Genomic DNA, 57671 nt, shown 5'->3' on the forward strand with positions numbered 1-57671 from the left:
CAACCCCGAAACCCGAAGGTCCCGCTCGCCGCCGCCGATGAACAGGCTTCTAGAGACGGCTACCCACACCGTCAACCGATAAAACGCGCCACCACCGCGCTTTGCCGGAAAGTGCCCGAAACAGGCCCCCTCCCCGGCTCGTGACACGGTATCCTGTTCCCGATTGGCACAGCGCCTCAATCTCGACATGCTGCCCTTCGACATCGTCGCGCGATCCGCTTCGTGCGGATTTCCGCTATCGCTATGGACCGATCGCGCCCCAGCCACCCTTCAAGCGGTCGTGCGCGCTCGAATTCGAGGACTTTTCGTGAAGCGCGGCCGTCTCAAGATCGGCACTCCCGGCGGCTCGCAGGATCAGCGTGCGGCGCCACGATTCCACAACGGCATCGAGCCGGCCCTCGATCTGCTCGGGCCCGACGCGACGCGGATCGATCGGCGTGAGGTCAATCTGCGCTGGCTGTGTGCCAGTGCGCTCACCGGGCTCACCGGGGCCGGCCTGATCGGGGCGGCCCTCCATGTCTCCCTCCAGAGTGACGTCTCGTTCGCGGCGATCCCCGAACGGGCCTCGGTGGTGGTACGGCCGGCGTTGAGCGACGGCGTGGCGAACCTCGCCCGCAAGGGCGACCGCCTCGTCCGCAACCTGATGATCGCCTCGGCCAAGCAGAGTTTTCGGTCCCCCGTCACCGTGCGCCTGGCCGATCGCGAGATCATCAAGGTTCGTCCCTTCGTGCGAATCTCCACCGCCTTGTCCATGACCACGGGCGTGTTCGCCCCCGAAATGCCGCGCTTCGACCCGATGAAGTTCGCCTCGAACGAACCGGCCGAGCGGGCGCCGGACCCGGGCCTCGGAGAAGGCCCCGGTGCCGAGGTCTCGGTGGTCAAGCGCGATCTGGCCGGTCTCGAGGTCGAGCCGGGCGCCCCTGCCCTCACCGACGAGGACATGGCCGCGCAGATCGAGGAGGAGCGCCGCATGACGGCGGAAGCGGGCCGGCGCACCGCCCTCCCCATCGCCCCGCAAATCATGCTGTCGCGCACCCTGCAGCAGGGCCTCGCCAATCCCGATCTCGACGAGTCGTCGAAGGCCATGGGCGACAATTCCCCCTTCAAATCCATCGACGTCCTCGTGGTGCCCGAAAACGTGACGAAGCTCGCCAAGGCCGGCGTTCCCGCGGGCGGGGCACCTCTGGTCGAGGACCGCGATCTCGCGCTCAAGCGCGGCGAGACGCTGGAGACCGTTCTGAAGAGCACCGGCCGTGCCACCGACGAGCAAGTGCGCGGCATCGTCGCCGCACTGGGCGGGAAGGCACGCATCGGAGAACTCGGCGAGGGACAGCAATTCCGGCTCCAGCTCGCGCCCGGCCCGCGGCCCGGCGACCCACGTCAGGTGACCCGCGTGATCCTCTATGGCGAGACCGGCATCGAGGGGATCGCGGCGATCAACGATCGTGGCGCCTTCGTCTCGGTGGCACCTCCGACCGAAGATGCGCCCTCGCGAAAAGCGCCGGTGGCGGCGGAGAATTCCGAGGACGGCGAGGACGATGGCGGCTCGGGCCCGCGCCTGTATCAGAGCCTCTACGAGACGGCGGCCCGGCACGACCTGCCGCGCACCACGGTGGAGGATCTGGTGCGGATCTTCGGCTACGACGTCGACTTCCAGCGCCGCATCTCGGCCGGCGACAGCCTCGACGTCTTCTACACCTTCGACGAGGATTCCGGTCAGAGCGCCGCCGAGCGTCCCGAGTTGCTCTATGCCTCGCTGACTCTCGGAGGCGAGGCGCGCAAGGTCTACCGGTTCCAATCCCCCGACGACGGCACTATCGACTACCTCGACGAGCAGGGCCGCTCGCTGAAGAAGTTCCTGATGCGCAAGCCCATCGCCGACGGCATCATGCGCTCGGGCTTCGGCTATCGGCGCCACCCGGTCCTCGGCTACGCCAAGCTCCATACCGGCGTCGACTGGTCCAACCCGATCGGCACGCCGATCATGGCCGCAGGCAACGGCACCGTGATCAAGGCGGAATGGTCATCGGGCTACGGCCGGCGGATCGAGCTTCAGCACATCAACGGCTACGTCACCACCTACAACCACATGTCGGGATTCGGGCGCGGCGTCACCGCCGGCGCCCGCGTGCGCCAGGGCCAGGTCATCGGCTATGTCGGCTCGACGGGCCTCTCCACCGGCGCGCACCTGCATTACGAGGTCATCATCAACGGGCATTTCGTCGACCCGATGAAGATTCGCGTCCCGCGCGGTCGCGAGCTCGACGGCCGCATGCTCGCCGAATTCAACCGCCAGCGCGAGCAGATCGACGGGACGATGCAGAAATCCCGCAACGCCACCACGATGGCCCAGCGCGACGCCGTACGCTGAGGCGGCGCGGGCCGTGTCGCAAACCTCCTCCCCTTACGCCCCCTCCCCTCCCCTCCCCTCACGCACCGAACCCGACATCACGGAAGCCGAGCTCCCGGCGGATCGCCTCGGGGGTGATGCCCGCGGCCCGCAGGTCGGCCAGCGCTGGCGAGCCGCGCGACTTGGCGAGCTTGTCGCCGTGGGCATCGCGGATGAGCGGATGGTGATGATAGCGCGGTGACGGCGCCGCGATCAGCGCCTGCAGCAGAACGTGGAGATCGGTGGCGGCGCGAAGGTCGGCGCCGCGTACCACATGGGTGATCCCCTGGGCCGCATCGTCCATCACCACGGCGAGGTGGTAGCTCGTGGGGACATCGCGCCGGGCGATCACCGCATCGCCCCAACGCGCGGGATCGGCCGCCTCTCCCTGCCCCACCGCCTTCGGGAGAGGGTACACATCGACTCCGACCGCCGCGTCCGGTGAAGCCTCGACGGTGACGACATGATGCGGTCCTGGGGCCGTTGCCATGGCCCGCCCCATGTCCAGGCGCCACGTATGCGGTTGACCGGCGGCAAGCCGGGCGGAAACGTCGCGATCGGACAGGTGTCGGCAGGTGCCGGGGTAAAACGGCGCGCCGTCGGGATCGCGCGGGATGGCCTGCCGGGTTGCTGCGGCCTCGGCCCCTACCGCGGCTGCGATGACACTGCGGGAGCAGAAGCACGGATAGGCGAGGCCACGCGCAGCGAATTCCATCACCTGCGCACGATAGGTCCCGAGATGCTCGGACTGGTATCGGACCGCGCCATCGAAACGCAGGCCGAGCCAGGCGAGGTCGTCGCAGATGGCGGCCGCGAGCTCCGGACGTGAACGGCCCGGGTCGATATCCTCCATGCGCAGCAGCAGGCGACCGCTCATCCGGTGCGCGAGATCGGCATTGAGAAGGGCCGACGCGGCGTGGCCGAGGTGAAGCCGGCCGTTGGGACTCGGAGCGAACCGGAAGACCGGACGGGTCATGCAGCCCTCCCCGGCGGATCAGCCTCCGACCCGGCGCGCGCATCGGGGCGCGGCGGGCACACAGGCGATGCCCGGCAGCGAGCACGCCACCCCCGCGTCGGACCGCTGACACACCCGGCAGCCATCGCTCCACTCGGCGCACGCCGCATCCTCGCTCGGCAGCACGGCGGCACGGTGGGCCGGAGCCCCCGGAGCCAGTCCCCCGATCAGCACGGTCACGACCACGAGCGCCGCGATGGCACCGGCGACGAGCCCGTCGCGACCATTCGAGACGGATGCCGGGTGAGACATGTCTGGCTTTGCAGGATCGACCATGGCGCCGTGTTCGCGTGCGTGCGCGATCCTGTCAACGTGAGCTCTCGTCTCAGCGCTAAACCCGATCGATCGGAGACCTCAGGCCGCCTGAGCGTGCCGGTCCATGAGAGCCGGCAATGCGCGCAGGTTGAGCGGCTTGGCGAGGAAGCCGTCGAAGCCGGCCTCGCGGGCGGCACGCTCATCGTCCCGGCCGGCATTTGCGGTGAGCGCCACGAGATGCAGGGGTCGCACGCCGGCGGCGGCTTCGACGATCCGGATGCGGCGGGCAGTCTCGAGACCGTCGAGGCCGGGCATCCGAATATCGATCAGCGCGAGGTCGAACGCCTCGCCGGTCCGCACCGATTCGGCCAGCAGGGCAAGCGCCTCCAAGCCATCGCGGGCATGCATCACGGTGGCGCCGATGCGCTCCAGGGCCTTGGTCGCGAGAAGCGCGTTGATCGGGTTGTCCTCGGCCAGGAGCACCCGCGTGCCGGAATTCGACGGCACTCCGGCCGTCGATTCCGTGCCCACCGGGTCGGCGAGCGGGAATTCGGCGGTCCTTGCTGCGATCTCGGGGTGGGGCTCGGCGGCGCGCGCGGGTTCGAGCAGGCGATCGAACAGCGAGCGGGTCCGCACGGGCTTGACGAGGTAGCTGTCGAAGCCTGCGGCACCCGGCGCTCCGAATTCACGCCGATCGAACGGAGACAGCAGGACGAGGCTGCAACGCACGCCGCAGCGTTTGGCCTCGACGGCAAGACTCCGGACGGCGACGTCCCCCAAAGCGCGGTCGACGATGATCGCATCGAAGGGGATGCCCGCGAGCGTGTCGAGGCCGGCCTCGACCGTGGGGACCACCAGGGCCGAAGCGCCGGAGCGCGCGAGTCGGCGGGCGAGGTAGGGAGCCTGGAACGGGGAGGCGGCCACGATCATGACCTGGCGTCCACTGAGCGATGCTGACGGCGAGGTCGTCGCGTCCGCGGTCGTCAGCGGCAGGGAGACCATGAAGGTGCTGCCGCGCCCGACCTGGGAGGTCGCCTCGATCCGCCCACCCATCCGGGTGACGAGACGCCGGGTGATGGCGAGGCCGAGACCGGTTCCCTCGTGACGCCGGCTGGCACTGCCGTCGCCCTGCTCGAATTCCTCGAACAGGATCGGGATCCGCGCCTCGGGAATGCCCGGACCGGTATCGGAGATCGACAGGACGATGGCGTCGCCGTCGCGCCGGACCTCGACCCCCACCCCGCCTTCGGATGTGAACTTGATCGCATTACCCGCGAGGTTGACGAGAATCTGTCGCACCCGGTCGGCATCGCCGATCACCGACCGCGGAATGTCGTCGGCGATGTCGAGGGCGATCTCGATGCCCTTGTCCTGCGCACGCGGCGCCAGCAACTCGACGACGCCCTCGGCGATCCCCGCGAGATCGAAGGGCTCGGCCGCGAGGTCGAGGCGCCCCGCCTCGATGCGGGAGAAATCGAGGATGCCGTCGATGAGCGTGAGCAGCGCCTTGCCGGAGGTGCGCACCGCCTCGACATAGGTTCGCTGCTCGGCATCGAGGCCGGTGTCGAGGACGAGGTCGGCCATGCCGAGGATGCCGTTGAGCGGCGTGCGGAATTCGTGGCTGACGGTGGCGAGGAAGCGGGACTTGGCCACGTTGGCGGCCTCGGCCCGGCTCAGGGCCTCGTCGAGGGAGCGGGCGGCTTCGACCCGCTCGGTGATGTCGTAGCCGGCGCGTAGCCAATGGGTCTGGTCGCCGCCATTCACCGGCATCTCGATGAAGGAGAACCAGCGCGGTGGGCCCTCGGCCGGCTGCAACCGCATCTCGATCCGGCGGACGCCGTCCGGGCGGCTCTGCGGAACGCCCCGCTCAAGCTCGACCACCTGCCGTGTCGATCCGATGAGCGTCAGCGGCTCGGCTCCGACGAGGCGTCCGAAACCCGCGTTGGCGAAGGTGATCCGCCCATGTGCGTCACGTTGGACGATGACCTCCGTGGTCGCTTCCACCAGCGCGCGATAGCGCTCCTCGCTCTCGGACAAGCGCCAGATCCGGTCCTGGAGATGTTCGAGTTCCGCCGCCTCGGCCACCGGCGCGCGGCCGCGGCGGACGAAGACCGCGAGCGCAAGGACGCAGGCGAAGAGAGAGAGGACGAGTGCGGCGCCCTGCATGACCATGATTGCGTTGAGTCCCGAACCCGGCCCCGGGCCGTTCCAGGGACGATGCCGCGCCGGGACTGAAGGCCGGCTTTCCAAAGGCGCTTAAGCGTTCCTTGCGAAATGCCCGCGGTTTGACGACATAGGCCTTGGACGGCACCGTGCTTCACGGGCCGGCCGCGATGGTGTAGGCGCGGCGGCTCGATCCCGAGCCGGAAGACCGGCCCGGACGGCCGCGAGACGAAGGCGCCATGACCGCTACCGGTACTTCTTTCCCGAGTTCCGCCAATCCGGGCCAGACGCGCATCGCCGCCACCTTCGCCCGCTGCCGCGCCGAGGGGCGCGCTGCCCTGGTCACCTACGTGATGGCGGGCGACCCCGATCCCGAGACCTCTCTGAAGGTCCTGGAGGCCCTGCCGGCTGCCGGCGCCGATATCGTCGAATTCGGCTTGCCCTTTACCGATCCGATGGCCGACGGCCCGGCGATCCAGGCCGCCGGCCTGCGGGCCCTCAAGGGTGGCCAGGGCGTGGTCAAGACCCTGGAGCTGGTGCGCCGGTTCCGGGAGAGCAACGCCGACACGCCGGTGATCCTGATGGGGTACTTCAACCCGATTCACACCTACGGCGTACCCCGCTTTCTCGCGGACGCGGTGGCGGCGGGCATCGATGGGCTGATCGTCGTCGACCTGCCGCCGGAGGAGGACGACGAACTCTGTCTGCCGGCCCTCGACAAGGGCCTCGCCTTCATCCGCCTCGCCACCCCGACCACCGACGAGAAGCGACTTCCGGCCGTTCTCGCGAACACGGCCGGTTTCGTCTATTACGTATCGATCACCGGCATCACCGGAACGGCGACGCCGGATTTCGGCAAGGTGGCGGACGCCGTCGCGCGCATCCGGCGCCATACCGACCTGCCCATCGTCGTCGGCTTCGGCGTGCGGACCGGGGCGGATGCCGCGGCGATCGCGAAGGGTGCCGATGGCGTCGTCGTCGGCTCGGCGCTGGTCGATGCGTTGCGCGGCTCGCTCGATGCAGAGTCGCGGGCGCAAGACGGGACCGTCGAAGCGGTGAGCGCCTTGGTGCGCGAACTCGCCGAAGGCGTGCGCGGCGCGGCGCGCGCCTGATCCTTGGAGCGTCGGCTTTGTTGCGAAAACTTGCGCCCAACACCACGAGCCCGCGGACAAGGACGTCATCGCGATGATGGTTGAACCGATGAACTGGATCTCGGAGGTCGTGCGCCCCAAGATCAAGACCCTGTTCAAGCGTGAGACCCCGGAGAACCTCTGGGTCAAGTGCCCGGATACCGGCCAGATGGTGTTCCACAAGGAGGTGGAGGGCAATCACTGGGTCATTCCCGGCTCCGAACATCACCTCAAGATGAGCGCCCAGGCGCGCCTCAAGATGATGTTCGACGAGGGCACCTGGATCGACGTTCCGTTGCCCGAGGCCGCCACCGATCCGCTGAAGTTCCGCGACGAGAAGCGCTATATCGATCGGCTCAAGGACGCGCGTGCCAAGACTGGCATGCCCGACGCCTTCAAGATCGGTTTCGGCCGCGTCGGCAGCCTGCCGATGACGCTGGCCGTGCAGGATTTCGCCTTCATGGCCGGCTCGCTCGGCATGGCCGCCGGCGAGGCGTTCGTGCGCGGTGCCGAGACGGCGCTGGACAAGCGCACGCCCTATGTTCTGTTCTCGGCCTCCGGCGGCGCCCGGATGCAGGAGGGCATCCTCTCCCTGATGCAGATGCCGCGCACCACGGTGGCGGTGCGCCGCCTCCGGGCCGCCAAGCTGCCCTACATCGTGGTGCTGACCAACCCGACCACCGGCGGCGTCACAGCATCCTATGCGATGCTCGGCGACGTGCATCTGGCCGAGCCCGGAGCCCTGATCTGCTTTGCCGGCCCACGCGTGATCGAACAGACCATCCGCGAAAAGCTTCCCGACGGCTTCCAGCGGGCGGAATACCTGCGCGAGCACGGCATGGTCGATCAGGTGGTCCACCGGCACGCGTTGAAGGACACCATCGCGCGCCTGTGCGGTCTCCTGATGAACCAGCCCGCACACGCCTCTCTCCCCCGCAAAGACACCGTGGCCGAGCCGGCCTGAGCCCCACGAGCGACGATTCCCGCCCATGGATTCCTCCGACGCGCTGATGGCGCGCTTCCTCGCCCTGCACCCGCGGACCATCGACCTGTCCCTGGGCCGCATCGAGCGCCTACTGGCGCGTCTCGGCCACCCGGAGCGAAAGCTACCGCCGGTGATCCATGTCGCCGGAACCAACGGCAAGGGCTCGACCATCGCCTTCATGCGGGCGATCCTCGAAGCCGGGGGCCTCGCCGCGCACGTCTACACCTCGCCCCACCTCGTGCGCTTCCACGAGCGCATCCGCATCGGCGCCATCGGCGGCGGACACTTCGTGCCCGAGGACCAGCTCGCCGACGCGCTGGCCCGGTGCGAGGCCGTCAACGAGGGTGAACCGATCACCGTATTCGAGATCACCACAGCGGCCGCCCTGCTGCTGTTCTCCGAGTCGCCCGCCGACGTGCTGCTGCTCGAAGTCGGCCTCGGCGGCCGGGTCGACGCCACCAACGTCATCGACAAGCCGGCCGCCGCCGTGGTCACGCCCATCGGCCGCGACCATGCCGAGTATCTCGGCGACACGGTCGAGGCCGTCGCCACCGAGAAGGCCGGCATTTTCAAGAAGGGCTGCCCGGCGGTGATCGCCGCGCAGGATTATGCCGAAGCCGATTCGGTCCTATGCCGCCTTGCCGATTCGGTGGGCGCCAACCCGATCCGCGTCGGAAAGCAGGACTTTTCGGTTCACGCAGAGCGCGGGCGCCTCGTCTACCAGGACGAGACCGACCTGTTCGACCTCCCCCTGCCCCGGCTCAACGGGCGCCACCAGCTCACCAACGCCGGCACCGCCATCGCGGCCCTGCGGGCGGCGGGCTTCGGCGATATCGGGATCGCCGCCATCGAGACCGGCCTCAACACCGTCGATTGGCCGGGACGCCTGCAGCGGCTCAACCGCGGCCGCCTCTCGGAACTCGTGCCGGCCGGCGCCGAACTCTGGCTCGATGGCGGGCACAACATCGATGGCGGGCGCATCCTCGCCGCCGCGATGGCGGATCTCGGCGAGCGCAGCGACGTGCCGCTGGTGCTCATCGTCGGCCTGCTCGGAACCAAGGATGCGGAAGGCTTCCTGCACAACTTCGTCGGTCTCGCGCGCGCGCTCATTGCGGTCCCAATTCCCGGTCAGATGGCCGCGCGGCCGGCCGAAGAGGTGGCGCAGATCGCCGCCGAAGTCGGCCTCAGCGCCCATATCGCCACGGGTATAGAGGCCGCACTGGAGGGCCTGCCCGACATCGCCTTCGAGAAACCGCCGCGCATCCTGATCTGCGGATCGCTCTACCTCGCGGGGGCGGTCCTCACCGCCAACGGAACGCCGCCGGTCTAAAAATCCCCGCAATTCCCCTCTTGGTTAGGGCGGCGTGCCACGTGCGGCTGCATCCGCGGAGCGGTGTGGCCTCTGCGCTACATCTTGGCCGTACGAAGTCGAGTAATTTCCTCAGCGATCGGGCAACTCGCTGGGGATCAAAAATGAAAAAGCTTCTTACGTCTTTCGCCGCCTTCACCGCACTGACCGCTGCCGCTACCGCCGCCGACCTTCCGCGCCGCGCGGCTCCGCCGGTGTTCGTGCCGGTGCCGGTGTTCACCTGGACCGGCTTCTACGCCGGTTTCAACGCTGGCTACGGCTTCGATGCCAGCAGCAACAATGGCGGCCCGACGGCTGTCGTCGCCACCGGCGCTTCCGGCATCTTCCGTAACCCCGGCCTCGTCGGCGGTAACGGCGCTGTTATCTTCAGCAACAACAACTCCATGGAAGGCTTCACTGGCGGTGGCCAGATCGGCTACAACTACCAGTTCACTCCGGGCTCGGGCGTTGTCGTCGGTATCGAAGCTGACGCGCAGTACGTCGACTTCGGCCGCAACCGCAACCGCGTTGCCGGCTTCATCGGCACCCCGAACCCTGACCTGACCTTCGTCAACCCGAACGGTCTCGCCAGCCTCGACTATTACGGCACCGTGCGCGGCCGCATCGGCTACGCCTTCGACCGCGTCCTGTTCTACGGCACCGGCGGCTTCGCCTACGGTGCTGGCAGCACCGATCGTTCGTTCGGCGGCTTCCGTGGCAATGACAGCTTCCGCACCGGCTACGCTGCTGGCGCCGGCATCGAATACGCCCTGCCCGTCGACTCGTTCCTGAACTTCTTCCGCTCGTCGGCCGTCACGTTCAAGGTCGAAGGCCTTTATGTGAATCTCGACCGCACGAACGCCAGCAACGTGTTCGCCTACTCGAACAGCACCGGCCTCGCCTTCCGCACCGGCACTGCCTACGCCGCCGGCGTCAACACGAACCGTGGCAGCGACACCGAGTTCGCCGTCATCCGCGCCGGCCTCAACTACAAGTTCGGCTCGTACTAAGCCGACAGTTACGGTCTCGAAACAGGAAGCCCGGCCTCACGGCCGGGCTTTTTCGTTTGTGCGGTCGCCGACCCTGCGGACATGAAAAAAGCCCGGCTTCCAAAGCCGGGTTTTTTCGTCGCGACGCGCCTCCCGATGGGCTCAGGCGCTCGCCTGAATCCAGCGCGAGAGATCACCCTTGGGCGCGGCGCCAACCTTCTGGCTTGCCAACTGACCATCCTTGAAGATCAGCAGCGTTGGGATCGAGCGAATGCCATACTGGGCGGCAATGCCGGGGTTCTCGTCGACGTTCACCTTGGCGATCTTGACGCGACCCTGAAGGTCTGCGGAAATCTCTTCGAGGGCGGGGCCGATCTGCCGGCAGGGACCGCACCATTCGGCCCAGAAATCCACCACGACCGGCTCGGCGGACTTCAGGACGTCCTCCTCGAAACTGGCATCGGTCACTTTCATCGTGGCCATCGTTGTCCCTTTCACGTTCTGCAGGCGGTGGACGACAGGTCCGCCGCTGCTGTGATGGCAGAGTTGGCGACCCGGGTGCGAACGGTCAAGGCATCCTGCCTTCGCGACGGGTCAGCCCCTCGTTCCACTCATGGATTGTCCACCGTTGCGGCAGCGTCGTGGGCGAGTTCTCGCGGTACGAACCGTCCGTGAGCCCGGCCAACCCTCGCCAAACCCGTCCGCTCGCCCCATCTCCGTCTGACCCTCACCGCGCCGGCTGTCGCCGACGCAATGGCCGCGCGCCGCGCGAAATGCCAGAGGAGTGAATACGGCCAGACGCCGGCATGGAGGAAAACCCGACGTGAAGCGCATCTCCCAGACCTTGCTCGCAACCGCGGCCCTCCTCAGCCTCGGATCGGGCGTCCAGGCGCAGGAGCCGGCGGCCTCCGAGCCCCGCCAGCCGCGTGTCGAGGGCGACGCCTTCGCGGCGCCGGTCAGCTCGGCCACCGGCAACAGTCCGGCCGAGACGGCCGCTCCCAACACGACCTACAAGCCGCTTCTGCCGAACCAGACGCGCGCGCCGAAGCCAGACGCGGCAACAGCGGTGAAGACCGAGACGGTCGCCAAGGGCCTCGACAGCCCGTGGGCAATGGAATTCCTGCCGGACGGACGCATGCTCGTCACCGAAAAGGCAGGCAAGATGCGCATCGTCGCCAAGGACGGCACGGTGGGCGCGCCGATCACCGGCGTGCCGAAGGTCGATGCCAAGGGCCAGGGCGGCCTCCTCGACGTGGCGCTGAGCCCGAGCTTCGCCGCCGACCGCCTGATCTTCTTCAGCTACGCCGAGCCGCGTGAGAAGGGCAACGGCACCACGGTGGCCCGTGCCAAGCTCATCGAGGAGAAGGGGGCCGGCCGCCTCGACGAGTTCAAGGTGATCTTCCGCCAGATGCCGACCTATGACGGCGACAAGCATTTCGGCTCGCGGCTCGTGTTCGCGCCGGACGGCAAGCTGTTCGTCACCGTGGGCGAGCGCTCCGACAAGGTGACGCGCGTGCAGGCGCAGGACCTCACCAGCGGCCTTGGCAAGGTCTTCCGCATCGATACCGACGGCAATGCCGCCAAGGACAACCCGTTTACCGGCGGCGAGAAGGCCAAGCCCGAAATCTGGTCCTACGGTCACCGCAACGTCCAGGCCGCAGCCCTCGACGCGCAGGGTCGCCTCTGGACCGCCGAGCACGGACCGCGCGGTGGCGATGAGCTGAACCGGCCGCGTCCCGGCGTCAATTACGGCTGGCCGGAGGTGAGCTACGGCATCGAATATGACGGCGGCAAGATCGGCGAAGGCAAGACCCAGGCGGCCGGCACCGCACAGCCGGTCTATTACTGGGACCCGGTAATCGGGCCGTCTGCCATGGCGCTCTACAGCGGTGACGCGTTCCCGGCCTGGAAGGACGCCTTCCTCATCAGCGGCCTCGTCAGCGAAGGACTCGTGGCAGTCAAGCTCGATGGCGACAAGGTCGTTTCCGAAGAACGCATCCCGCTCGAGAGCCGTATCCGCGATGTGAAGGTCGGAAGCGACGGCGCAGTCTACGCCGTCACCGACGGAGCGGACGGCAAGATCCTGAAACTGACGCCCGCCGGCAAGTAGGCCTGAACGCGCCCGGTCTTCGGACCGGGCGCGTCTCGCTCAAGCGGCCCGTGCCGCGAGGGCGTCGAGCGCCCTGGCGACCTCGTCATCGGTGAGGCGCCGGATCGTCGGGCCCGACGTCCAGACCAGCATCGGGACGATGCGCCGCCCCGGATAGATCTGTCCGAGCAATGCGGCGTAGAGCGCGATCTGGCCTGCCTCCGCCTCGGGCAGCGCCGCATCGTCGGCCGGCGGACGGCCTGTCTTGAAATCCGCCACCAGTACCGCGTCGTCGGCGACCGCGAGACGGTCGACCCGACCGAAGACCGGGCGCTCCCGTCCCCCCACCAGAACCCGACCGGACAGGGTCACCTCAGCGCGCGCCTCGTGGGCGAAGAGCGGCGCCAGAGCGGGCTCTTCGAGAAGATGCAGGGTCGCGGTGACGATGGCGTGTCTTTTCGCGCGATCGAGAGTAGGCGCCCGCGCACGCACATAGGCACCCGCGGCGGCTTCGCGCTGGTCGGGCGCGATGCGCGGCAGGTGCTCCACCAGCGAATGGATCAGGGTGCCGCGGCTGCGGGCCTCCTTGTCCGTTTGGCGACGCCCCGGCTGGCGACGCGCATCGGCGGCACCGAGCGCTTCCGAGGGACTCACCGGCGGTGCGGCCTCGACCTCCGAACGCACCGGTGCCTCGAGCCATGGCGGCAGCGGCGTCGCGACCGCTGGCGTCGGCCGAGAATCCGACTCACCCCCACGCGGTGCCCCGTCACGCCACAGGGTGACGGGCCCGTAAGGCGTTTCGACTGCCGATCCCGCTCCGAAGCGACGCTCCTGGCCGAGACGGATCATCTCGCACCACGCCGACTCGGCCTGGACCTCGTGCCCGCGATAGGGCGCGATCACCAGACGATCGGCCGCGCGGGTCATCGCCACGTAGAGCAGGCGGTTGTGCTCCTCACGCGCCCGGGCTTGGAGGGTGGCACGGGCCTGCGCGATCGGCTCGCTGTCGTAGCCCTTGGCGCTCGACCAGACCGGCGGCATTAGGGCTCCACCGCGCCGCGGCTGGCCCGGCGCCATGGCGAGGAGCGGCGGGTCGTTGCGCCCAAGTGGCTCGCAGCCGTCGATCACCACCACGAGGGGCGCCTCCAAACCCTTGGCGCCATGGACGGTCATTACCCGGACCTCGTCGCGGCCGGATTCGAGGTCGCGCTTGACCGTGTGACCCGCTTCCCCGCGCCCCGGCACAGTATCGTAGCGGGCCAGAAAGCCGCCGAGCGACGGCGCATCGGTCGCCTGCTCGGCCTGGGCAGCCGTCATCAGGAAGACGTCGATGGCGTCTCCCGCCTCGCCGCCGAGGCGAGAGACCAGCGCGCGGCGCCCGCCATGAGCTCCGAGGAGAGCGGCGTAGAACCCGAACGGCCCCTCGCGCAGGGCGAGATCGATCCAGAGCGTCAGCGCGGCCAAGCCACGGATCGCGGCCGGATCGCCAGCTGCGGCATGGCGGGCGAGGGCGTCCTCCAGGGTCTCGGCTTCGGGCCGCAACGCTGCGATCCGCACGAGATCGTCGTCGTCGAGGCCGACCAGCGGCGTCTTGAGCGCGCCGGCCAAGGTCAGATCGTCGGCGGGCAGCAGACCAGCCCGGCCCGCCGCCACGAGGTCGTTAACCGCGATATGGGCGGCGATATCGAGGCGGTCCTGCCCGGCGACGGGGACGCCGAGCGCCTTCATCGCGCGGATCACCTCCTCGAACGCGGCCGAGCGCTTGCGCACCAGGATGAGGATTTCCCCCGGACGCCAGATTCGGCCCGACTCGTCACCGGCGGTGGTCCAGGTCTGTGCCGCCCGCGCGATCCGGCGGGCGGTGACGATGGCGGGCGCATTGGTCTCGGGCGCGTCTACAGGGGCGGCCCAGGCATCCGGCTCGGGCGACTCGGCCGGCTCGGCGATGCCCCAGAGTTCGACCGCACCCGGTGCCGTCGCCCGCGCGGTGGTGTGGGTGGTGCCCACCGCCGCATCCTCGAAGGACAGGCCCTCGTAATGCTCGGGGATCGCGAAGGTGGCGTCCACCGCGCTGAGCACCGCATTGGCCGAGCGAAACGACAGGGTGAGGTGGACGTCCTCGAACGCCAGACCGGCCCCCGACGCGGCGACCTGCCATTCCCGCCGCGTGGTCTCGAACTCGCGCGGCTCAGCCCCCTGGAAGCTGTAGATCGACTGCTTGGGATCGCCGACCGCGAAGCGGGTGCGCGCGACGTCGCGCGCGCCTTCGCCGGACGCGAAATCGGCGGTGATGCGCCGCAGGATTTCCCATTGCTGCGGGTTGGTATCCTGCGCCTCGTCGACGAGCACGTGGTCGACGCCGCGGTCGAGCTTGTACAGGACCCAGGTGGAATCGACCCGTGCCAGCAGGTCGAGGGTCTTGTGGATCAGGTCGTCGAAGTCGAGGGCGCCGAGGCGCGCCTTCTGCGCCTCCACCCGGCGATGGATTTCCGCTGCCAGCGTAAACAGGGCGCGGGTGCGTTCCAGGGCGCGGACCCCGCGCAGTGAATCGTAGAGCGGCACAAGCCGGTCGCGCTCCTGCAGAAGGCTTTGCCGAGCGTCCTCCGGGATCGCCTTGGTGCCGAGACTTTTATCGGCCTTCGCGGTGCCCTTCTCGGTGAAGAAGACGGAGCGGTAGGCGTCCAGCGCCTGCACCCGGTCGATGGCCGCAGCGACCTCCATCAGCTTGTCGGCGATGCCGTCATCGGTCGCCTTGCCGGTGCGCATGCGGGCCGCGAGGTCGGCCAGATCGCCGAGCCCGCCGTCGAGGATCCGGTCCTCCACCGCCATCACGCTATCGTCGGCGCTCACCCCGAGTGCGTCCGCCAGCGCCGCCAACGATCCTGCGAGGCCGTGGCGGTTGGCGAGCACGCCGCGGGCGCGCAAGGCGGACCGGATCACGCTGCGCAGGGTGTCCCCGGTCGCCTCGGCATTGACCAGCGCCCAGGCGTTGGAGAGGTCGTGGTCGCGCCCCGAGATCGCCTTGGCGAACACATCGTCCAACGCCGCACCGAAGGCCGCCTGGGCCGTGTCGTCGTCGAGGACTTCGAACCGTGCCGGCACGTTCGCTTCGAATGGAAACATGTGCAGCAGGCGCTCGCACAAGGCGTGCAGCGTCTCGATCTTGAGGCCGCCCGGCGTCTCGACCGCACGGGCGAACAGCCGCCGCGCCCCCTGCAGCGTTTTTCGCGAAGGCGTGACGCCGGTCAGTTCGCGAAGTTCGGCGGTGAGGGTGGCGGTATCCAGCGTCACCCAGCGGCCGAGCACCCGGAACACCCGGATCGACATGTTGGCGGCCGCCGCCTTCGTGAAGGTCAGGCACAGAATGCGCGCAGGCGGCGCCCCGTCGAGAAGGAGCCGCACCACCCGGTCGGTGAGCACCTTGGTCTTGCCCGCCCCCGCATTGGCCGAGACCCAGGCCGAAGCCCGCGGATCGGCCGCCCGGCGCTGGGCAGCCTTGGTGATGTCGTCGACGACGAAGGCTTCGCGGGAGGCCGTCACGAACCGGACCGTAGCGCGTCACCGGGCTCGGCAGGCACATCCGGCGCGTGATCGAGGATCGCCAGGGCGGCAGCGACATCGGCGCGAGACGCGCGTGTCCGCATGTCCTGCAAGCCCTTTTCCTGCAAGCCCTTTTCCTGCAAACCCCGCTCCTGCAAGCCCCGACGGTGCCCGAGGCCCTCGGCGATGAGAGCGACGAGTAACTGATTGACGGACACGTTGTCTTCGTCGGCAGCGGATTTCGCCTGAGACATCACATGGTCGGGCAGTCGGAGGGCAAAGTTCGACATGGACGGATCTCCGAAATCTCTCACGTCTCGATCAGCGTCTGCGGCGTCACGGCTCGGAGCCCTAAGGCCGCGACGGCAGGGTGTCGGAAATGGCGATCATGCGTCACGATGGTCGCGGCTTCCGCGGCAAGGGCGCACTCGACGTAGAGGTCGTCCTTCGGATCGTCGAGGAATGGCCGAAATCGGAACCATGGCACAATCGGCACCGCCGTCGCGCAGAGCGCATCGAGGATCGTGTCGATCCCACCCGCCTCGATCCACGGCGTCGGCCCGAGCAGACCCGGCCGCTTCACGACAGCCTCATATTCGAGCACCATCGCAGGCGACGCCGCGAACGCATATCGACCAGTCAGCATCCCACGCAAAACAACGTGGGGTGCTCCATTCCGTGATCGAAGCCCAGACAGCACCACATTGACGTCAACGACGATCACCCCAACAATCTGATATCGCATACGATATCAGTCAAGCCGCAATGAGAGAGCAAGCCGCCGGGAGGCGGAGAGAAACTCACGTCTCTCCCTCCCCGCCGAGAGACCATTCGAGCACGCGGGCGAGGTGGTCGTAATCGCCGTAGGATTTCGCGAATTTCGGATAGGGCCGCGAGACGTAGGCCGCCTCCCCGGCCAGGAACCGGGCGACGAGGCCGCGAAACCGGGCGGTGTGCTCCGCAACGATCGCGGCGACCTCGCGGGGATCCCCCTTCGGCGGCTTCACCGCGAGGGGCTCGAACGGTTTGCGACCGCCCGAGGCATGGACGTAGAGCAGTTCCGGCGTCTGGTCGGTCTTGGGAAATCCCGCGAAGGCGCCGTGCATCAGCATCGCCGCCTCCAGGGTGAGCTGCGGCGAGAACCCGGCGAACACCTCCTTGTTGCTCGGAGGCTGCCCGGTCTTGAAGTCGACGATGCAGGCGCTGCCATCGCGGCGCTGCTCGATGCGGTCAGCACGGGCGCGCAGGGTGAAGGTCTCGGCGCCCATGGGGATCGGCCACTTACCCGAGAGTTCGGGATCGACCCGGGCGAGCGCGGCACGGCGCTCGGCTTCCCAGTCGAGGAAGCGGACCGACAGACGCTCGTAGCGCGGCCACCACTCGGCATAGAGCTGCGGGTAGGTGTCCTTGATCTGGCTGAACGCATGCCGGGCGAGATCGCCAAGCGTCTCGGACGCGGGCGAGAGTTCGGGAAGACTCGTCGGGTAGGCCTTGGCGAACTCCCCCAAAATCTCATGGATCAGGGTGCCGCGCTCGGCGGCGCCCGGCAGCGACGCGACCGGGTCCAGCGGATCGAGCCCGAGCACGTGGCGAGCGAAGATCACGTAGGGGTCGCGCACCAGGGTCTCGACCTCGGTGACGCTCAGGGTCCGGGGGAACAGGGCCGGATCGGGCCGGGGCTTGGGCTGGGTCAGGCGCGGCTGTCCTGCGCCGGGGCCGCGATCGAGGGCGGCCGCATAGGCGGCGTAACGCCGGCCCTCGCCGAGCGCGCGGTTCCACGCCTTTTCGCCCGAGAACGCGCGCAGGCGCTGGAGGAAGCGCGACGGCACGGTGGGCGCACCCTCGCGCTTGGCCGCGCGGGTGATCACCGCGTCGTGGTTGCCCAAAGCCTGGACGAAATCGTGCGCTGTCTGGCCGATCCGGCGCTCGGGCGGGTTGAGGCCGATGCGCTCGCGCATGGGCCGGTTGAGAAACGCGTCGGTGACCGTCTTCATCGGCCAGACGCCCTCGTCGAGCCCGCCGAGCACGATCCGGTCGACGCTCATCAAACGGGCTTCGAGCAGGCCGAGAATCCGCAGACGCGGATGCGGACGAGGACGCCCGTCGCCACAGGCCACGGGCCGTTCGCGAGCGAGTGCGGTAAAGAAAGCCGGGTAGTCGGAGAAGCGGCCGGGCAGTTCCAGCGCTTCCTTGGGCTTCGTCTCACTCAGCCCTTGCGAGAGGTCGTCGAAGAGCGTGTCGAGGATAGCGAGCGATGCGTCATAGTCGGGCTCCGGCTCGTCATCGGCTCCCGCGAGCAGCTTGTCGAACACCGCATTGTGGCAGGTGGCGTAGGCAACAAGGTTGCCGATGCCCGGATGGTCGCCGCCGAGAAACCCGGCAAAGGCCGTTTCGAGACGCACCAGGAGATCGGAGGCCAGATCCCAGTCGCGATCGGTGAGCCGGCGCTTGGCGCGTGGGCGCCGGCCCGTGGCGGTGCGCTGATCCGCGACCGCGCGGTGCAGACCGGCAAAGCCCGGCGCCGGAGCCGGGCCGCGCAGGGTCCCGATCTCCAGGGCGGCGGCCGCACGCATCACGTCGCGGCGGGGCAGCCCGAGGCGGACATAGGGGTGCGACAGCAGCGTGATGATCCTGGCCGGCTGCAGGTCGGCGGCGAGTTCTGCGGCGAGCCGCGCGAGACGTCCGGCAGGGCTCAGCGACAGGGCCACGCCGGCGGAATCCTCCGCCACGATGCCCCAGCGGGCGAGATCGGCAGCGACCCGCACCGCCAATGCCCTATCGGGTGTGACGAGGGCCGCGGTGGCGCCGGGTATCTCCAGGGTTTCGCGCAACGCAATTGCGATGATCAGCGCCTCTTCGCGTTCGTCGGTGGCCTCGACGATGCCGATCCCGGCCATTCCCGCTTCGGCGAGGCTCTCGCGGGCCGCGTCGTCGAGTTCGGCCCAGGCCTCGGTGGTTTCGGCCGGGCGCAAGGCCTGCGAAAGCAGGGCGGCGCGGGCCATTCCTTCCGCACTCGGCACACCGAGCGAGACGACCGCATCGCGCTCCAACCCAAGGCCGCCGGGGCCGAGCAGGCGATGCAGGATCGCCTGCGGATGACCGTGGGCGACCTCCTTCGAGACCCCCTCCCCGGTCTCGATGGCATCCCAGCCGATGGCATCGAGATCGCCGTCGAGGCCCGGCAGCACCACCGCGCCGCGGGGCAGAGCCGCCACCGCCGCGATCAGCTTGGCGGTGGCCGGCACCGAGCCGGTGGAGCCCGCCACGATCACCGGGTCGGACGGGCGCTCCCGGCGCAGACGCGTGGCCTCGGCCAGAACCAATTCGCGCGAACGGGCCACCGGGTCGCTCGATTGGCGCTCGGCCAGCGCCTCGGGCCAGAACTCCGCGGCGATCTTCATGAAATCGAGCGTAAGACCGAAATAGCGCGAATACTCGGCTTCCACCGCGCTGCCGATCTCGGCCCAGGGCAGGCCAGCGACGGTGAGCGCGTCCATCAAGCGTTCGAGATCGCCGGCGAGCGCCACCGCATCCGCCGGCGAGGATGGCACCAGGAACGGCACGTCGTCGTCGATGGGGAGGAGCGCGCGGTCGACGCGTTCGGCCCAGAGCTGCACGAGGCGGGCGAGGATCAGCCGGCGATCGAGCGGCCGAATCGCCGGGGCTAGCACGTCGGACCCGTTCTCGAGATGCGCATTGGCGGCAAGATCGAGTTCGGCTTCATCCGCCTCGCCGAGCGGCACGAGGCGCGGCAGCAGGGCGGCCCGCCCGAGGCGCGCGGACAGGATCGCTGAGAGCGCCCGCGTCGCCCGCTGCGTCGGTAGGTAGAGGGTGACGGCGGCGAGCGCGAAGGGATCGTCCCCGAGATCGCCGACGAGGCGACCGGAGATCAGCGCCTCGGCCAGTGTCGGCAGAAAGGGCGCGCCGGGCGGAATGGTGAAGACGTGGGAGGCGCTCATCCGCCTATCCATGGCATCGAATTTAGCCCGGACGAAAGCCGCTTGCGTGCGATTGAGTGCGACCGACGCGCCTAAAGCACCGGCGCGCTCGCCTTCACCCGCGCCTCTGCGGCAACGATCGCCTCCGGCGTGCCGACGTGGAGCCATTGGCCGTCGAGCCGCAGCCCGTGCAGGCGCTCGGCCGCGATGGCGCGATCGAACAGCAGGTTGAGGGAGAACGCGCCCTCGGGCGTATCGGCGAACAGGCCGGGCTTGAGGATCGCGACGCCGGCATAGATGAACGGCGCGACCTCGCGCTCGCCGCGCCGCTCCAGGCGCCCGTCGGACTCCATCACGAAATCGCCCGCCCCCTCGTAGCCGAGGCTGGTGGCGGTGGGGGCGACGAGGAGGAGGATGTCCATCGTCTCGGGCGCCCAGGCGGCGATCAGGCGGCCGAGATTCGAGTCCGGCCCCTCCAGCCAGAACGAATCGGCGTTGAAGACCACGAACGGATCATCGCCGAGCAGCGGCAGCGCCTTCTTCACCCCGCCGCCGGTCTCCAGCAGCGCGTCGCGCTCGTCGGATACGACGATGGTCGGCGCTGTCTTTCGCTTCGCGACATGCCCCTCGATGAGATCGGCGAGGTAATGGACGTTGACGACGGCGTCTCGGATGCCGCCTTCCGCTGCCCTATCGAGCGCGTGGTCGAGCAATGCCCGACCGGCGACCTCGACCAGGGGCTTGGGCACCGTGGCGGTGATCGGCCTCATGCGCTTGCCGAGGCCGGCGGCGAGGACGAAGGCGCGGGTGATGGCGGGCGTATCGGTCATTCCGCAGGGTCTCGCCGAAGGTGTCGGAGGGGAAGATAACGGGATCATTGGGAAGCGTCGGCGCCCGCCGTCAGGCGGGCAGGCGCACGGTGCCGTCGGGGAGCGGAAGCAGGCCGGGATTCCAGGCGACCTCCCAGAGTGTCCCATCGGGATCGGCGAAGTATCCCGAATAGCCGCCCCAGAACACCTCCTGCGCCGGCTTCACCAGCACGCCGCCAGCGGCCTGCGCGTGGGCCAGAACCGCATCGGTCTCCGCGCGGCTGGCAGTGTTGTGGGCCAGGGTGAAGCCGCGAAAACCGGAGCCCTCGGGGGCGGTTCCGACATCCTCGGCCAGTGCCGTACGGGGATAGAGCAACAGCACGAGGCCGCCGAGCTGGAAGAAGGCAATCCCCTCGGACGCATAGGCCGAGCGGGTCCAGCCGAGCGCCTCGTAGAAGCGCACCGCCCGATCGAGGTCGGCGACGCCGAGGGTGACGAGGGTGAGGCGCGGGTCCATCGGCTCAAGGTTCCTCGGCGCCAGCCTCAGATACCGGCTTCGGAACGAGATCCGGCAAATGCTCCTCGTGCCACAGGCGCAGGCGCGTCAGCGCCGGGTGAGCGAGGTTGCGGCTGAGATAGCCTTCGATGCGCGGCAAGTGGGCGAGGTAGCCGGGCTTGCCGTCGCGCCGGTCGAGGCGGGCGAAGATACCCAGGATCTTGGTAGCGCGCTGCGCCGCCAGCACCGCATAGGCCCGAGCGAAGCCCTGCATGTCGAAATCGGGCTCGCGGGCTCGGCGCTCGCGGACGTAGAGGCCGAGCAGGCGCAGCTCGAACTCGGCGGTGGCATCGACGCGGGCATCTTGCAGCAGCGACGCGAGGTCGTAGGCCGGGTGGCCCAGCACCGCATCCTGGAAGTCGATGACGCCGATGCGCTCCAGGCCTTCGCGCTGGGGCAGCCAGATCAGGTTCGGCGAATGATAGTCGCGCAAGGTCCAGGTCGGGCGTTCCGGCTCGACCCCGCGCAGAGCCTCGGCCCACAAAGCCACGAACTCGGAGCGGGCCGGACCGGTCAGGCTCGCGCCCCGGATCGCCGGACAATACCAATCGGGCAGCAATTCGGTCTCGAACAGCAGGGCTTCGAGATCATAGGGCGGCAGGACGTGATCGATCCCGTCCGCCACCGGCAGCACGCCGGGAAGTTCGGTGGCATGCAGCTTGGCGAGCAGGCGTACGGCCTCCGCGTAGCGCTCGGGCCGTGGACCGTTCGCGTCGACCACCGGCTCCGAGCCGAGGTCCTCGATGATCAGCAAGCCTTCGTTCAAATCCTCGCCGAAGATGCGCGGCGCGGAAAAGCCGAGCGCGCGCAAGCCGCGATCGACGCCGACGAAGGCGTGGACGCTCTCGGCGAGCTTGACGATGGCGCTGTAGGGCTTGCCGTTGCGCACCGGCGGGCCGTCGGCGCGCGCGGGCGAGATCATCAGCACGGCGCTGGTGCCGTCGGGCTTCACCAGCCGCTCGTAGGCGCGCGACGACGCATCGCCCTGCATCGCGATCCGGGCGGCCTCGTCCCAGCCGCTGCGGTCGAGCAGAATGCGCAAAGCGCGCGCCCGCTTGAGCCGCGCGGCCATGCCGCCGCTGCCGTCGATACGGGCAAAGCGCGCGCCGTCGCCGTATTCGGCGCGCAACGACAGGTCGATTGAGAGAATCGGACCTTCGCGATAACCGAGGCGCTCGGGCCATTCCACAAGAGTGATGGCGGTCTCGGCCATCTCGTCGAAGCCGAGTTCGACGAGTTCGTCGGGGCTGCGCAGACGGTAGAGGTCGGCATGGACGATCTGGCGGCCGCCCTTGGCCTCATAGGGCTGGATCAGGGTGAATGTCGGACTCGGTACGTCGAGGGCGGGGTCGTCCGCGAGTTCGCGGATCAGGGCGCGGGCCAGGGTCGACTTGCCGCCGCCGAGGCCACCCGACAGGGCGACGAGATCGCCCGGCATCAGAAACTCGGCGAGGAAGCGGCCGAGATCCTCGGTGGCGCTCTCATCGGGGAGCATGATCTCCCAGGCCGCCCGTCCCTCACGCTGGGGCGTGTCCGCACCGTCCTCGTTCAACGCTCAAATCCTCCATGGCCACGCGCCGGAGACCACCGTACCCGGCCCGCGCTCAGTTACGGCGGATTATAACGGAGTCTTCTTAACCAAATCGCGGGATGGCCGAAGGCTCCCTACTCGGCGGCCGCCCGGCGCGGGGTCGGCTCCGTGATCGGGAAGATGCAGGTGACGCGGGTGCCGGCACCGGGCATCGAATCGAGCACGACGTGGCCGCCATGCAGTTCCACGAAGGAGCGCACGATGGACAACCCGAGGCCGACGCCGCGGTGGCGCGTGCCCAGGGTGTTGCTCTCGAACCGGTCGAAGACGCGGGCGGCCACCTCCGGCGGCATGCCCTGGCCCTGGTCGATGACCGCGAGGGTGAGTTCGCTGCTGCTCCGCCGCACCTCGACCCGGACGTGCTGACCCGGCGTGGAGAATCCCACCGCGTTGGAGAGCAGGTTGAACAGGATCTGGCGGATGCGCTTGCCGTCTGCGACGAAGCTGCCGATGTCGTCGGGCACGTCGAGATCGAGGCCGATGGCCGAATCCGAAAGGCGGTCCTCAAGCCCCCTCACCGCCGCATCGACGGTGGCGCGCACATCCACCACCTCGCGGGAGAGCTCCAGGGAGCCCGCATCGATCGAGGCGAGGTCGAGGATGTCGTTGATCATCACGAGGAGCGCGCCGGACGAGCGCATGATGTGGCCGGAATATTCGCGCTGGCGCTCGTTCAGGGCGCCCACGGTCTCGTCACCCAGCAACTGGGTGAAGCCGATGATGTTGGTGAGCGGCGAGCGCAACTCGTAGGAGACGTGGTTCACGAAGGTGTCGCGCAGGCGCGAGGTCCGCTCCAGCGCGTCGTTCTTGTCGGTGAGCGCGCGCTCGACGTTCACGCTCGCGGTGACGTCGATGAGGGTGAGCAGCGTCGCCCCCTCCGGCAGCGGCTGGGCGGCGCAATCCAGCACCGTGCCGTCGACGATCTCGAGCCGGCAGGTCAGTCCGGCGCGGCTCTCGAGGCCGGTGATGGCGCCGCGGATGTCGAGCCACGGCTCCTCGTCGGGGGACAGGACCCGGCAGGCGGCGATGACCGCATCGACGCGCGGCCGCTCGGTGAGGGTCGCCGCATCGAAGCGCCACAAGGTGGCGAAGGCGCGGTTGGCGAAGGTCAGGCGTCCATCGGCGCCGAACACCGCCACCGGCTCCTTGAGGGTGTCGAGGGTCTCGGCCTGGACCCGCATCAGCGCATTGTAGCGCGATTCGAGTTTCATGTTCTCCGAGACGTCGTCGAACAGGTAGGTCAGGCCGCCCTGCGGATTGGGATCGGCGACCACGCGCAAAGAGCGCCCATCGGGCAGGTACCACCAGCCCTCGTTGGCCTCCACCGCCCGGTAGGCAGCAAGTACGTCGGCCTTCCACGACTTGAAGTCGGCCTGTTCGGGAAGCTTTCGCAGGGCACGCAGCCGGTCGAGGATTTCCCCGTCCAGGGGACGGCTCTCGAGGAAGGCCTGATCAAGACCCCAAAGGTGGCGATAGGCGGCGTTGTGGAAGATCAGGCGCTGGCGCGCATCGAACATCGCCACGGCGGTGGGCAATTGATCGAGGGTGCGGACGTTTGCGTCCATCTGGCGCTGGAGATCGGCGCGCACACTCTCCAGTTCCGAAACATCGACCGCGATGCCGACGCGGCCGCTCTCCACCGCCGTCTCGGTGACGTCGAGGATGCGGCGTCCGCCCGCCACCACCGCCGAGAGCCGCAGGGCCGCGCGGCCACCGGTGGCGAGACGCTTGCCATCCTCGCGGGCGATGAGGTCGCGGGCCTGCCGGTCGAGCAGTTCGAGCCCGCCGGCCACTGCGGCCTCGCGGGTTCCGGCTTCCACGGCCGCCACATAGGCGGTGTTGACCCAGTTGAGGAGGCCCTCGCGGTTGCGCCGCCAGACCGGTTGCGGAATCGCGTCGAGCAGGCTGCCCAGGGCGACGAGCCCGCGCTTGGCCTCGTCGAGGGTCAGGCGCAGATCGAGAAGCTCGCGATGCTCTTCCGTGGTCTCGCGCAGCCGCAGCAGGGCGCGCCCGGAGAGGGCCTGCCCATGCGCGTCGATGAACCGGCCCGATTGGGTGCGCAGGCTCAGGCGGAAGCCCGTGCCCCGCGCCCGCAGGGTCTCGACGGCGGTATCGAGGGTCTGCGCGTCGCCCACATGGAGCCAGGCGCTGAAGGCGAGGAGCCCGGACTCGCCGTCGCCGTGACGGCGGCCATCGGCGAGGCCGACATCGCCCTCGATCGTCGGGTCGCCCCGACCCAGCCATGTGACGATGACCTGCCGCTCTGAATTCAGCAGCATGTCGGCACGGTCATGCGCCCCGCGCAGCATGCCGAGCTCGGTCATGAGATCACGCTCGCGCCGGGTCCAGCGACCGCGCTCGCGCATGTGCAGGAGGGACAGGATCGTCGAGAAGACCGTCAGCCCGATGAGGATCGCGAGGCCGGCGGCGTTGTGCGTGTGCTGGCCGAAACCCGCGGCGAAGGCAGCCGGGTCCATCGGTGCCTCGACCGCAAGGACGGGATTCACGCCCATGGCGACGACGAGAGAGCCGGTGCACACCACGGCGTGCACCGTTCGATAGACCCTCATGATCCGTCCCGCCTCCACGAATCTTCGATGAGGCGCGGACGCGCCGTTCCCGCTTCGAGCCAGAAGGGGCCGTCCGCGGATCACTCCACCTGAGGAATCACCCCACAGTAGCGCGACCCGGAATCCCGCCGGAAGGGGGTTAAGCTTAACCTTTTCGCCTCGGACTCAGATCGGCCGTGGGGGGCGCAGAAAAGACACACTTCGGCGGGCAGCCGGAACCGCTCTCCCCAAAACGAAAAGAAGCCCGGCGGAGCCGGGCTTCTCGTCGTCAGAGTTTCAGTCTTGGCATCGGTCCTGGCGGACTTCGGCCGGCAGAAAGCTCAATAGCGGTAGTGGTCGGGCTTAAACGGGCCGGTCTCGGACACGCCGATATAGGCGGCCTGCTCGGGGCTGAGCTTCGACAGCTTCACGCCGATCTTCTCGAGGTGGAGGAGCGCCACCTTCTCGTCGAGGGCCTTGGGCAGCGTGTAGACCTGACGCTCGTACTTGCCGGGGTTGGTCCAGAGTTCGATCTGGGCCAGGGTCTGGTTGGTGAAGGACGCCGACATCACGAAGGACGGGTGGCCGGTGGCGTTGCCGAGGTTCACCAGGCGACCCTCCGACAGGAGGATGATGCGGTGGCCATCGGGGAAGGTGATCTCGTCCACCTGCGGCTTGATGTTCGACCACGTCATGTTCTTGAGACCCGCGACCTGGATCTCGTTGTCGAAGTGGCCGATGTTGCACACGATGGCGCGGTCTTTCATCGCCCGCATGTGCTCGAGGGTGATGATGTCCTTGTTGCCGGTGGCCGTCACGAAGATGTCGGCGCGCGGCGCGGCGTCTTCCATGGTGACGACCTCATAGCCTTCCATGGCGGCCTGGAGGGCGCAGATCGGGTCGACCTCCGACACCAGCACGCGACAGCCGGCGTGGCGCAGAGACGAAGCCGAGCCCTTGCCGACATCGCCGAAGCCGGCGACCATGGCGACCTTGCCAGCCATCATCACGTCGGTGCCGCGGCGGATGCCGTCCACAAGCGACTCGCGGCAGCCGTAGAGGTTGTCGAACTTCGACTTGGTGACGGCGTCGTTCACGTTGATCGCCGGGAAGAGCAGCTTGCCCTCCTTGGCGAGGTTGTAGAGGCGGTGCACGCCGGTTGTGGTCTCTTCCGAGACGCCCTTGATCGAGTCGGCCAGACCCGCGAACCAGCCCTTCGGCTTCTCGGCGAGCTTCTTCTTCAGGAGAGCGAAGAAGATCTCTTCCTCTTCCGACTCGGGCTTGTCGAGGAAGGCGGTGTCACCGTTCTCGGCGCGCAGACCCAGGTGGACGAACATGGTGGCATCGCCGCCATCGTCGAGGATCATGTTCGGCAGCGAGCCGTCATGCCAGTCGAACAGCTTGGAGGTGTAGTCCCAGTACTCGGTCAGGGACTCGCCCTTGATGGCGAAGACCGGGATGCCGGCGGCGGCGATGGCGGCGGCGGCGTGGTCCTGGGTCGAGTAGATGTTGCAGGACACCCAGCGGATGTCGGCGCCGAGCGCCTTCAGGGTCTCGATGAGCACGGCGGTCTGGATCGTCATGTGCAGCGAGCCGGCGATCTTCGCGCCCTTCAGGGGCTGGCTCGCACCGTATTCCTCACGCGTCGCCATCAGACCCGGCATCTCGGTCTCGGCGATGGAAATCTCCTTACGGCCGTAATCGGCCAGGGCGATGTCCTTGACGATGTAATCCTGGGCCATGGGTGTCTGCTCCGTGTCTCGCTGCGTGTTGGCAGGGGCTATAGCAGGGGACGGAACGCGAAGCAATCAAGACATAAAGATGTCTTTATGCGAATAAGTCCAAACGACGGCGGGAATGCCGGATCACCTGCCGCCCAGGTTCAGCCCTGCCTACCGCGTGCGCCGGGCACTCAGTATGGTTCTGGACTTCTTCCTGGTGGTACTCGATGGCGATGCCTGTGCCGACCGCGTGTAGGATCGAACCGCGACTGAACTGGCTGGGCTCGTGGAACTGCGGAAAAACGAGGAGCCGCTAGCTCTCTCTTAAGGCACACTGATCTCGCAGCCGCTTGGGTCGCGGGTCCTGCCATGTCACCGGCCCCGCCACAGAGTGGGATCGCGACGGCCACCCGGCCTGCGCGGCTCACCCCTCGTCGCGCAATTGCCGCCGGATGATCTTGCCAGTGGTCGTCATCGGCAGGCTCGCCCGAAACACGATCTCGCGCGGATACTCGTGGGCGGAGAGGCGCTGGCGCACGAACGCCTGGATTTCGGCCGCGAGCGCGTCGGACGCCACGAAGCCTGCGCGCAGCACGACGTAGGCCTTGACGATCTCGGTGCGCAGCGGGTCCGGCTTGCCCACGGCGGCGGCCATCGCCACCGCCGGATGGCACCCGAGGCAATCCTCGATCTCGGTGGGGCCGATGCGGTAGGCGGCCGAGGTGATGAGGTCGTCGTCGCGGCCGACAAAGTGGATGTAGCCGTCGGCGTCGCGGCGCGCGGTGTCGCCCGTCAGCATCCAGTCGCCGCGAAACTTCTTTGCCGTCGCCTCGGGCTGGTTCCAGTATTCCAGGAACATCACCGGGTCGGGGCGGGCGACCACGATCTCACCGGGTTCGTCGATGGCGGTTTCCGTGCCGTCCGGGCGCTGGATCATCACCCGGTGACCGGGCACGGGCCTGCCGGTCGATCCGGCCCGCGCGACACCGGCGGCCGGGCATGCGGCGAGCACGAGGTTGCACTCTGTCTGGCCATAGGCCTCGCCGATGGTGAGGCCGAGTTCGGCCCGAGCCCAGGCGAAGGTCTCGGGGCCGAGCGCCTCGCCGGCCGAAGCGATGTTGCGCAGCGTCGAAAGGTCGAAGCGCCCGCGCGGGTCGGGAACCGTACGCAGCATGCGCAACGCCGTCGGCGGCAGGAATACCGTGGTGATGGCGTGCTCGGCAATGAGCCGCAGGGCCGCTTCCGGCTCGAACCGCGCCGTCGGCTGCGCGACGACGGGGACGCCGAGGCGCAGGCTCGGCAGGGTGGCGTTGAGGAGGCCGCCGGCCCAGGCCCAGTCGGAGGGCGTCCACATCCGGTCGCCGGCCTTCGGCGGGAAATCGTGCATCATCGCGAAGCCCGGCAGGTGGCCGAGAAGCACGCGATGACCGTGCAGCGCTCCCTTGGCGAGGCCGGTGGTGCCGGAGGTGTAGATCATCAGGGCCGGATGGTCCGGACCAGTCTCCACCGCTGTGAAATCCGGCGCGGCCGATGCGATGAGGTCGGCATAGCCGAGCGCCCCCTCGGCCGGGCCGTCGAGACACACGACGTGGTCGAGCGCTGGTAAGGATGCGCGGAGCGTCGCGATCTTGGCGAGGCCTGCCGCATCGGTGATCAGCGCCCGCGCACCGGAATCCGACAGCCGATAGGTCAGGGCGTCCGGACCGAACGCCCCGGCCAGGGGAAGCGCGATGGCACCGAGCTTATAGGCGGCGCCGTGGGCGATGATCACCGCAGCCGATTGGGGCAGCAGCACCGCGACCCGGTCACCGGGTCGGATGCCCAGCGCGCGCAACGCTCCGGCGAGCCGGTTCGAGCCCTCGCGCAAGGCCCCGAAACGCGTCGTCTCTACCGCCCCGTCGGAAACCTCGAGGATCGCCACGCGCTCGGGCTCGATTGCCGCCCAGCGATCACAGACATCGACGCCGATATTGTAGCGCTCCGGAATGTCCCAGGAAAACCCTGAGACAAGCCCGGCATAGTCGGGGGCGGCCCGCAGCACGATCGTCGGCTCAGAGCTTGGCGCCGGGGAACCCACCGGCGAACGCGAAATCCGTGATCGGACGGCGACCGTTCGGGGTCTCCTTGGCGCGCTGCTCATCGGTGAGGTCGGCCTGCGGAACCGCGCGGCCCACCGCGTAGGCGGCTTCCACGTGGCTGCCCTCGGGTACGGCGAGCAGGGTCGTCGCGCGCTCCTTGTCGAAGCCGCCCATGCCATGGGCGTGCCAGCCCTGCCGAACCGCCTGGAGCTGGAAATTGGCCGAGGCAGCCCCGGCATCGAGCGAATGGCTCTCCGACGGCTTGAGCACGTCACCCATCTTCATATGCGTGTTGGAGACGAGGATGATGAGGGCACCCGCATCCTTGGCCCAGGCTTGGTTCGCGGGGACCAGCAAGTCGAGGAACGGCGCCCAGTGCGGGGTATCGCGCAGGGCATAGAGGAAGCGCCAGGGCTGGGAATTGTACGAGGACGGCGCCCAGCGCGCGGCCTCGAACATCCGCAACAGTTCGGCTTCCGGCACCGCTTCGCCGGTGAACGCGCGGGGCGACCAGCGCTCGATGAACAGCGGGTCGATCTCATGGTCGGGCTGGCGCGGATTCACGAACGTCACTAGGCAGTCTCCGAAGACAGGTTGGAGGGCGGCGATGGCTACAGCACAACGCCATGCACGAGGACGGGGTGTCCACGCAAATGACGCCGGGCCGCAGGCACCTTGGCCCCAACGAGACCGCAGGGCCGCCGCGCTCAGCAGATCCGCCGAGGCAATGTTCGACAAACGCTTGGCAGACACGCAACAGACTGAGATGAGAACCTGAAGAGACACCGTAAATGTCGAACGCATACCCAGGATTCCGGGTCGATCCACCGTAGCGGACCTTGCGAGCGTGAGCCGGCGTCTCAGCTGAAGTGTCAGTGGTAGCTGATTGTCTCAGGGCGTCCCCGCCGCCCGGCCGGCACCGAAACGGTGCTCGGCCTCGCGATCGTGCCCGCGACGGCTGACGATATTGAGCCGTCGCCGGTCCACGGGCTCAATCGACGACTTTCGCCCTCGGGCGGTCATTGCCCTGCGATGTCTCATCGTGCCAGGCACCCTTGCCGTCCTGGTACCGAATTCCTTCGGTGGAGCCTGGGACCTGCTGCTCGGCCGCAACGGCCTGGGCCGCCTGCAGCGCCTCGTCGTGGCTCGGAAACGTCTCGGAGAAGACGTCTCCGAGCTTGTAGGCGTAACCGCCGTCGTGCTCGACGATCCGATAGACGATCTCGGACATGGGATGATCCCTCCTGTGTCGCTCCCGACGCCACGTTGCGCGTCGGTCACGTGGGTGCGTGTGGGAGGTCGAACCACACGGGGACGGCGGAGGTTCCGTGACGCGCCGCTCTCAGTGACGGGTCGGGCCCGGCCAGGGAAGGTTCGCGACCGCGGCCTCGCAGCCTGCGATGAGCGAGCCCCGCACGTCCTCGGCGGCATAGCCCGGCCCGTCCGGGAAAGCGACGACGTGGACCACCGCGTCTTCCTCGCGGCGGATGCGGGCGACCCAGCCCTCCGGCGCTCGCTCGAAAAAGACCTCGAATGCGGCACCGGCCTGCTCGAACCGATGGGGCTTCATCTCATATCTCCCGAAGGCCGGCCTCGACAGGAGGGTCGGGTCACCTCGCGAAATTTGGGATGTTGGTCTATCGGATAAAAGACCCACCCCGTCGGTCGTCACTTCGCCTCATCACTCCTACGCCTAACGACAAGGAGCGCGCATGCGCGTCGCGGCCCCAATCGTTCTGCTGCCGCTCCTGCTCATCGGGACCGGCGCCTCCGCGCAGTCGAGCTTCTTCGGCAGCGCGGAGCGAACACCGGCCAATCCCTTCGCCTCGAACTACGCCTCCCCGCCGGTGCGCGCCTCCGGAGAGCGGGTACGCCGGGTCCGGAGCGCCCCACGCCACGCGCCCATGCGTCCCCCGCGCGACGTTCCGCGATGAGCGGTCAACCGGTGGGAAGTTCGTTGGCGATCGCCGTGACGATGCGCGGGTCGTTGGGCTCCACCGGGGACGGCCACGCGCCGATCAGGCTGCCGTCGCGCGCGACCAAGTACTTGTGGAAGTTCCAATTCGGCGTCGAACCCGGCTTCTCGACCGCCGCCCAGCGATAGAACGGATGCGCCGAGGGACCGCGGACATGGGTTTTGGCGACCACCGGGAAGGTCACGCCATGGTCCTTGCGCGCAGCCTCCGCGATGGCGAGGCCGTCGAGGGGCTCCTGATTGCCGAAATCCGGCGACGGGACCGCAATCACGGTGAGACCGCGATCACCGAAACGCGTCCATAACGCCTGGAGACCGGTGAGTTGCCCGGCATAGCCGCAGGCGGTGGCGGTGTTGACCACCAGGATCGGCTTGCCGGCGAGTCCGGACAGGGCGAGCGTGCCACCCTCGGGTTTCTCGAACGAGAAGGCCCGGGCATTCACCGTATCCATGCCCGCCGCCCGCGCGCCTCCGGCGATGGTGGCGCCCAGCAGGACGAGGGCATGGCGGCGTAGGATCGGTCTCGACTGGATCGGCATGAAGCGGCTCCCGAGTGGTCCGGCGGGCTCGCTCCGCCGAAGATGCCGGGGAAACTAGTGCGCTTTCGACCAAGGTGGACCCGTCTCGGCGGAAGAAAAAGCAACCATGCGCAAACGCAGAGCCGACTTTGCAGCCTGCAATGAAACACGATGCGGAGGCGAGGGATGTCGCGACGAGGAACCTTCGGGCGAGCTTGAGCTTGAGCGTGCGTCCCCCCATCAGCCTTCCCCACCGGAAAGACGAATCCTCATGCGCAGCCTGTTGCTCGGAACGACTGTCCTCGTCGCGAGCGCGACCCTCGCTTTCGGCCAGACCCCTGATGTCCGGTCCCCCACGCCATCCGCGGCGGTCCAGTCCGTGCCGGCGACTCTCGCCAATGACCTCCGCCCGACCTTCGTGGTTCAGAACCCGAGCGACATGGTGACGTCGAAGCTCGTCGGCCTGACGATTCAGAACGGCGCCAACGAGACGATCGGCGAAATCGCCGACGTGGTTCTCGACGAGAAGAGCACGGTGAAATCCTGGGTCGTCGGCGTCGGCGGCTTCCTCGGAATCGGTACGAAGTACGTCGCCATCGACCCGAGCGCCCTGAAGCTGTCCCGCGTCGACAGCGCGACCCTCAAGGCGACCATCGATACCAACAAGGATCAGCTCCGCGCAGCGCCGGAATACATCTATCTCGGCAAGACCAAGGACACCAAAGCGGACGCCAAGCCGGCCGAGCCCGCCAAGACCCCGTAGGCTTCGAACGCCGACAGGTTTGCGCGATGCGCCTATGGCGTATCAATGGGCTGAGAATAGACGGTCGGAGACTGTGTCTTCGATCGTCCCATCGATCAGTTTCGACCTAGCGGGATCAGGCCCTGCACCCGAGTGCTTCGCGCACGGTGACCGCCACCGCGTCGGGGCGAACATCCAGAGCCACGACCCGGTCGCCGCCCGGACCATCGACGCCGTCGGACATCTCGAGATTCCGCAGTAAGGAGGATTTCGACAGGTCGCTGGCGAACACGATTCGCAGATCGGGCCGAAGTGCGAGCGCTTCGCTGGCAAGCTTGTCGCAACACAGCTCACCTTTCAATCCGCGATCGGTCACGAGAACGTCCACCGGCAATCCGAGCGCGAGGACCGTCATCGCATCCAGTCCGCAATCCACCGTGGTGGTGGCGTACCCCGCCCTGCGAATCTGCGACGCGACTTCATCGCGCCAATGCTTCTGTTGGCCAGCAATCAAAACCTGGACGCCGTAGGCGCCGCCCTGCGCGGAAGTTTGTTCCATGGTCGAGAATTCCCACTCACGCCTGGACATACGTTCTCGATACCGCCGTTGCATTGCGTTGCAGCATGTTATGTCACGAAGTCGCCGGCAAACAAGCCCGATACCTGCCGGTCCGGTGTTTTCGTTTAGACAATCCCGAAGTCGGCAAAGGCGTTCCGGCGGTTGACGGCGCGCTCACCCACAGGGCAACACGGCGCGGCCGCACGCACCTGCCGCGGCGGATAGCCGGAGCCGATCAAGCGATGTCATCCGCGAAGAACCCGCCCGTCTCGCCCCTCGCGCCCCGTACCGTGCCGGATCTGCCCGCGATCCGCGGCGTGGGGCTCGCCACCGCGCAGGCCGGCATCCGCTATTCGGGACGCACCGACGTGCTCTACGTCGCGCTCAGCGAAGGGACGCAGGCGGCCGGCGTCTTCACCCGCTCGAAATGCCCATCCGCTCCGGTGGATTGGTGCCGGACGGCGCTCGGACGCCCCGGTGCCAGGGCGTTGATCGTCAATTCCGGCAACGCCAATGCCTTCACCGGCCTGCGCGGACGCGAGGCGGTGGAGCAGACAGCGCGGATCGGCGCCGCAGCCGCCGCCTGCGCGCCCGAGGACATCTTCATCGCCTCGACCGGCGTCATCGGCGAGCCGCTCGATGCCTCGAAGTTCGAGGGCGTGCTGGCCGATTGCGCGAGCCGGACCGAAACCGGCTCCGCGGCGTGGGCCGCGGCAGCGCAGGCGATCATGACCACCGATACCTTTGCCAAACTCGCCACCCGCACCGCCACCATCGACGGCACGGCGGTGACGCTCAACGGCATCGCCAAGGGTGCGGGCATGATCGCCCCCGACATGGCAACGATGCTCAGCTTCGCCTTCACCGACGCCGCCCTGCCCCAGGACGTGCTTCAAACCCTTCTGACCACGGGCACCGATACGAGCTTCAACTGCGTAACGGTGGACGGGGACACCTCGACCTCCGACACCCTGCTGCTGTTCGCAACCGGTGCGGCCGGCAACGCGCCCGTGACCGATCCGGCGGATGCGCGCCTCTCCGACTTTCGCGAAAAGCTCGACGATCTCCTGATCGAGCTGGCGCAGCTGGTGGCGAAGGATGGCGAAGGCGCGCGCAAGTTCGTCACCGTCGCCGTCGGAGGCGCCACGAGTGATGCCTCCGCTCACCGCATCGCCATGTCGATCGCCAATTCCCCCCTTGTGAAGACGGCGATCGCCGGCGAGGACGCCAATTGGGGCCGAGTCGTCATGGCGGTGGGCAAGGCCGGCGAGCCCGCCGACCGCGACCGCCTCGCCATCTGGTTCGGCGATGTCCGTGTCGCCCGCGAAGGCGCCCGCGACCCGGATTACAGCGAGGATGCGGCCAGCGCCGTGATGCGCGAATCCGATGTCACCGTGCGGGTCGACCTCGGCCTCGGAACCGGCACGGCGCGCGTGTGGACCTGCGATCTCACCAAGGGCTACATCGAGATCAACGGGGATTACCGGTCGTGAACCGGGGTTTTTGCGCGCTCTCCGGCCTCGCTCTGCTCTGTGCCGGTCCGGTGCTTGCGCAGGACGGTGCCGGTGTGAAGTCCGCGATCCAGGACGGACGGATCAGCGTGACCGGCCGGGCGCGGGCGGAAGCGGCCCCGGACTTCGCCACCGTCGAAATCGGAGTCGACGCCAAGGGCGCCACACCGGCCGCGGCCCTCGACAGTGCCAGCGCTGCCGCAAAGGCGATCATCGCCCTCGCCGCGGAGTTCAAGGTGCCGGATGCCGATATCGGCACCACGGCGGTGACGCTCCAGCCGGTGACGCGCACCATCCGCCAGCCCGACGGCACCCAGACCGAAAAGCCCGACGGCTACCGGGCCGCCAACATGGTCCGGGTGCGGCTCGCGGACATGGCGCGGCTCGGCGAGCTGATGCGCAAGGCGCTCGACGCCGGTGCCAACCGCATCGAGAGCGTCGGTTTCGGCTTGCGCGATCCGGATGCCGCCGAATCCGCCGTGCGGGTGGCGGCGATGAAGGATGCGCGGGCGCAGGCGGGCCATCTCGCCGAAGCGGCGGGCGTGACGCTCGGCCGGGTCATCACCATCCAGTCCCCGCCGCAGGGCGGCGCGCAACCCTATCTGGCGGCGGCCGCACCGATGCGGGCCAAGCGCTCCGGGGCGCCGGTGCCCCTGGTTGCCGGCACCATCGAGAGCGCGGCCGAGGTCGCCGCCACTTTCGCGATCGCCCCGTGAGCCATCCGCCCCTGCACATCCTCCTCGTGGTCGCCGTGGCCCTGGTCGACATCGATGGGCGCGTGCTGCTGGCCCAGCGCCCGCCCGGCAAGCAGCTCGCCGGATTGTGGGAGTTCCCCGGCGGCAAGATCGATCCGGGCGAGCGGCCCGAGGAGACGCTCATCCGCGAATTGTCGGAGGAGATCGACATCGTCGTGAAGGAGGCGTGCCTCGCCCCCCTTACCTTCGCGAGCCACGCTTATCCCGACTTCCACCTGCTGATGCCGCTCTACGTGTGTCGGCGCTGGGAGGGCACGCCACGGGCGATGGAGGGCCAGGTACTGAAATGGGTACGCCCGCGCGACCTCAAGGATCAGCCGATGCCGCCGGCGGACGCGCCGTTGATCCCGTTCCTGGTGGATCTGCTCGGACCTTGATGGGTCTCTTGCGCTGCGCCACCTTCGTCGTCTGAGCAGAGGGAGGTGAAGATGGCGCGTAAGGCGTCCGCGACAGGGCAGGCAAAAGCGGCGCCCGTGCAGAAGCCGAAGCGCACCGCACGCAAGACAGCACCGAGCCCGGAGACGCTGACCGAACTCGGCCTCGACCGGCTGATCGCCCTGGTGCTCGACGAGACCGGGCGCAACCCGTCCTTCAAGAAACTGGTGACGGCGGCATTGGCCGGGCTCCAGGGGCCAGAGGCCGTGGCGGCCCTGATCGACCGGCGCTTGACGGCTCTGGAGCGGGCTCGCGGGTACATCGACTGGCAGAAGCGGCGCGCCTTCGCCGCCGACCTCGATGCCACCGTCTCGACCATCATCGCCGAGCTCGCGCCCCGCGATGCGCAGGCCGGCCTCGACCGGCTGCTGCGCTTCCTCATCGGCGCCGATACCGTCCTGGAGCGGGTCGACGATTCGAGCGGGCAGATCCACGGCGTCTACGAGCGCGCAGCCGGCGCGGCAGCAGAGATCGCCCGTGGCCTCGCCGGCCCGGACGCAACCCGCTTTGCCATGCGCCTCGTCCCGCACCTCGACACCGACGGGGTCGGCCTGTTCGAGGATCTGTTGCATGGGCTCGTCACCATCCTGCCGGAGGCGGCGCTCAGCCCACTCGATGCGCTGCTGGCGCAGACGGTGCCGCCCGCGCCGCCATCCACGGCCAGGACCGAGGCCGCCTGGAGCGTCAATCTTACCCGCACGCGCCTGGTGCGCATGCGGCAGGCAATCGCCGACCGGCGCGGCGACATCGATGCATTCATCCGCATGGAGCAGGACGTGGCGGCGAACCGCCCGAACCGCATCGCCATCGCCGAGCGCCTGCTGGCGGCGGGCCGCGCCGCGGAGGCGCTCGATTGGATCCGCCGGCCTCAGGCGCGTGGCCTCGTCGTCGTCACCCGCGAGCAGCTCCTGACCGGACAGTTCGACCCGGAGGCACCCGACCGAGCCCGCCTTCTCCTGGAAATTCGCATCCTCGACGCCCTGGGCCAGATGCAAGCGGCGCAGGATCTGCGCTGGGGACATTTCGAGAAGACGTTGGACGGCGAAATCCTCAAGGGATACGTCGCCAAGCTGCCCGATTTCGAGGACGACGAGGCCCTGGAGCGCGCGTTCGACCATGCTGCGGCGCAGAGCGACCCCTACCGGGCGCTGCACTTCTTCACCCATTGGCCGAACCCGGACCGGGCGGCACGCCTGGTGATGGCGCGGCGCGAGGCCCTGGACGGCGGGCGCTACGAGATCCTGGTTCCAGCCGCCGAGGCGCTGGAGCACAACCATCCGCAGGCGGCGAGCCTGCTCTACCGCAAACTCATCGACGACATGCTGGAGCGAGGCCGTTCGGCGGCCTATGGCCACGGTGCCCGGCATCTGGCCAGCCTCGACGCCCTCGCCGACAGAATCGCCACCGGAAGCCTCGACCCGGAGCCGGCCGCCTACCGCGAGTGCCTGCGCAAGGCCCACGGCCGGAAGTCGGCCTTCTGGTCGCAGGTCAAGCCCTAACGAGGGTTGCGGAATCGCCGCAGTGGTCAGGCGGCGATCACTTCGATCGCGTCGACCCGGTCGGGATAGAACGCGAGGTGGTCCTTGATCGCGGCAACCGCCGAATACGGGTCCTCGTAGCTCCAGACCGCATCCGGCCGGGCCACCGCACCGACGGTGAGGCCGAAATAGCTGGCGTCGCCCTTGTAGGGGCAATGGGTGCTACGCGCGCTCTTCGCGAAAAGGTCCCAGCGTGCATCGGCGCGCGGGATATAGAATACCGGCGGATAGGACGCCTCGGTGAGGACCAGGGCGGCGTCGGTTTCGGCGATGGTGACGCCGGCCAACCGCACGCGCACGCGGCCGGCGCTCTTGACGATGGTGATCGGGTGATCGGGGCCGGGCTGTTTCATGTGCGTGTTCCCGTGGGGTTGCGTTCGGTGGTGCCCAAAGCATCGGCGAGGCGGGTCTTGGCGCTGCCGGGCTTCAACGGTGTCTGCTGGCTCGCATGCGGCGCCCAGCCCGAAAGCCAGAGAATCTCGAAGGTCGCGCGCAGGCGCCCATCCGAATCGGCGAAGCGCTCGGCATAGAGCGCCATGGCACGCATCAGCGTGGCGCGGCGCAGGGGCGTCCGGCGGCGCTCGGTCAGCACGTTGGTCAGGCCCATGGCGCGCAGATCCCGCATCAGGGCGAAGGGGTCCGCGTAGCGCACGGTGAGGGTCTCGACATCGGTCACCGGCAGGGCGAAACCCGCGCGCTGGAGCAGGCTGCCCATCTCACGGACTTCGGCGAAGGGCGCCACGCGCGGGCTCACCCCGCCCTCGACCTCGCTCTCGGCCTGCCCGAAGACCTGGCGCAACTCGGTGAGCGTGCGGCCGCCGAGGAGGCAGCCGACGAACAAGCCATCGGGCCGCAAGGTGCGGCGCAGCTGCGCCAGGGCGCCCGGCAGATCGTTGACGTGCTGGAGCGCCAGCAAAGACACCGCGAGATCGAAGAGAGCGGGCGCAAGCGGCAGCACCTCCGGATCCGCGACCACATCCGCCATCCCGGCCTTCGCGCCGGCCTCTGCCAGGGGGGCGAGGCGCAGCACCGTGTCCACCCGGCCGCTCGCGAGCAGCCTTAGCGCCGCTGCCGGCGTCGGCGTACCGAGATCGAGCGCGCGGAGAAAATGGCGCAGCACCGCACCGAGCCGGTCGTCGAGGTCGTCGACCACGCGGGCCAACAGGAAATCGGCATAACCGGCCCGCCGCGCCCGGGCGAGGCGGAGGCGGGCGAGCGCCGTATCGAACAGGGGCGGAGGCGTCGTCATCGCTATTCTAGATGGCGCACGGCAGGGCATTGCGCCAGCGCCCGTCACGATCACGTCACCTCGTCGAGCCGTGCGGGAACGCTACGGACACCTTCGCGGTTACGGCCCCACGAATCACGATCGAAATTCCGGGAGACTCACGTCATGAAGCGCATTTTGTTCGGTGCAGCGATGACCCTCACGGCGCTCGCCGCCACCACCGGGGCCGAGGCCAAGGGCTGTATCAAGGGCGCCATCGTCGGCGGTCTGGCCGGTCACGTGGCAGGCCATGGCGTGCTCGGTGCGGCAGCGGGCTGCGCCGTCGGTCGCCATCAGGCGAACAAGAAGGACCGCGAGCAGAACCAGGCGCCGGCGCCCGTCTCGCGCTGAGGCAAAACCGGTCGCCTCGCGACCGGACGGACGGTAAGCTCGCTGGATGGCTCCGCCTACCCGAATCATCGTCAAGGGTGTTCGATCCATCTGGTCGGGCGCCCTTGCTCTCGTTTATCCGCCGACCTGCCCGGGTTGCGGTGGCGCCACCGCCGACGCGCATGCCCTGTGCCCGGCGTGCTGGTCTCAGCTCAAGCTGATCGAACGGCCCTACTGCCAGCGCTTGGGGACGCCTTTCGGCGTCGACCACGGGACGGGACCGCTGATCTCGCCGCGTGCCATCGCGGAACCGCCGGTTTTCGGACGGGCGCGCGCCGTTGCGCTCTACGACGGCACCGCCCGCGATCTCGTCCACCGGCTGAAATACGACGACAGGCTCGATCTCTCCGGCGTGCTCACGCGGATGATGGCCTCGGCGGGAGCGGAACTGCTGTCCGACACCGACTGCCTCGTCCCGATCCCTCTGCACTACTTCCGGCTCTGGCGACGGCGTTTCAACCAGGCCGCGCTGTTGGCCAACGGCGTCGGGGCCATCGCAAAGGTCCCGTGCGATCCAGGCCTGCTCGCCCGCGTCAAGGCGACCCGCTCGCAGGTCGGCCTCAGCCGTCCGGCGCGGGCCGCCAACCTTCAGGGCGCGTTCCGGGTGCGCGACGCGGCCCGGCCCCGTCTCCAAGGCCGCCGCATCCTCCTCGTCGACGACGTGATGACCACGGGGGCGACGGCCAATGCCGCCGCGCGGGTTCTGCTGCGCGCCGGCGCTCGGTCCGTGGATGTCCTGACCTTCGCCGTCGTCGCCAACGAGGGCGCTTGAGACAGGAGCCGGGGACCCGTTCGGGCCCCCGAGCTTGGTCAGATCGTCGCCGGGTCGAGGCGACCGGCGGCGGCGCTCTGCGACGACGGCGCCGCATCGAGCACCTTCCCACGCGGACCGACCCAGGAGCCGACCCACTTGCGCTGCCACAGCAGCAGGCACCCGAGGACGATCGCGGCGAAGACGGCATAGCCGACGAAGCCAATGGCGAAGGAGCCGGTATACTGCTTCGACAGGCCCATGACGTTCGGCAGGATCGCGCCGCCGAGAGCACCAATCTCACCGATCATCGACCCGGCGATCGCCGTGTTGGCCGGCCAACGCAGCGGAACCAGCTGGAACAGCGCGCCATTGCCCGCACCCAAAGCCGCAAAGCACAGCATGAACAGCAGGGTGGTGACAACGAGCGACGGCGTCGTGGTGAGCAGGAGGAACGCGCCGACGGCAGCTATCAGCACCACGGACAGAACCATGATGCCGCCGAGACGGTCGGCAAAGTAACCACCGACCACGCGGATACCGGACCCCATCAGAGCGGCCAGCATGGTGAGGCGACCGGCCTCGATCTTGGTGACGGCGAACTGCTCGTAGAAGAAGGTCGGCAGGAAATTCGACAGGCCGATGAAGCCGCCGAACGTGATGATGTAGATCAGGTTGAACGCCCAGCCGTCCTTCTCGAACAGGCAGGACACGTGCTCCTTGAAGGACTGGTGCTCGGCATCCGGCGGCTCCTTGGCGAGGAAGATCATCACCAGGAGGGGGATCGCCATGACGCAGCCGGCAAAGCCGTACACCGTCTGCCAGCCGTAAGCCTGGGCCAGCGGCGGCGCGAAGAGAACCGCGAGCACGGTGCCCGAGTTGCCGGCGCCGGCAATACCCATGGCAAGGCCCTTGTGCTCCTTGGGGAACCAGCCCGAGCCGAGCGACAAGGCCACACCGAAAGAGGCGCCGGCGATACCCAGCAGCACGCCCATGGCGAGCACTTCGTCGTAGGTGTTCACGTAGAAGAAACCGAACGCCATCGCGAGCATGATGATGCTCATTTCGGTGATGGCGGCGTTCTTACGGCCGATATACTGCGACAGCACACCGAGCGGAAAGCGCATGATCGCGCCGGCCAGGATCGGCAGCGAAATCATGAACCCGGTCTGCGCCGGGGAGAGCTTGTAGGTTTCGGTGATGAACGGACCCATGGCGCCGTTGAGCACCCAGATCGCGAAGCAGAAATCGAAGTAGAGAAAGGCGGCGAACAGGGTCGGTGGGTGACCGGATTTCATCACGGTCTTGAAGCTGGCCATAGGCGTCTCGTCTCTAGGTTTGCGGTCAAGACGCTGCTGCGCCGCCCGCTCATGCCAAGGGATCCGGACTTGCGCCGTCCGCCTGCGGGGCGCCGTTGACCCGCTCGCCGCCCGCAGGGCTGCGGAGGAGCGCAATGCACCGACTGTGCCAGACCCGACCGGTGACGCGTGGCGGTGCGGGAGCGCCGATCAGGCCCGTCGTGGGGCACAGACATGATGCTGCGCGTGGCAGAGATGCCCAACGAATGGGCGCAAGACAAAACCCGGGCAATCCGGGTCAGGCCGGCGACCCGGCCCCATCGATCACCCGCACGACGCTGCGGCCGTTGCCGCGCTTCTCCACCCTCACCTGTACGGCGATACGCTCGATCATCGCCGCCACGTGGGTGATGACGCCGACTTTGCGGCCGCGCCCCTGAAGGGTTTCGAGGGCATCCACGGCGAGATCCAGGGTCTCGGCATCGAGCGAGCCGAACCCCTCGTCGATGAACAGCGTATCGACGAAGGAGTCCCGCCCCTCCAGGCCCGACAGCGCGAGGGCGAGGGCGAGGGAGACGAGGAAGCGCTCGCCGCCCGAGAGGCTACGGGTGGCCCGCAATTCGTCGCCCATGTCGCGGTCGAGGACATGCAGGGCGAGGTCTGCGGTCTGGCTCCGGGCCAGCCGATAGCGCGGGCTCAAGGCTTCGAGCTGCTCGTTGGCGAGATGGACGAGGTGCTCCAGGGTCACTCCTTGGGCAAAGCTCCTGAACTTGCTGCCATTGGCCGAGCCGACAGCGTCGTTCACTGCGTCCCAGGTCGCGAAATCCGCCTGCGCGGCAGCGATCTCGTCGCAGAGGCCGGCAGCCTGGAGACGCGCGGCATCGTCCCGCGCGATCTCCGAGGCGATGCCGCCGAGGCGCTGCTGCCAACCCGAGATTTGATCGGACAGGATCGACGCGGTGGCTTCGACCTCCGCCCTGTCGATCTCGGGTGCGTCTCGGGCGAGCGTTTCGAGATCGGCCCGGCGGGTGGCGAGGGCGGTCTCGGCCGTCGCCACCGCGCGCGTCAAGTCGCCGACACGGGTCCGCAGGGCCTGGGTGATCTCGGGCGCTATCGCCAGCAGGGTCATGACGGCCTCGGGCGGGCGCGCGCCGCAAGCCTCCACGAAGGCGGTCTGTGCGGCGGCGTGGCGGACCGCACCGCGCGCGTCGCGCGCCGCAGCACCCTCGGCGCCGGCCTGGGCTGCGGCGCGGGCGGCAGCCGCGTCCGATCGCGCGGAATCGGCAGCCTTGAGGGCCTCGCGAGCCGCTCGGCGACTGTCGTTGATGCGCGTGCGGTGGATCGCCGTCGCTTCGCCGCCGAGCAAGGTTGCGCGTTCAGAGCGAAGGTCTGCGAGTTCCGCGAGGCGCGCGCCAGCCTCGGCACGGGCGGCAACCGCAGACGCCTCGGCGCCGGCCGCCGTTGCGCTGATACCGGCCCGTTGCGTCGTCAAATCCTGGAGCGCGGCACAGAGCGTCCGGTGCGTCTCCCGCAAAGCGGCGTACGCTGTGCCCAGCGCCTTGGCACGGGCGGCAGCGGCGCCGGCATCCCGATCGAGGTCCGCCGCCGCGAGGTCGGCCGCGCTGAGATAGGGAGCGGCCTCGCGCGCCAGTGACGCGAGGCGTTCCTCGAGACCGTTCGCGCGGGTCGCCTCACGCTCGGCGCGGATCTGCGCTTCACGACCAGTGTCGCGACCCGCGCGCACCGTCCGCTCGGCCGCTTCAATGGCGGTGCTCGCAGCTTCGATGGCGCGCGCCCGAACCGCGATATCGTCGCGCAAACGCCGGGCGCCATCGCGGGCAGTGGTTACCTCGGCGCGGGTGGCCTGCACCACGGCATCGAGCCCGACGATGGCTTCTCCGGTTCCCGGGCCGAGGAACGCGGGAACATCCGCATCGATTCCCGCAGCCAACCGGCTCTCCACTAGGTGGGGGCGCAGGCCCGCATAGGCCTCGGCGGCCTCGGCGCATGCCGTCCGCGCGGCCCGGGCCCAGCGCTCGGCGGCGGCGAAGCGCTCGCTCTCGGCGGCCATCGTCGCACCGGCCGCGGCGCGAGCCTCCGTGGCCGCGCGGATCTCGCGGTCGAGACCATCGCGACGCGACCGGATGGCCTCCGCGACGGCGGCAAGGCGATCGTCGCCATCCCGGCGCGGATGGTCGACCGCGCCACAGACCGGGCAGGCTTCGCCCGGTACGAGGAGGCTGCGCAGATGCGCCGCCTGATCCGAGGCGCTCACCTCGGCAAGGTCGGCCAGGGCCGCGATCTCCCGACGAGCCGCCTCGGCCAACGTCTGCGCCTGGGTCGCGGCGATACCGGCAGCCTCGGCGGTCGCGCGCCCGGCGCCGGCCTCGGCACCGATGCGCTCCGCCTCGGCCAGAGCCGCCACACCCTGGTCATGGCGGCCCGACTGGATGGCGGCCCGTGCGGCGATCTCGCGAAGCTGCCCGAGGGCGTCGGCGCGGACCTGCATCGTCGGTTCATCGAGATCGGCGAGCGTCCGCGCGTGCGCCTCACGCTCTTCGACGCTGCGATTTCGGGCCGCGCGGGCCTCGCCGATGCGCACCTCCTCGGCGGCGGCGATCGCGGTACCCTTGGCCGCTTCTTCGCGAGCCTGCGTGGAGGCGGACCGGGCGGCGGCGTGCGCGGCCCTGAGTTCGGCATGCTTGGCGAACAGGGTTCCGATCTCGTCGGCACGATCAGCCAGCACGGCGTGGCGCGCATCTGCCTCCAGTTGCCGCGCCGTCTTCGCTTGCGCGTCCTGGGCTGCTGCGAACCGTCGCTCCCGGTCGTCGCGCTCGGCACCGGCCGCCGCAAGGGCTGCCTCGGCGGCCTGCGCGGAAAGCTCCCATCGCCCGGCCTCGGTGGATGCCATCTCGATCCGGCTGTCGAGCCGGGCCGCCTCGGTCCAGATCGGACCGAAGGCCTTAAACCGCGTCTCCTCCGCCTCGTCGCGGGCATGGGCCTGCGCATGGGCACCTGCGGCGTGATCGGATGCGGCCTCGGCGGCGGCGAGACGAGCCTGAGCCTCGCTCAGGGCCGTGGCAGCCTCCTGCCGCTCACGCATTGCCGTGGCGACCTCGTCGGCGAGGCGACGCAGGGGCTCCACGGCGTCGTGTTCGGCAAGCCTGTCCGCCTCGGGCCGGGACGCCGCGGTCGCCGCCTGTGCAGCCGCCACACGCGTCTCGGCGGCTTCGACCTGCTGACGGGCGGCCGCAAGGCGCGTCGCGTGGTCGATCTGCCCGCGCAACGCGCGGTGCTCGGCGCCGAGGCGCTCCACCTCGGCGAGAACCGCGCCACGCTCGGCGAGGATCGCGTCGCGGACCGGCGCGTCGAGGAGCCCCACCGCGTCGCGGCGCGTCTCCAGGAGTTTCAGGCCGGCGCGGTGCGCCTCGGTGCCGGCATGGACCCGTTTCGAAATCTCGGAATAGACGCCCGTGCCGGTGATCTTCTCCAGAAGCTCAGCCCGCTCGCCATCGGCGGCGAGCAGGAAGGCGTCGAATTCGCCCTGTGCCAGCAGGACGGTGCGCCGGAACTGGTCGAAGGTCAGATCGGTCAGCCGCTCGACCGCCGAGGCGACCAGGGTCTTGCCGGCCTCGACGGGACTGCCGTCATCGAGGCGATGCAGGCTGCGCCGATCGTTTTGGAGCCGCCCGTCCGCCTTGCCGCGCGCGCGGATCGTCTCCCAGCGCACACGGTAGGGCACACCGTCCTGACCGAGGAAATCGACCTCGGCGAATCCCTGCGCCGCGCCGCGCCGCAGGATCGCACGGCCGTCATTGGAACTGACGGTCTCGCCGCTCGGATCGGGCGTATCCTCGCGCCGGCCGGCGGCGACGCGCGGATAGCGCCCGTAGAGGGCCAGACACAGGGCGTCGAGGATCGTCGACTTTCCGGCCCCGGTCTCGCCGGTGATAGCGAAGATGCCGGTGGCGCCGATCGGCCCGGCGGCGAGGTCGACGGCAAAAGGAGCCGCGAGGCTGGCGAGATTCTCGCCGCGGATCGCGAGGATACGCACGTGTCACACCCTGGGCTGAACGGCGCCGCCAGTCTGGACGCAGCGACGCGTCTGAAACGTCATGAAGTCGGGTGGACCGGGCTCGGTTGAGGAAAACGCGACCACGCGAAAACATAGAGCCGTTTTCGTAGGCACGGAAGCGGCTCGGACCCACAGCCACGCAGCGACCCGCCCGCGCCGCCTACGACACCAGTGCATAACCCTGCCCGCGCCGCGCGATCCGGCCATGGGTCGCGAGGTGCATGCCGGCCACCGTCAGGCCCTCGACGACGGCCCGGTCGAAGATGCGGCGGCGCGTCGCCTCGGCCTGCGCCCCGTCCATGTCCCAGATCACGGTCCATTCGGGGTGGGGCAGTTGGAGGATGCGCGCATGGAGAACATCGCCCCAGATCAGCAAGCGCTCCCCTGCATCCTCGATCAGGACACCGGCATGCCCCGGCGTGTGGCCGGGCAGCGGCACGGCGGTGATTCCAGCAGTCAGTTCGGCCGCACCCGAAACCTGCCGGACCCGGCCCTTGTAGGCAGCGAGCACCGCCAGCGCCGTATCGAAGAAGGCACCCATCTCGGCCGGTGCCCGGGAACGGGAGCCTGGATCGCTCCAATAGGCGACCTCCGCCGCCTGGACGACGAGTTCGGCCCGGGCAAAGCGCGCCCGGCCGTCGGCATCGAGGAGACCGCCGGCATGGTCGGCGTGGAGATGGGTCAGCCAGATGGTCTCGATCCCGGCGAGATGGATGCCTCCGGCCACCAGCGCCGCTGGCACCTTGCCGAGGTCGGGTCCGAGAACACCGCCGCAGCCGGCATCGAGAAGCCAGAGGCGCTCACCCCTTCGGACGAGGAAGGCGTTGACCGGCTCGGGAGAAGGCCCCGCCGGCGGAAGTCCGGCCTCCCGCAGCAGCGCACGCCCGGCCTCGCTGTCCGCTCCGGGGATCATTCGGGGTTCGAGCGGAAATAGCCCGTCGCGAACCGGCTCGACGGTGAAGGCGCCGACGCGAAGGGTCGTCGCGACCGTGCCCTGTGCGAAGGCAGGCCCGATCAGCGGTAGGGCTGCGGCCGCGACAAAGCTGCGGCGGGACAGGCCGTGAGACATGGAGGCGTTTCCTTCAGGGCGACGGGGTGCAATCCTTCTCCGTGGGGCGCGGCGTTGCCAGGGATGACAGCCCGCGATTCGCCGGGTGTTTTTCCCGAGCGCGGCCCGGGCCCCTTGCCAAGCGACATCCTCCCGATGCCACCTTCCCCCGCCGCGGATGTCGAAGGGATGCCGAACCATGAGCCTGTTCGCCCACCTGGCCTGGCGCTTCGTCGCGGCGGTCATGGTGTGCCTCGCCGGCACGGCCCTGTGGGTCATGTACGATACGGGCGCCGGCCTGCGGGCCGAGGCGCAAGTGTCGGCCGAGCGCGTCGCGCAACAGATGGACCGCCAGCCCGGTCTCGGTAGCGCCCATGGCTCCCAGGCTCTGGCGGCGCCCGATTGGCACCCGGCCCCGACGATCCTGACGATCCTTCCGGGCATCTGCGTCGCGATCACCGTCGGAACCGAGGCGCCGTACCGGTTGTGCAGCGGATGGGACGGCCTCGGACGCACGGCGCCCAGTTGGTTCCGCACCCTGTTCGACAGGATGGTCGATCCCTCGTCACCGATCGCGCGACCGATGATCTACCGCGAAAAGCCCATCGGCCGGGTCGAGGCGTGGCCGGAGGCCGATGCCGCCGCGGCCCGGGCGTGGCGACAGGTCGGCATCGTTTCGATGACGGCCGCCGGGATGGCCGCTGCGATCGGTCTCCTCGCCGCGCTGGCGACACTCCACCTGCTCGGTCCCGTCGGGATCATCGTGCGGGGTTTCCAATCGCTGGAGGCCGGCGACCCGGCACCGCGCCTGCCGCCCTTCGCGACGCGGGAATTCGACCGGATCGCCGCCGCCTTCCATGCGATGACCGAGCGGCTCGCCCGCGGCCAGACCGAGCGGGCCGCCCTCACCCTGCGGCTGTTCCAGGCGCAGGAGGACGAGCGGCGACGGCTCGCCCGCGACCTGCACGACGCGTTCGGGCAATGCCTCACCGCCGCCGGTGCGCTCGCCGAGGCGATCGAGGCCGATGCACCGTCCGACCGGCCGGATGTCGCCGAGGATGCGCGCGCCATCGCACAGATCACCGCGAGCATGACCCAGACGCTTCGTGGCGCGTTGGCGCGCCTCGAACCGCCAGACCTCGAAGACCTCGGATTCGAAGGCAGCCTGCGCGCCCTGATCGCCGGTTGGCGCACGCATCGGCGTTCAGCCGCCGCCTTCCACCTCGATATGTCGGGCGATTGGGAGGGCATTCCGCCGCCTGCTGCCCTCGCCCTGTATCGGATCGCTCAGGAGTTTCTCACCAACGCCATGCGGCACGGCCGCCCCACCCGAATTTTCGTCCGGGTTTCGCGGGACGCCGGACACGGCCGGTCGGTGACACTCGTGGTCGACGACGATGGCGGCGGCGATCCGGCAAGCCTGCGCGACACCCCCGGACGTGGCTTGCTCGGCATTCGCGAGCGGCTCGCGGCCCTGGGCGGTAGCCTGTGCGTGGCGGGGTCGGGCAGCGGGATACGCGCCTGCGCCGTCGTCCCCACCGGCGCGTGAGCGGCGCAATGGACGTGCGTATCCTCCTGGTCGACGATCATCCGGTGGTCCGGGAGGGGTATCGCCGCCTGCTCGAGCGCCAATCCCGTTACCGCGTCGTCGCGGAGGCCGCGGATGCCGGCGAGGCCTACCGGCTCTATCAGGTACATGCCCCCGATCTCGTCGTCATGGACGTGGCACTGCCGGGGGCGAGCGGGATCGAGGCGGCCCGCCATATCCGCCAGCGCGACCGCGACGCGCGCATCCTCATGGTGAGCATGCGCGGGCACGCGGCCCTGGCGCTGACGGCGTTCGAGGCGGGCGCCAGCGGCTATGTCACCAAGGGCAGCCCGCCGCGCGAACTCCTCACGGCGGTGGAGACGGTGATGCGCGGCGGCCGGGCGATGAGCACGGACATCGCCCACGCCCTCGCCGATGCGCACATCGCCGATGGCCGGTCAGCCGTGGAGGGGCTGGGCCCCCGAGAGATCGAGATTCTGACCCTCACCGCACGGGGTCTCACCGTCGGCGCGATCGCCGACGCCCTCTGCGTCAGTCCCAAGACCGTCCAGAACAACCAGTCGCTGATCAAGGCCAGGCTCAGCGCACGCACCGACGCCCATCTGGTGTGGATCGCAGTGGGCGCGGGTCTCGTCTCGGCGGCGGACGGCTGACAGCGCCTATCCGTCCGCCTGGAATGCGGCCAGGGGCGCAGTGATGGCGCAGGTGACGCCGGTGGCCGGATAAGCGAGCGCGATGACGCCGCCGACCTGGCCCGCGAGTCCGCGCTCGATGAAGCGTGTCCCGAAGCCCTTCCGGGCGGGCGGGATCACCGGCGGCCCGCCGCTCTCGGTCCATGAGAACGCGAGCTGCGGCTCTTCCGCTCCGGTCACGACCTCCCAGCAGATCAGGACAGTACCGGTTTCCTGCGAGAGGGCGCCGTACTTGGCGGCATTGGTGGCCAATTCGTGCAGCATCAGCGCCAGAGACAGGGCGGGCTTGGCGCCGATCTCGATGTCCGGCCCTTCGAGGCGGAAGCGCCCGGGCCGGTCCTCGTGCAGCTTCAACGCTCCGCGCACCACCGGGCCGACGAGGGTGCTGCCCAGGGCACCGCCCATCAGCAGGTCGTGCGCCTGCCCCAGTGCGATCAGGCGCCCGGCCAGAACTTCCTTGGCGGTATCGACATCGGCGGCCGAGCGCATGGTCTGCGTCGCGATGGATTGCACCATCGCCAGCAGGTTCTTCATCCGGTGGCTGAGTTCGCGGTTGAGCAGTTCCTGCGCTTCTTCCGCGCGCAATCGCGCCAGTGCGGCGCGGGTCCGGTCGACGACGTTACGGACGAACCTAATGATGTCCGGTGTCCACGCGCGCGGCCGGCAATCATGCAGGCAGAACACCGCCACGAGGCGGCCCCGCTCCATCAACGGGATGTTCAGCAGGGTACGGACATCGAGTGCCAGTAATGCGGACGGATCGGCCAGGGTCCGCGGATCGGTCTCCACGTCGGCGATGATCACGTCATGTCCCTTCTGGAGGTCCGGGAGGTACGAGCCGTAATCGGAGAAGCGGTGCCGGCCGGCGATGGTGACGACGCTGGGTACGGTCCAGTCGCGCGCGATATCGAGATGCTCCTGCGATGGGTCGATGGACCCGTAGGCGGCCCGGATCAGCCCGAGGGTACGTCCGGCGATCTCGGCCGCGACGAAGACGATCTCGGCGGCGTTCTGCAATTCGCGCAGGCGATCGCCGAGTTCGACGAGTGCGGACTGCCGCTCCTCGGCGCGCTTGCGCTCGGTGATGTCCACGGACGCTCCGGGAAAACGCACCGGACTATGGTGGCTGTCGCGGACGAGACGCCCTCGGGCGATGAGCCAGCGGTAGGAACCGTCGGGCTGGACGATGCGATACTCGCAGGCGAATTCGTCGGCTCCGGCGAACAGGCGGCCGAGCTCGGCTTGGAAGACCGGCATGTCGTCGGGGTGGAAGTTGCGGGTGTATTCGCTCAGCGGTGCGCCCTGGGCCGCCCGCTCCGGATCGACGCTGTAGATGCGCGCGAAGTTCGCGTCGGCGTAGACGAGATTCTCCTTGAGATCCCAGTCCCAGGTGCCGATCATGCCGGACGCGTTCAATGCCAGCGACAGCCGCTCCTCGCTGCGCCGCAGGCGTGCGCCGGCGGCCTTGCGCTCGGTAACGTCGGCGATGGTGAGAACCGCGCCCTGCACCACCCCGTTCTCGATGATCGGGGCGTTCGAGGTCACCACGTCGATGGGCCTACCGTCGCGGCGGAAGAACACGGCTTCGCGTTCCCGCAGCGGCTCTCCCGACTGGAGCGCGCGCACGACCTCGCACTCCTCGGCCGGGAACGGACTGCCATCGGGATGGTGGTGATGGGCGGTGGCGTGCAGGTTGCGCCCGATCAGGCTGCCGGCCGGCCAGCCGAGCATCGCTTCGGCGGCCGGATTGGCGAAGGTGACTCGATCGTCGGTGGAGAGCTGGAACACCGCTTCGCTGAGATGATCGGTGACGGTCTGGAGCAGGGCCGTCTGCTGCCGAAGGGACTCGTCGGCGCGCCTTTGCGCGGTGCGGTCGCGCAGGATCTTGAGATAGCCGACATGCGCGCCATCCTCGGCCTTGAGCGGCATCATCTCGCCCATGGCCCAGAACCGCGTTCCGTCCTTGCGCTGGTGCCAGCGCTCGTCGTTCGCCCGTCCCATCTCGCGCGCGAGTCGCATCTCGCGCTCGGGCATCTCGGCAGCCCTGTCCTCCCCGACGAAGAAGACGTCCGCCGGCTGGCCCAGCATCTCCGCCTCCGACCAGCCGAGGATGCGATAGGCGCCCACGTTCCAGGTGGTGACGCGCCCCTGCAGATCCATGGCGACGATGCCGTAATCGATGGCGCTCTCCAGGATGGCGGCGTTGCGAAGGTCGCTCGCCCGGCGCTCGCGTAAGGCGCGTCGCAGGTCGAGCTGGGTCATCACCTGTCGCCCGAGGGTGCGCAGCACGAAGGCCTGTTCCGGGGTGAAGTCGCGCGGGCGCGTGTCGAGCACGCACAGGGTGCCGAGCGCGACGCCCTCGGGCGTGAGCAGCGGCATGCCGGCGTAGAAGCGCACGTGCGGCGCTCCGGTGACGAGGGGATTGTCGGCCGTGCGTGGGTCACGAGTGGTATCGGGGATCACGAACACGTCGTTCTGGCGCACCGCATGGGCGCAGATCGAGGAGGTGAGCGGGGTCTCGCGCCGTCCGAACCCGGTCTCGGCCTTGAACCATTGACGGTCGCCGTCGATCAGCGAGATCAACGAGACCGGCATGCCCATCGCCATCGAGGCAAGCTGGACGATGTCGTCGAAGACCCGCTCGGCCGATGTGTCGATGATGTCATAGCGAGCGAGTGCCTCGCGGCGCCGCTCGGTCTCGTCGCCGGCTGTACTCACTCGAACCTCCGGCAGCGAACTCTCCGGCGAGGCACAATCGCGAGAGCCATGTGCGCGCGGAAAATCGGCAGCACGCCGCCGCATCTGTACAATCGAACGGGGGATTTTCCTATGTGCGTTCGGCATCGACGGACAGGCACTGCCCCCGGCCCCGGACCGGCGGGCCCGCACATCTACGTCACCTCGGCGCGGGCGCGGTGGAACACCTCCAGATGGACGGGCTCCGGCGGGGTGCCCCGCGCCCGCTGGAAGGCGAGACGGAAGAGGTCCTCCGGGTCGCGCTCGGCGAGGCGCACGTGGACGAGGGCCGCGATCGCGGAGTCCACCTGAGGCGCCGGAGCCACCCGCACGTCGACGACACGCACGGGAAAGCCATCGGCGATCCGGTCGACCTCGGCGCGGTAGCCCGGTCCGAGGCCCTCCCGGGCGAGGCGAATCTGGATGAAAGGCCGCGCCTCCAGCGGCGAGTTGGGGTCGAGCCCGAGAGCGTGGAGGCGATCACCGAGTTCCGACAGGGGCATGTCGCCAGAGGCCGGCAGACGCAGGAACGGAACGGGCCGGCCCACCGGGATGTGCTCGATACGGGGCTCGCCGTCGCCCAGGGTGACGAGCGTGACGCCATGCGCGTAGGGCTGTTCGGCCGCCGAGAGCGGGATCAGCGAACCGCTGTAGCGCACATGATCGTGCGCGATTTTCTGCGCCTTGTGGAGATGGCCGAGTGCGACGTAGTTCGCACATTGCGGAAAGACGTCGGCTGGCACCGCGTGCTCGCCGCCGACCAGGATGCGCCGCTCCGCGCCTTCGGATTCGAGGCCACCGGCCACATGCAGGTGCCCGGTGGCTACCAGCGGCAGCCCGGCGAGATGTGGTTGGGCGGCCTCGGCCAGTTGTTCGTAGAGACTGCGCACCGCCCGCACGATGGGTGAGCCGGCGCCCTCGGTCATTTTCTGGAGCGGCGGCAGGCAGGCAGCGGTGGGATACGACACCGCGAGCACCTGGGCGGCGACCTCGCCCTTCACCCGCAGCGGCACGAGGTGGCGGGCGATGTCGATGGCCCCGTCCCGCCGCCGGATATTGCCGATGACATGGACGCCGATGGCGTCGAGCAACGGCCGGGGCGCTTCCAGCCGACCGGCGGCATCGTGGTTGCCGGCGGTGATCACGATGGTCATGTCCGGCCGCGCCCGGTGCAACCGGACCAGAAGATCATAGAACAGACGCTGCGCTTCGCCCGACGGGTTCTGGCTGTCGAAGACATCGCCGGCCACCACGAGGGCATCGACTTCCTGCTCGGCGACGATCGCCACGAGCCTGGCGAAGACCGCGCCGTGCTCTGCGGTGCGGGCGTATCCGCGCAGAGTCTGCCCGATATGCCAGTCGCCGGTATGCAGGATGCGGATCACGCGGCCTCGCTCCTCCGGTGCGCGCTCAGCGGCAGACCGTGACGGTCTTGACCACCCAGCCCTCACCGTCCTGCCACAGCTTACGCCGGATGTGGCTGCAATTCGCCGGCTCGGATTCGCCTGAGGTCCATGTGGTGGCCGGCCGCTCGGGCGGTGTCGGTGTCGCAGGCCGTCCAGCGGCGGACGCCCCGATGGGGATCGCGCCGAGCAGGATGGCCGCGGCCGCGATGCGGGCCGCGTGAAAACGGGGATGCTGGATGACCGGCACGGGTCGCGATCCATCGGATGAGGGGAAGCCGAAGCGGCTGCTCGCTCTATGTCGGGGTGCCGCAGGTTTTTGCAATCGCCACGGGAGGCTCACCCCCAGTATCCCCGATGATTTTACGCCATCATGGTGAAACCGCGTATTCATCACGTCGCCGATCAGATCGCGAAGTCACGGCCTCGTGTCGTGATGCAATGCTGATAAGCTTACGCCACGGCGTGACGCGGAGGCGAGGTCTTGCTAGTTCCCAGCCCAGCTTCATCCTTCGTCAGACCACTTTCGAGCGCTCCCATGTCAGAAACCACCCGCCGCACACTGCTTACCGGAGCGACGACGAGCCTCGCGCTGCTCTCGCCGATCGGCGCCGCCCTCGCGCAAGGGCGCGGGCCGTTCGACGATGGGATCGACGGCGACAGGCCCTTCGACGACGAGCGGCTCTACCGCGACGAGGATGGCCGGCTCTACCGTCGCCGGGGCGGACGCTACGAGCCCTACGCCGAGCGCACGAATGCGCCGCGCGGCCGGCGCGACGTCCAGGCCCCTTACGAAGACTCGTTCGAGGACCCCTACGCTCCCCGACAGGTCCCACCGGCCTCGCCGGCACAGGGCACGCAGGCCACAGCCAGGCCGGTGGATAACGGCCCGATCGACTACGCCCGCGCTTACGCGGCGATCACCGATGAGCCCTTCCCGGTGAACGCGGTCAACTGGAAGAAGACCAATCCGGCATTCCTGCGCCAGGAGATCGCCTATACCGGACGGGAGGCGCCCGGTACCATCGTGATCGACCCGCGCGCCCACCAGCTGACCCTGGTGCTGCCCAACGGCCGAGCGCGCCGCTACGGCGTCGGCGTCGGCAAGCAGGGCTTTTCCTGGTCGGGAGCCTCGACCGTGAACTCGAAGCAGATGTGGCCGGATTGGTATCCCCCGAAGGAGATGATCGCCCGGACACCGAAGCTCGCGCGCTCGGTCTCGCAGCTCCAGAGCGGGCTTGGTGTTCCGGGCGGCTCGCGCAATCCGCTCGGCGCACGCGCCCACTACCTCTGGCAGGACAACAAGGACACGCTCTATCGCATCCACGGCACGCTCGAGCCAGATTCCATCGGCAAGAGCGTGTCCTCGGGCTGCATCCGCATGATCAACCAGGACGTGATCGACCTCTACGGCCGGGTCGAGATCGGGTCGAAGGTGGTGGTGCTCGGCTGAACGCACCGACCCCTGGCGGGGGTCGGAAGCCGAGACGGGGTCGCGACGCTCCCGACGACGTGAGCGGTCGCACACCTGAGATCGCCGTCGGGGCGGAACGTGCTGCACTGCGGTCGGTTGACTTGCGATTCCGCGGCGAGCCCCGCGGAGCCGAGACCCGGAGCCACCGATGGACAAGACCGACGCCCGCCCGACACCGCCATCGGTCCAGGTGGATCCGGCGCCTCCCTGCACCCTCGTGATCTTCGGGGCGTCCGGCGACCTGACGAAACGGCTGCTGATGCCGGCGCTCTACAATCTGTCGGGCGGCAAGCTCCTGGCGGACGGATTCAAGATCATCGGCGTCGACCACAACGACAACACCGACGACGGCTGGCGTGACGACCTCACCAAGACGATGCAGTCCTTCACCACGGACCACACCTCGGAATTCCACCCCACGCATATCGACGAGACCGTCTGGGGATTCGTGCGGGACCGCCTGACCTTTCGGAAGGGCGATTTTTCGGAACCGGCGACCTTCCGCGATCTGGCCGGCGCCCTGTCCGGCGACGTCGTTTTCTACCTTGCCGTCTCTGCACGCTTCTTCGGACCCATCGTCGAGCAACTCGGGGGCGCCGGGCTCCTGAAGGAAGAGAGCGGCGCCTTCCGCCGCGTCGTCATCGAAAAGCCGTTCGGCAGCGACCTCGCCTCCGCAAAAGCCTTGAACGCGAAACTCCTGGCGCAGGGCAACGAGGGGCAGTTCTTCCGCATCGATCACTTCCTCGGCAAGGAAACCGTGCAGAGCATCCTGGCGATCCGCTTCGCCAACGGCATGCTGGAGCCGGTCTGGCGCTGCAAGCACGTCGACCATATCGAGATCACCGCGGCCGAGACCATCGGGGTGGAGGCACGCGGTGCCTTCTACGAGCCCACGGGCGCCCTGCGCGACATGGTGCCCAATCACCTGTTCCAGCTCCTCTGCATGGTCGCCATGGAGGCGCCCGACACCCTCGATGCCGAGGCGATCCGCGATGCCAAGGCCCGGCTCGTCGAAGCGGTCCGGCCGGTGCCTCCTGCGGACGCGGTACGTGGCCAATACGCGGCCGGCATAGAACACGGAAAGCCGGTGGTCGGCTACCGGGACGAGCCGAACGTCGCCAAGGATTCGCAGACCGAGACCTACGTCGCTTTGAAGCTCACCATCGACACGCCGCGCTGGGACGGCGTGCCGTTCTATCTGCGCACCGGCAAATGCATGACCGATCGGGTCACCGAGATCGCCGTGCATTTCAAGCCGCCGGCGCGTTCGCCGTTCCGGACGGCCCAGGAGCCGGAGATCGAGCCCGATATCTTGCGCCTGCGCATCGATCCCGAGCAGGGGATGAGCGTCGCCATAAACGTCAAGCGTCCCGGGCCGCAGATGCATCTCGGCCGCGTTACCGCGACGTTCGATTACGGCGACTTCTTTCGAGAGACGCAGAGCGTCGGCTACGAGACCTTGCTGTACGATTGCATGATCGGAGACGCGACGCTGTTTCAGCGCGCCGACAGTATCGAGGGAGCCTGGGCCGCCGTCGAGCCTTTGCTCCGGGCTTGGCGCGATGCACCGGTCGAGATGTATGCCGCCGGCAGCGACGGCCCGTCCGGGGCCGATGCGCTTCTGGCGCGCGACGGCCGCGCCTGGCTACCGCTCGGCGAGGGGTGACACCGTCGTGCGTCGGGAGGCCTTGCTCTTGTTGGGCCCGCCTTTGCCCGTCTGACGCATCGGCTGGAGATCGACCAGGTCGTCGTGGTGCAGAAGCATGACGCCCGTCGCCGCCGCGAGTTTGCGGGCGGCCGGGGTAAAGCCGGCATTCGACACGACGACCGCCATGTCGGCCGACCAGTACCGCAAGGCGGCGGCGATCTCCTGAACCGCCGCGTTGCCGACCGGCTTGCCGTAGCGCTTGCATTGCACCACGAGGCGCACCCCCGCGTGTTCGGCGACGATATCGGCGCCCTGGTCACCGCTGGCCTGGGTCGCCCGTGCGGTCCAGCCGGCCTCGCGGAGCCGCGCCGCGCAGTATCGCTCGTAGGCGATGCCGTCTTCCGGAACGTCGGTCTCGTCCGGCAGCCGCACGGAAGCGGCGACGCCCTCGATGATCGCCAGAATGTCGTCCCACGACGCCTCCGCCGCCGCGCTTTGGCCGCGGGCCTCCAACTGGGGGAGAAGGGTCCGCTCGGCGAAGTAGGCCCGCTCGCGCACCCAGGAATCGTCGATCAGGTTGCCATAGGCGTCGACGAAACATTCCTGTCGCCGCCGCAGGGCGAGCGTGTGGGCGTGACGCCGCGTGAGGCGACGGATCAGCCCCCGGACGCGACGCGGCCGGTCGAGCCGATGTAGCAGCACGAGGCACAGTGCGAACGCCGTTGCGACCAGGGCGGCCGGACCGAACCAGAATGCGAACGCACCCCCGATCACTGCCGTCCAGAACAGGCGCGCCACGAGGCCGGATCGACCCGACATGTCGTTTCCATCGAAGGCCGCGCCACGACCAACGAGGCCGCAAGGTCGCGAAGGACTGGCCGAACAAATTGGCACGCCAGCCTTGCGCGATCTCTAACGCCGCATCGAGACCGACACCGATGCGATCGCCGCGAACGAGATTTCGACGTCTGCTCCAGACATGCGCACAGACAGCGATCAGTGCAGAGAAAGAGCCACAGGGCTTGATCGCCGGCATCCGGCCGTAATACGCACGATAATTTCAGCTTTAAACTTGATACACGGCCAAATACGTCTTGAAGTTAATATTTATTTTCTTAAAAAATAAATATTTTATTATAGACATAGATGGAAAAATCGTTCTGACCGCCGCCAAAGCCTTTTTTTTGGCATGGCGGCCGCCCAATCTCGGCATCCCATAGGCTGTGGACAACGAAGTTCCTGGCTCTCGTCGCCGACCCGGTCGTGGAGCCCTCCGCGAGGATTGGCCCCATCGACCGGGTGAGCGAAGATCAGGCTTCGTTCGCGACGCGAGGTCGGCGTCCCCGCGGAGCCGCCAGCTTGACCTCGACGACCTGCGCTGCCGTTGCGGACTTCCGGCGCTGCTGGCCGAGGCCCATGTTCTTGGCGAGCTCCGAGCGCGCCGCAGCGTAGTTCGGCGCGACCATCGGATAATCGCTCGGCAGGTTCCACTTGGCGCGATACTGATCGGGAGTCATGTCATAGCGCGTCCGCAGGTGGCGCTTGAGCGACTTGAACTTCTTTCCGTCTTCGAGGCAGACGATGTGATCAGGCGTGATCGAACGCTTGATCGAGACAGCCGGAGTCTGAGGCTCGACCTTTTCGGCCGGGTTGGTATGCCTCAACTGACCGAGCGTGGCGTGGACCGATCCGATGAGCGCCGGGAGCTCGCCGGCGGGAACCGAATTGTTGCTCACGAACGCGGATACGATCTCCACCGCGAGCGTGATGTTGTCCGACAATAACTCCCCTTCGACATTCATTCCCGTTCCCCTCATTTCTCTGAAAATTAGATTGCGCACCACAGGCCTGAAAGGCTTGAGGCGTCACCAACGGAGCAGAACGTTCGGCTGGTGACTTTAACGCTACTATGACCTTGCAATTCGGAGTGCAAGAGGCACGGAACACTTTCAGCATAATAAGACCGACTTACTATCCTTGCTTATGATAGGCAAAATATACTGAAAAACCTCTCATTATTTGCTGATAAAGATCTTTTACAGATCATATGAACCAATTTTTTGGCATTCCAGGCCGTCATTGCGATCCTGAGTGAAAACCGATGCTTGCTTTGGACTGATTAATCTCATTCCCGTGCAGCATCACTTGCTCGCAGGACGAGC

48 protein-coding genes are annotated in these 57671 nt (G+C 68.5%); 18 read left to right on the top strand and 30 right to left on the bottom strand.

Annotated features, from left to right (window positions below; genetic code table 11):
- A partial coding sequence (locus G3T14_RS24740; protein ID WP_204262894.1) for a hypothetical protein occupies positions 1 to 204 on the bottom strand: 204 nt, incomplete at its 3' end.
- Positions 205 to 328: 124 nt separating this feature from the next.
- On the opposite strand from G3T14_RS24740, the gene G3T14_RS15765 reads away from it, so the two are divergent.
- A complete protein-coding gene (locus G3T14_RS15765) occupies positions 329 to 2371 on the top strand; it encodes a M23 family metallopeptidase (RefSeq protein WP_348645285.1) in 2043 nt (680 codons plus the stop codon).
- A gap of 58 nt (positions 2372 to 2429) precedes the next feature.
- Here G3T14_RS15765 and gluQRS read toward each other — a convergent pair whose 3' ends face one another.
- The 3 genes from gluQRS to G3T14_RS15780 form a co-directional block, all read right to left on the bottom strand.
- The gene (gene gluQRS / locus G3T14_RS15770) at positions 2430 to 3365 is read right to left on the bottom strand and encodes a tRNA glutamyl-Q(34) synthetase GluQRS (protein WP_163643494.1); all 936 of its coding nucleotides are present in this window, start codon (positions 3363 to 3365) and stop codon (positions 2430 to 2432) included.
- 18 nt (positions 3366 to 3383) lie between these two features.
- Entirely contained in the window at positions 3384 to 3656 is a 273-nt protein-coding gene (locus G3T14_RS15775) for a hypothetical protein (protein ID WP_163643495.1), read from the bottom strand.
- A 102-nt stretch (positions 3657 to 3758) separates the two neighbouring features.
- Positions 3759 to 5831, bottom strand: coding sequence for an ATP-binding protein (locus G3T14_RS15780; protein ID WP_163643496.1), 2073 nt, complete (start codon positions 5829 to 5831; stop codon positions 3759 to 3761).
- A gap of 230 nt (positions 5832 to 6061) precedes the next feature.
- Between G3T14_RS15780 and trpA the strand changes: the two genes are divergently transcribed.
- The 4 genes from trpA to G3T14_RS15800 all read left to right on the top strand — a co-directional run bounded on the left by trpA (position 6062) and on the right by G3T14_RS15800 (position 10295).
- Positions 6062 to 6934 carry a tryptophan synthase subunit alpha gene (gene trpA / locus G3T14_RS15785; RefSeq protein ID WP_163643497.1) on the top strand — a complete coding sequence of 291 codons (873 nt, stop codon included), beginning with the start codon at positions 6062 to 6064 and terminating at the stop codon, positions 6932 to 6934.
- A gap of 76 nt (positions 6935 to 7010) precedes the next feature.
- Positions 7011 to 7916, top strand: a complete 906-nt coding sequence (accD, locus tag G3T14_RS15790; protein WP_163643538.1) for an acetyl-CoA carboxylase, carboxyltransferase subunit beta — start codon at positions 7011 to 7013, stop codon at positions 7914 to 7916.
- A gap of 25 nt (positions 7917 to 7941) precedes the next feature.
- A complete protein-coding gene (locus tag G3T14_RS15795; protein ID WP_163643498.1) occupies positions 7942 to 9267 on the top strand; it encodes a folylpolyglutamate synthase/dihydrofolate synthase family protein in 1326 nt (441 codons plus the stop codon).
- Positions 9268 to 9410: 143 nt separating this feature from the next.
- Positions 9411 to 10295, top strand: a complete 885-nt coding sequence (locus tag G3T14_RS15800; RefSeq protein ID WP_163643499.1) for a porin family protein — start codon at positions 9411 to 9413, stop codon at positions 10293 to 10295.
- A 141-nt stretch (positions 10296 to 10436) separates the two neighbouring features.
- Here the strand turns inward: G3T14_RS15800 and trxA are convergent, their stop codons facing one another.
- The gene (gene trxA, locus G3T14_RS15805) at positions 10437 to 10757 is read right to left on the bottom strand and encodes a thioredoxin (protein WP_163643500.1); all 321 of its coding nucleotides are present in this window, start codon (positions 10755 to 10757) and stop codon (positions 10437 to 10439) included.
- A gap of 340 nt (positions 10758 to 11097) precedes the next feature.
- Here trxA and G3T14_RS15810 point away from each other — a divergent pair, with 340 nt between their 5' ends.
- Positions 11098 to 12384, top strand: a complete 1287-nt coding sequence (locus tag G3T14_RS15810) for a PQQ-dependent sugar dehydrogenase (protein ID WP_163643501.1) — start codon at positions 11098 to 11100, stop codon at positions 12382 to 12384.
- A 39-nt stretch (positions 12385 to 12423) separates the two neighbouring features.
- Here the strand turns inward: G3T14_RS15810 and addA are convergent, their stop codons facing one another.
- From addA to G3T14_RS15875, 13 genes are all read right to left on the bottom strand, one after another.
- On the bottom strand, positions 12424 to 15903 hold the full coding sequence (gene addA, locus G3T14_RS15815) for a double-strand break repair helicase AddA (protein WP_163643502.1): 3480 nt from the start codon (positions 15901 to 15903) through the stop codon (positions 12424 to 12426).
- Positions 15900 to 16157, bottom strand: a complete 258-nt coding sequence (locus tag G3T14_RS15820) for a hypothetical protein (RefSeq protein WP_246733372.1) — start codon at positions 16155 to 16157, stop codon at positions 15900 to 15902. The genes addA and G3T14_RS15820 overlap by 4 nt, the downstream gene beginning before the upstream one ends.
- 56 nt (positions 16158 to 16213) lie before the next feature.
- On the bottom strand, positions 16214 to 16627 hold the full coding sequence (locus tag G3T14_RS15825; protein WP_163643504.1) for a PIN domain-containing protein: 414 nt from the start codon (positions 16625 to 16627) through the stop codon (positions 16214 to 16216).
- 76 nt (positions 16628 to 16703) lie between these two features.
- Entirely contained in the window at positions 16704 to 19862 is a 3159-nt protein-coding gene (gene addB / locus G3T14_RS15830) for a double-strand break repair protein AddB (protein ID WP_163643505.1), read from the bottom strand.
- Positions 19863 to 19933: 71 nt separating this feature from the next.
- Positions 19934 to 20671 carry a nucleotidyltransferase family protein gene (locus G3T14_RS15835; protein ID WP_163643506.1) on the bottom strand — a complete coding sequence of 246 codons (738 nt, stop codon included), beginning with the start codon at positions 20669 to 20671 and terminating at the stop codon, positions 19934 to 19936.
- Positions 20672 to 20741: 70 nt separating this feature from the next.
- A complete protein-coding gene (locus G3T14_RS15840) occupies positions 20742 to 21167 on the bottom strand; it encodes a VOC family protein (RefSeq protein ID WP_163643507.1) in 426 nt (141 codons plus the stop codon).
- Positions 21168 to 21171: 4 nt separating this feature from the next.
- Entirely contained in the window at positions 21172 to 22701 is a 1530-nt protein-coding gene (gene tsaE / locus G3T14_RS15845; protein WP_163643539.1) for a tRNA (adenosine(37)-N6)-threonylcarbamoyltransferase complex ATPase subunit type 1 TsaE, read from the bottom strand.
- A gap of 170 nt (positions 22702 to 22871) precedes the next feature.
- A complete protein-coding gene (locus G3T14_RS15850; RefSeq protein WP_246733376.1) occupies positions 22872 to 25274 on the bottom strand; it encodes a PAS domain-containing sensor histidine kinase in 2403 nt (800 codons plus the stop codon).
- Between the two features lie 413 nt (positions 25275 to 25687).
- On the bottom strand, positions 25688 to 27088 hold the full coding sequence (ahcY, locus tag G3T14_RS15855) for an adenosylhomocysteinase (RefSeq protein ID WP_163643509.1): 1401 nt from the start codon (positions 27086 to 27088) through the stop codon (positions 25688 to 25690).
- Positions 27089 to 27491: 403 nt separating this feature from the next.
- A complete protein-coding gene (locus G3T14_RS15860) occupies positions 27492 to 29108 on the bottom strand; it encodes an AMP-binding protein (protein WP_163643510.1) in 1617 nt (538 codons plus the stop codon).
- 10 nt (positions 29109 to 29118) lie between these two features.
- Positions 29119 to 29718, bottom strand: coding sequence for a nitroreductase family protein (locus G3T14_RS15865; RefSeq protein WP_163643511.1), 600 nt, complete (start codon positions 29716 to 29718; stop codon positions 29119 to 29121).
- Positions 29719 to 30136: 418 nt separating this feature from the next.
- Positions 30137 to 30376 (bottom strand): hypothetical protein, encoded by a 240-nt coding sequence (locus G3T14_RS15870; RefSeq protein ID WP_163643512.1) that lies wholly within the window; start codon positions 30374 to 30376, stop codon positions 30137 to 30139.
- A gap of 111 nt (positions 30377 to 30487) precedes the next feature.
- Positions 30488 to 30715, bottom strand: a complete 228-nt coding sequence (locus G3T14_RS15875; protein WP_163643513.1) for a hypothetical protein — start codon at positions 30713 to 30715, stop codon at positions 30488 to 30490.
- Positions 30716 to 30857: 142 nt separating this feature from the next.
- On the opposite strand from G3T14_RS15875, the gene G3T14_RS15880 reads away from it, so the two are divergent.
- Entirely contained in the window at positions 30858 to 31079 is a 222-nt protein-coding gene (locus G3T14_RS15880) for a hypothetical protein (protein WP_163643514.1), read from the top strand.
- A 4-nt stretch (positions 31080 to 31083) separates the two neighbouring features.
- On the opposite strand, the gene G3T14_RS15885 is transcribed toward G3T14_RS15880, so the two are convergent.
- A complete protein-coding gene (locus tag G3T14_RS15885) occupies positions 31084 to 31659 on the bottom strand; it encodes a glutathione peroxidase (RefSeq protein WP_163643515.1) in 576 nt (191 codons plus the stop codon).
- 250 nt (positions 31660 to 31909) lie between these two features.
- Between G3T14_RS15885 and G3T14_RS15890 the strand changes: the two genes are divergently transcribed.
- On the top strand, positions 31910 to 32401 hold the full coding sequence (locus tag G3T14_RS15890) for a PRC-barrel domain-containing protein (RefSeq protein WP_163643516.1): 492 nt from the start codon (positions 31910 to 31912) through the stop codon (positions 32399 to 32401).
- A 115-nt stretch (positions 32402 to 32516) separates the two neighbouring features.
- Here G3T14_RS15890 and G3T14_RS15895 read toward each other — a convergent pair whose 3' ends face one another.
- Entirely contained in the window at positions 32517 to 32969 is a 453-nt protein-coding gene (locus tag G3T14_RS15895) for a histidine kinase (RefSeq protein WP_246733373.1), read from the bottom strand.
- A gap of 212 nt (positions 32970 to 33181) precedes the next feature.
- Here G3T14_RS15895 and argJ point away from each other — a divergent pair, with 212 nt between their 5' ends.
- The 4 genes from argJ to G3T14_RS15915 are packed head-to-tail and all read left to right on the top strand — an operon-like array spanning position 33182 to position 37139.
- Entirely contained in the window at positions 33182 to 34432 is a 1251-nt protein-coding gene (argJ, locus tag G3T14_RS15900) for a bifunctional glutamate N-acetyltransferase/amino-acid acetyltransferase ArgJ (RefSeq protein WP_163643517.1), read from the top strand.
- A gap of 50 nt (positions 34433 to 34482) precedes the next feature.
- Positions 34483 to 35166, top strand: coding sequence for an SIMPL domain-containing protein (locus G3T14_RS15905; RefSeq protein ID WP_348645286.1), 684 nt, complete (start codon positions 34483 to 34485; stop codon positions 35164 to 35166).
- On the top strand, positions 35163 to 35582 hold the full coding sequence (locus G3T14_RS15910; protein ID WP_163643518.1) for a (deoxy)nucleoside triphosphate pyrophosphohydrolase: 420 nt from the start codon (positions 35163 to 35165) through the stop codon (positions 35580 to 35582). The genes G3T14_RS15905 and G3T14_RS15910 overlap by 4 nt, the downstream gene beginning before the upstream one ends.
- Before the next feature lie 51 nt (positions 35583 to 35633).
- On the top strand, positions 35634 to 37139 hold the full coding sequence (locus G3T14_RS15915) for a DUF6880 family protein (protein WP_163643519.1): 1506 nt from the start codon (positions 35634 to 35636) through the stop codon (positions 37137 to 37139).
- Between the two features lie 26 nt (positions 37140 to 37165).
- Here the strand turns inward: G3T14_RS15915 and G3T14_RS15920 are convergent, their stop codons facing one another.
- A complete protein-coding gene (locus G3T14_RS15920; protein WP_163643520.1) occupies positions 37166 to 37531 on the bottom strand; it encodes a DUF427 domain-containing protein in 366 nt (121 codons plus the stop codon).
- Positions 37528 to 38427, bottom strand: a complete 900-nt coding sequence (locus tag G3T14_RS15925; RefSeq protein WP_163643521.1) for a methyltransferase domain-containing protein — start codon at positions 38425 to 38427, stop codon at positions 37528 to 37530. Before G3T14_RS15925 ends, G3T14_RS15920 begins: the two co-directional genes overlap by 4 nt.
- A gap of 144 nt (positions 38428 to 38571) precedes the next feature.
- On the opposite strand from G3T14_RS15925, the gene G3T14_RS15930 reads away from it, so the two are divergent.
- Together G3T14_RS15930 and G3T14_RS15935 are read left to right on the top strand one after the other, a co-directional pair.
- Positions 38572 to 38796, top strand: a complete 225-nt coding sequence (locus tag G3T14_RS15930; protein WP_163643522.1) for a hypothetical protein — start codon at positions 38572 to 38574, stop codon at positions 38794 to 38796.
- A gap of 46 nt (positions 38797 to 38842) precedes the next feature.
- Positions 38843 to 39607 (top strand): ComF family protein, encoded by a 765-nt coding sequence (locus G3T14_RS15935; RefSeq protein WP_163643523.1) that lies wholly within the window; start codon positions 38843 to 38845, stop codon positions 39605 to 39607.
- Positions 39608 to 39645: 38 nt separating this feature from the next.
- Here G3T14_RS15935 and G3T14_RS15940 read toward each other — a convergent pair whose 3' ends face one another.
- The 3 genes from G3T14_RS15940 to G3T14_RS15950 form a co-directional block, all read right to left on the bottom strand.
- Complete coding sequence (locus G3T14_RS15940; protein ID WP_163643524.1) at positions 39646 to 40905, bottom strand: MFS transporter; 1260 nt, start codon at positions 40903 to 40905, stop codon at positions 39646 to 39648.
- Positions 40906 to 41182: 277 nt separating this feature from the next.
- Positions 41183 to 44938: an AAA family ATPase gene (locus G3T14_RS25550; RefSeq protein ID WP_163643525.1), complete on the bottom strand. Its 3756-nt coding sequence runs from the start codon at positions 44936 to 44938 to the stop codon at positions 41183 to 41185.
- Between the two features lie 181 nt (positions 44939 to 45119).
- Complete coding sequence (locus G3T14_RS15950; protein WP_163643526.1) at positions 45120 to 46028, bottom strand: MBL fold metallo-hydrolase; 909 nt, start codon at positions 46026 to 46028, stop codon at positions 45120 to 45122.
- 178 nt (positions 46029 to 46206) lie between these two features.
- Between G3T14_RS15950 and G3T14_RS15955 the strand changes: the two genes are divergently transcribed.
- Both G3T14_RS15955 and G3T14_RS15960 read left to right on the top strand, forming a co-directional pair.
- Positions 46207 to 47556, top strand: a complete 1350-nt coding sequence (locus G3T14_RS15955; protein ID WP_163643527.1) for a histidine kinase — start codon at positions 46207 to 46209, stop codon at positions 47554 to 47556.
- Positions 47557 to 47564: 8 nt separating this feature from the next.
- Positions 47565 to 48209 (top strand): response regulator transcription factor, encoded by a 645-nt coding sequence (locus G3T14_RS15960; RefSeq protein WP_163643528.1) that lies wholly within the window; start codon positions 47565 to 47567, stop codon positions 48207 to 48209.
- 6 nt (positions 48210 to 48215) lie between these two features.
- Here G3T14_RS15960 and G3T14_RS15965 read toward each other — a convergent pair whose 3' ends face one another.
- The 3 genes from G3T14_RS15965 to G3T14_RS15975 form a co-directional block, all read right to left on the bottom strand.
- Positions 48216 to 50966, bottom strand: coding sequence for a PAS domain S-box protein (locus tag G3T14_RS15965; RefSeq protein ID WP_348645282.1), 2751 nt, complete (start codon positions 50964 to 50966; stop codon positions 48216 to 48218).
- Between the two features lie 173 nt (positions 50967 to 51139).
- Positions 51140 to 52369, bottom strand: coding sequence for an exonuclease SbcCD subunit D (locus G3T14_RS15970; RefSeq protein ID WP_163643530.1), 1230 nt, complete (start codon positions 52367 to 52369; stop codon positions 51140 to 51142).
- Between the two features lie 25 nt (positions 52370 to 52394).
- The gene (locus G3T14_RS15975) at positions 52395 to 52637 is read right to left on the bottom strand and encodes a hypothetical protein (RefSeq protein ID WP_348645283.1); all 243 of its coding nucleotides are present in this window, start codon (positions 52635 to 52637) and stop codon (positions 52395 to 52397) included.
- Between the two features lie 288 nt (positions 52638 to 52925).
- On the opposite strand from G3T14_RS15975, the gene G3T14_RS15980 reads away from it, so the two are divergent.
- Together G3T14_RS15980 and zwf are read left to right on the top strand one after the other, a co-directional pair.
- Positions 52926 to 53840 carry a L,D-transpeptidase gene (locus G3T14_RS15980; protein ID WP_163643531.1) on the top strand — a complete coding sequence of 305 codons (915 nt, stop codon included), beginning with the start codon at positions 52926 to 52928 and terminating at the stop codon, positions 53838 to 53840.
- Positions 53841 to 54009: 169 nt separating this feature from the next.
- Complete coding sequence (gene zwf, locus G3T14_RS15985) at positions 54010 to 55527, top strand: glucose-6-phosphate dehydrogenase (RefSeq protein WP_163643532.1); 1518 nt, start codon at positions 54010 to 54012, stop codon at positions 55525 to 55527.
- Here the strand turns inward: zwf and G3T14_RS15990 are convergent.
- On the bottom strand, positions 55507 to 56328 hold the full coding sequence (locus G3T14_RS15990) for a restriction endonuclease (protein WP_163643533.1): 822 nt from the start codon (positions 56326 to 56328) through the stop codon (positions 55507 to 55509). The two genes, zwf and G3T14_RS15990, sit on opposite strands and share 21 nt — an antisense overlap.
- A gap of 491 nt (positions 56329 to 56819) precedes the next feature.
- Positions 56820 to 57311, bottom strand: a complete 492-nt coding sequence (locus G3T14_RS15995; RefSeq protein ID WP_163643543.1) for a MucR family transcriptional regulator — start codon at positions 57309 to 57311, stop codon at positions 56820 to 56822.
- Between the last annotated feature and the right edge of the window lie 360 nt (positions 57312 to 57671).

The sequence above is a fragment of the Methylobacterium sp. BTF04 genome (genome assembly GCF_010692745.1).
GTDB lineage: Bacteria > Pseudomonadota > Alphaproteobacteria > Rhizobiales > Beijerinckiaceae > Methylobacterium.

Coding starts and splice junctions, on each gene's coding strand:
- trxA (WP_163643500.1), bottom strand. CDS start 10,757: ATGGCCACGATGAAAGTGACCGATGCCAGTTTCGAGGAGGACGTCCTG.
- G3T14_RS15935 (WP_163643523.1), top strand. CDS start 38,843: ATGGCTCCGCCTACCCGAATCATCGTCAAGGGTGTTCGATCCATCTGG.
- G3T14_RS15925 (WP_163643521.1), bottom strand. CDS start 38,427: ATGACGACGCCTCCGCCCCTGTTCGATACGGCGCTCGCCCGCCTCCGC.
- G3T14_RS15990 (WP_163643533.1), bottom strand. CDS start 56,328: ATGTCGGGTCGATCCGGCCTCGTGGCGCGCCTGTTCTGGACGGCAGTG.
- G3T14_RS15920 (WP_163643520.1), bottom strand. CDS start 37,531: ATGAAACAGCCCGGCCCCGATCACCCGATCACCATCGTCAAGAGCGCC.
- G3T14_RS15800 (WP_163643499.1), top strand. CDS start 9,411: ATGAAAAAGCTTCTTACGTCTTTCGCCGCCTTCACCGCACTGACCGCT.
- zwf (WP_163643532.1), top strand. CDS start 54,010: ATGGACAAGACCGACGCCCGCCCGACACCGCCATCGGTCCAGGTGGAT.
- G3T14_RS15820 (WP_246733372.1), bottom strand. CDS start 16,157: ATGTCTCAGGCGAAATCCGCTGCCGACGAAGACAACGTGTCCGTCAAT.
- G3T14_RS15870 (WP_163643512.1), bottom strand. CDS start 30,376: ATGTCCGAGATCGTCTATCGGATCGTCGAGCACGACGGCGGTTACGCC.
- G3T14_RS15780 (WP_163643496.1), bottom strand. CDS start 5,831: ATGGTCATGCAGGGCGCCGCACTCGTCCTCTCTCTCTTCGCCTGCGTC.
- ahcY (WP_163643509.1), bottom strand. CDS start 27,088: ATGGCCCAGGATTACATCGTCAAGGACATCGCCCTGGCCGATTACGGC.
- G3T14_RS15795 (WP_163643498.1), top strand. CDS start 7,942: ATGGATTCCTCCGACGCGCTGATGGCGCGCTTCCTCGCCCTGCACCCG.
- G3T14_RS15885 (WP_163643515.1), bottom strand. CDS start 31,659: ATGCCGATCCAGTCGAGACCGATCCTACGCCGCCATGCCCTCGTCCTG.
- G3T14_RS15995 (WP_163643543.1), bottom strand. CDS start 57,311: ATGAATGTCGAAGGGGAGTTATTGTCGGACAACATCACGCTCGCGGTG.
- G3T14_RS15840 (WP_163643507.1), bottom strand. CDS start 21,167: ATGGACCCGCGCCTCACCCTCGTCACCCTCGGCGTCGCCGACCTCGAT.
- G3T14_RS15875 (WP_163643513.1), bottom strand. CDS start 30,715: ATGAAGCCCCATCGGTTCGAGCAGGCCGGTGCCGCATTCGAGGTCTTT.
- G3T14_RS15940 (WP_163643524.1), bottom strand. CDS start 40,905: ATGGCCAGCTTCAAGACCGTGATGAAATCCGGTCACCCACCGACCCTG.
- trpA (WP_163643497.1), top strand. CDS start 6,062: ATGACCGCTACCGGTACTTCTTTCCCGAGTTCCGCCAATCCGGGCCAG.
- accD (WP_163643538.1), top strand. CDS start 7,011: ATGGTTGAACCGATGAACTGGATCTCGGAGGTCGTGCGCCCCAAGATC.
- G3T14_RS15960 (WP_163643528.1), top strand. CDS start 47,565: ATGGACGTGCGTATCCTCCTGGTCGACGATCATCCGGTGGTCCGGGAG.
- G3T14_RS15880 (WP_163643514.1), top strand. CDS start 30,858: ATGCGCGTCGCGGCCCCAATCGTTCTGCTGCCGCTCCTGCTCATCGGG.
- G3T14_RS15775 (WP_163643495.1), bottom strand. CDS start 3,656: ATGTCTCACCCGGCATCCGTCTCGAATGGTCGCGACGGGCTCGTCGCC.
- G3T14_RS15915 (WP_163643519.1), top strand. CDS start 35,634: ATGGCGCGTAAGGCGTCCGCGACAGGGCAGGCAAAAGCGGCGCCCGTG.
- G3T14_RS15850 (WP_246733376.1), bottom strand. CDS start 25,274: ATGGACCCGGCTGCCTTCGCCGCGGGTTTCGGCCAGCACACGCACAAC.
- G3T14_RS15955 (WP_163643527.1), top strand. CDS start 46,207: ATGAGCCTGTTCGCCCACCTGGCCTGGCGCTTCGTCGCGGCGGTCATG.
- G3T14_RS15835 (WP_163643506.1), bottom strand. CDS start 20,671: ATGACCGATACGCCCGCCATCACCCGCGCCTTCGTCCTCGCCGCCGGC.
- G3T14_RS15980 (WP_163643531.1), top strand. CDS start 52,926: ATGTCAGAAACCACCCGCCGCACACTGCTTACCGGAGCGACGACGAGC.
- G3T14_RS15890 (WP_163643516.1), top strand. CDS start 31,910: ATGCGCAGCCTGTTGCTCGGAACGACTGTCCTCGTCGCGAGCGCGACC.
- argJ (WP_163643517.1), top strand. CDS start 33,182: ATGTCATCCGCGAAGAACCCGCCCGTCTCGCCCCTCGCGCCCCGTACC.
- G3T14_RS15930 (WP_163643522.1), top strand. CDS start 38,572: ATGAAGCGCATTTTGTTCGGTGCAGCGATGACCCTCACGGCGCTCGCC.
- G3T14_RS15895 (WP_246733373.1), bottom strand. CDS start 32,969: ATGTCCAGGCGTGAGTGGGAATTCTCGACCATGGAACAAACTTCCGCG.
- addB (WP_163643505.1), bottom strand. CDS start 19,862: ATGAGCGCCTCCCACGTCTTCACCATTCCGCCCGGCGCGCCCTTTCTG.
- tsaE (WP_163643539.1), bottom strand. CDS start 22,701: ATGCTCCCCGATGAGAGCGCCACCGAGGATCTCGGCCGCTTCCTCGCC.
- G3T14_RS15950 (WP_163643526.1), bottom strand. CDS start 46,028: ATGTCTCACGGCCTGTCCCGCCGCAGCTTTGTCGCGGCCGCAGCCCTA.
- gluQRS (WP_163643494.1), bottom strand. CDS start 3,365: ATGACCCGTCCGGTCTTCCGGTTCGCTCCGAGTCCCAACGGCCGGCTT.